Raw genomic sequence first — 41,610 nt, 5'->3', positions numbered from 1 at the left:
TGACATTGATAAACTAAAGTTGTATAATCCGCTTAGCAATTAAAAAGAAAGAGTGCTAAAAGTGAGTAAAACAAATAAACGCGATTTGATACTAAATTCTATCATTGAAGCCTATTTGCAGGACAATGCGCCTATTGGCTCAAACGAGCTTGGCTCTCGCATGAGCGTGGCGATACCGGCATCTACGATACGTGTTTATTTTAAAAAGCTTTCAGATGAGGGCGAGATCACAAAGCTTCACATCAGTGGCGGCAGGATCCCAACTATCGCTGCGATGAGAAGATATTGGAGTGAAATTTTTACTGAGAGCGACATAAATTTAGAGATAAATGACCCAAGAAGCTTAAAGATGCTCTGTGATGAGTTTGAGCTTTATTGTATGATTTTTGGCACGATCGATAAGGAGTTGCTAGAAATTTTAAATTTAAATGATAGATATCTGGTTTTAAATTTTAGTGGCGATGAGATCGTCGTCAAATTTGACGCTAGGATGTATAAATTTTTAAACAACCTTATCGGAGTTAGTTTAGACAAGCTTGAGCTTATCTGTTCTCAAGTTGGCTTAAGCGAACTAAAAAACAAGATAAGAGAGCTTAAAAGGACTAAAATTTACTTCCAAGAAAACGAAATTTTAGCCTTTGATATGTTTAAGGATAGACGCTTTAAGATGGTTTTTGACCCAAGTTTTAGCTTGCAGATGGACGAAAAGCTTACATTTTCTCCTATGTTTGACGAAAATTACATGGGGCTTAAATTTAAAGCAAACTACCTTGGTAGCGAGGCGCAGATGATCTGTGCTGGCAGTGTTTATACTGATTATGTGAAATTTATAAATCTAATAAAGGAGGCCGCGTGAGCGAAGAGGTAAAAGAGCAAAATCTACCTGAGGTCGAGCCTGTGCAAGAGGCAGCTAGCGATAGCGTAAATTTAGATGCACTTGGCGATATCTCAAAAGTGGAGAAGCTCGAAAAAGAGCTTGGCGAGATCACTGATAAATATTACAGAGCAAATGCTGAGTTTGAAAATATCAAAAAGCGTTATGAAAAAGAGAAAGTAGACGTTGCAAGCTATGCAAATGAGAAATTTGCAAGGGACTTACTACCAGTCATCGATGCGCTCGAGATCGCTGCAAATTTTGACCCAGAGGATGATGAATTTGCTAAAAAGATCAAAGAGGGCATTTTGATAACGATAAATCAGTTCAAGAAATGTTTTGAAAAGCATGGCGTGAGCGAGATCGCAACTGATGCCGAGTTTGATCCAAATGTGCATAATGCTGTTTTAAGGGTCGATAGCGAGGAGAAGCAAAGCGGTCAGATCGTGCAAGCTTTACAAAAAGGCTATATGATAAATGGCAGGGTTTTGCGCCCAGCTATGGTCAGTGTGGCAAACTAAATTTAAAAAATAAATCTAATAAAGGAAAAATATGTCAAAAGTTATAGGTATAGACTTAGGTACAACAAACTCTTGTGTGAGCGTTTTTGAGCGTGGCGAGAGCAAGGTTATCCCAAACAAAGAGGGCAAAAACACAACTCCATCTGTTGTTGCTTTTACAGACAAGGGTGAAATTCTAGTAGGTGACGTTGCAAAACGTCAAGCAGTTACAAACCCTGAAAAAACGATATATTCTATCAAACGTATCATGGGTTTGATGAGCAATGAAAAAAATGCTGAAGAGGCAAAAAGCCGCTTGCCATATCACGTTGTAGACAGAAATGGTGCTTGCGCGGTTGAGATCGCTGGCAAGGTCTATACTCCGCAAGAAATTTCAGCAAAAATTCTTATCAAACTAAAAGAAGACGCTGAAGCATATCTTGGCGAGAGCGTGACAGACGCGGTTATCACTGTGCCTGCGTACTTTAATGACAGCCAAAGAAAGGCTACAAAAGAAGCCGGAACAATCGCTGGTTTAAACGTACTTCGTATCATCAACGAGCCAACAGCTGCGGCACTTGCTTATGGTCTTGATAAAAAAGAGGCTGAGAAAATTTTAGTTTATGACCTAGGTGGTGGTACATTTGACGTTACAGTGCTAGAAACTGGCGATAACATCGTTGAAGTTTTGGCAACTGGCGGTAACGCATTCTTAGGTGGTGATGACTTTGATAACAAGATCATCGACTGGCTAGTAAGTGAGTTTAAAAACGAAACTGGTATCGATCTAAAAGGCGATATCATGGCGCTTCAACGCTTAAAAGAAGCAGCTGAAAATGCTAAAAAAGAGCTAAGCTCAGCTCAAGAGACTGAGATAAATTTACCATTTATCACAGCTGACGCGACTGGTCCAAAACACCTTGTCAAAAAGCTAACTCGCGCTAAATTTGAAGGCATGATCGACTCACTTGTGGGCGAGACTATCACTAAGATAAATGAAGTCATCAAAGATGCAGGTCTAAGCAAGAGTGACATCAAAGAGGTCGTAATGGTCGGTGGTTCAACTCGTGTGCCACTTGTTCAAGAAGAGGTTAAAAAGGCATTTGGCAAAGAGCTAAATAAGAGCGTGAACCCAGATGAAGTCGTGGCTATCGGTGCTGCGATCCAAGGTGCGGTTATAAAAGGCGATGTTAAAGATGTGCTACTTCTTGACGTTACTCCACTTAGCCTTGGTATCGAGACACTTGGCGGCGTGATGACTAAGATCATTGAAAAAGGCACAACCATACCAACTAAGAAAAGCCAAGTCTTCTCAACTGCTGAAGATAACCAAAGTGCCGTTACTATCATGGTTTTACAAGGTGAGCGTGAGTTTGCAAGGGATAATAAATCACTTGGTAACTTCAACTTAGAGGGCATCCCAGCAGCTCCAAGAGGTGTGCCTCAAATCGAAGTTGAATTTGACATCGACGCAAACGGAATTTTAACCGTTTCAGCGAAAGATAAAGCTACTGGCAAAGCCCAAAACATCACTATCTCAGGATCAAGCGGTCTTAGCGAAGATGAGATAAATAGCATGGTAAAAGATGCAGAGCTTCACAAAGAAGAGGATAAAAAACGCAAAGACGCAGTAGAAGCTAGAAACCAAGCAGACGCGCTTGTTCATCAAACTGAAAAGAGCATGAGCGAGCTTGGTGAGAAAGTCCCAGCTGAAGATAGAAACAACATCGAAGCTGCGCTAAATGATCTAAAAGAGGTTCTAAAAGATGAAAACTCTTCAAAAGAGCAGATCGATGCAAAAGTAGAAGCTCTAAGCAAAGCTAGCCACAAACTAGCAGAAGCTATGTATAAAAAAGATGAAAATGCTGGCGCAAACGGCGGCAACAAAAAAGACGACGACGTTATAGACGCTGAAGTCGAGTAAAACTCCTAGAGCAGGGCACTTGCCTTGCTCTTTTAAATTTAACCTATAAATTTAAACTTCTAAATACTTATAAATATACACTCATTTTGCAAAATCATTTAAAAGTATAAATTTCTAAAATGCAAATAAATTTATCCGTATCTTAAATTTAAGACCTTTTAACGATCTCCACCCATCTATCAAGCTCTTGTTGCTCGGATTTTAGCGTGCTGCTTTCGCCGTGCCCTGGGTAAAGTGCGAAGTCGCCCTTTAGATTTTTGCATTTTTCTAGGCTTTTTAGCATCTCATTTTTATCCGAATATGGAAAGTCCCAGCGTCCGATGCTACCTTTAAATAAAAAATCTCCACTAAATATCGCGTCATCTATCTCTATCATCGAGCAACCTGGTGTGTGCCCTGGGAAGTGATGAAATTTAAAAGAAAAGTCATCCACTACAAAGCTCTCATCGCCTTTAACCAAAACATCTGGCACAAAGGTATTTTTCATATAGCCAAAAATGTCACTCTCACACATAAAAGCGTCAAATTTATTGATATAAACTGGGATTTTTAGCTCATTTTTTAGCTCGCTCACGTCGTAAATATGGTCAAAATGCCCATGAGTGCAAAGTATTGCCTTTAAATTTTGTGCATTTTGCAAAACCCACTCTTTTGCCCCATCGCCTGAATCTATCACTAAACTTGAGCCATTTTTGGTAACGATGTAGCAATTTGTCCCAAAATCGCCAAAACTTTTATGCATTACTCTCATTTTCTACCTTAAATTTATCATTTCTTAAATATTTGCATCTTTTTACTTAAACTTAAAGAAAAATTTTAAATTTAATTAGTATAATTTTTGCAAAAGGAAGCAAATTTAGGCAAAGGGACAATGAAGGGGTATCAAAAAATAGAAGAAACCTTAGTTTTTAGCTTAAAAGATAAAACTAAAGGTAAAAAACTACTATTAGGTGTAAGTGGCGGTATTGATTCTGCTGTGGTTGCGACGCTTTGTGCGAGAGCAAAGCCAGATGAAACTCATGCACTCATCATGCCAACAGCATCATCAAATAGACAAAATATGGACGACGCCTTAAATTTATGCGAAAAACTAAACATAAAATATAAGGTTTTGTCCATAGAGGGCATTCTAAATGCCTTTTACAAAACGATAGATGTAAATTTAAGCAATTTAAGAAAAGGGAATTTAGCAGCTAGAGTTAGAATGAGCTTGCTTTATGATTATTCATCTAGTATAAACGCTCTAGTCATCGGCACAAGCAACAAAAGTGAGCTTATGCTTGGTTATGGCACGATATTTGGGGATTTGGCATGCGCGATAAATCCTATCGGAGAGCTTTATAAGAGTGAAATTTTTGAATTTGCAAAACATCTTGGTGTTGATGAAAATTTTATCAAAAAAGCACCTTCAGCCGATCTTTGGGATGGACAAAGTGACGAGGGCGACATAGGTTACAGCTATGCTGTTATCGACGAGATTTTACAAAATTTAGAAAATAACAAGGAGCAAGCCATCAAAAAGTTTGGATTAAAAGCGGTCTTGGATATAGAAAATAGAGTTGTGTCAAACAGGTTTAAACGACAAATGCCGTTGATAGTGAAAATTTAAAGGATTAAAGATGAGAGAAATTCCGTTTTACAAACCAACTATCACTGAGCGTGAGAGTGAGCTTATCGAAGAGGCTTTGCATTCTGAAAATGCTACTGATACGGTTGCTAAATTTGAAGAAAAGCTAAAAGAGTACTTTGGTGCTAAATTTGTTGTCACTACAAATAACATCGCAGCAGCGCATCATCTGGCTCTAAGTGCGATGGATACAAAGCGCGGTGACAAGGTCATCTGCTCAGTAAATGCCTTCCCTAGCGTGGCTCAGGCTGTTAGGCATTTTGATGCTGAGCCTATCTTTGTCGATATCGATGAAGAGGACTTTAACATCAGCCCAGAAGCCCTTGAAAAGGTGCTAAAAGAGCAAAATCACAAGAAATTAAAATGTGCTTTTATCTCACACATCGCTGGACAAAGCGCTAGACTTGATGAGATAAAGGCTATCTGCGAAAAATATGGCATCGTCGTTTTAGATGATGCAAACCGAGGCATAGGACTAACATATAACGGCAAAAAGGTTGGTTCGGACTCGTTTTTGTCATGCTTTCAGACAAACTCACGCGTGCAAAATCCTATCTCAACAGTTGGATTTTTCACGACAAATGACGAAGAGGTCTATAAAAAAGCAAAACTACTTCGTAACTATGCCCTTGTAAATGGTATAGATAAATTTGGTAGTTTAAGCTACATCTATGACGTCGTTGATATAGGTTTAAAATACGACATAAACTCGATAAATGCGGCATTTTCTATCGCCCAGCTTGAAAAGACAGACGAGCTCATAAAACGTAGAAAAAAGATCGCTGAAATTTACGATAAAGAGCTTAAAGAGTGTCACAACATCACAACTCCAGTCAAAAAACGCGAGCACATCTACACTCAGTACATCATCAAGATAAATAAAAACCGCGACAGCTTTGCTAGAGAGCTTTTGGAGCGTGGAATTCACACTTCGTTGCACTACATACCGATACATTTGCTAAGCTATTATAAAAATAAATATTCGCTTAAAGTAAATGACTTCCCAAATGCTCTAAAGACATATCAACAAGTCTTGTCGCTACCTATATATCATAGTTTGAGCGACGAAGAGGTGCAATATATCTGCAACACTGTAAAAGAAATTTCTAAATCTCGTGTTTAAGAAATTTAACATCCTTTTACACTCTTGGGCGAATAACTACTTCTTTCGCCCAAATTTCTTTCAAATTTTACTAGCATTTTTACTTTTGCCACTAAGTTTTATCTACGCTTTAGTCGTTATTTGCAAGAATTTTAGCGCGCAAAAAAAAGAGTTTGGTATAAAGATAATAAGCGTTGGAAATTTGACCCTTGGAGGAAGCGGCAAGACCCCACTTTGCATCGCTATCGCTAAGAATTTCGAAGGCGCTTTTATCATCCTTAGAGGCTATAAAAGAAAGAGCAAAGGCATGCAAGTTGTCGCTCGTAACGGCAAAATTTTACTTGACGTAGCGGCAAGTGGCGATGAGGCGATGATATATGCCACAAGCCTTAAAAACGCAAATGTGATCGTTAGTGAAGATAGAAAAATAGCCATAAACTACGCCAAAGAGCATGGCGCAAAGTATATCTTACTGGATGATGGATTTTCTAAATTTGACATAGCTAAATTTGACATATTAGTGCGTCCAAACCCAGAGCCAAAGCTAAAGCTTTGCCTGCCAAGCGGGGCTTATAGATATCCATTTAGCTTTTACAAATTTGGTGATTTCATCGCACGTGAGGGGCAAACTCACTTTAGAAAGAGCGAAATTTTAAATAAAAGCGAAAAAATGGTGCTAGTTACCGCTATAGCAAACCCGGCTCGTCTTGAGGCATTTTTTGGCGAGTGCGTGGGACAGGTCTTTTTCCCTGATCACTACGACTTTTCAAAAGAAGAGCTAAGCGAAATTTTACAAACCTACGGCGCGACCTCGCTTTTGATGACGCAAAAGGACTATGTAAAAGTAAAGGATTTTGGGCTGAGAGTTTCGCTTATCACGCTTGAAGTTACGCTAAGCGAGGAGTTTAAAAAGGTTTTAGCGCAGCAAATTTAAGCCCATTTTGTTATAATGAGCCACTTTTTAAAAGGAAAATTTAGATCAAAATGAGAATTTTAATCACCTCAGTTGCAAAGAAAAAAGAGGCAAAAAAAATAAGCAAAAAGCTCGTGAAAAAGGGACTTGCAGCTTGCGTGAGTAGCTTTAGCGCAAAGAGCATTTATCTTTGGCAAGAGAAGCTTTGTGATGAAAAAGAGAAAATTTTACTCATAAAAACGGACGCGAAATTTAAAAAAGTAGCTAAATTTATAAGAAAGTACCACAGCTACGAAACCCCAGAAATTTTGGCGCTTAAGCCAAAAGAGGTTTTTAAAAAATATGAAAATTGGATAAAAAAATCAACTAAAAAAGGCAAAAAATGAGACTAACACCAACTAGAAGCGTAAAAGATGAAAAGGTAAAAAATGTAAATTTAAGCACAGCCATGCTTAGCCCAAGCTCCGCTCACGGCGGACTTTACGCGCCAAAGAAGCTACCAAAGATCACAAAGGCAAAGTGGCAAGAGCTCTCAAGCCTAAGCTACGAAAAGCTCGCACTTCACATCATCTCGCTGTTTAAATTTGACGTGCCAGAGGCGTTTTTCAAAAAAGCGCTCAAGAGATATGCAAGCTTTGATGACCCAAAGCACCCAGTCATTTTTAAAAAAATAGATAAAAATTTATACGTAAATGAGCTCTATCACGGCCCAACAAGGGCGTTTAAGGATATGGCGCTTCAGCCTTTTGGCTCGCTGCTTAGCCAGCTAGCAAAAGAGAGAAGCGAAAGATACCTTATCATGTGCGCAACTAGCGGTGACACTGGCCCTGCGACACTTCAGACTTTTGCAAATGATGAAAATATAAAGGTCGTCTGCCTCTATCCAGATGGCGGCACGAGCGAGGTTCAAAAGCTTCAAATGCAGACCATGCAGGGTGAAAATTTAAAGGTTTTTGGCATAAAAGGCGACTTTGACGACGCCCAAAGAGCGCTAAAAACGCTGCTTGCAAATGATAAATTTAAGGCCGAGCTTAAAAAAAAGCGCCTTAAGCTAAGCGCGGCAAACTCGGTAAATTTTGGCAGAATTCTCTTTCAGATCATCTACCACGCCTATGCCTACGCAAATTTGCTAAAACAAAAGGCGCTTAAGGCAAACGAGAGCTTTGACATCATCGTGCCAAGTGGAAATTTCGGCAACGCTCTTGGGGCGTATTACGCTAAAAAAATGGGCGCAAAGATCGGCAAGATCAAGATCGCCTCAAACGCAAACAACATTTTGACGCAGTTTTTTACCACCGGCGTTTACGACCTAAGAGATAAAAAGCTGGTTAAGACGATAAGCCCAGCCATGGACATTTTAATAAGCTCAAACGTCGAGCGCTTGCTGTTTGATAAATTTGGCAGCGAGCGAACTAATGAACTCATGCAAAGCCTAGCTAAAAATAAATTTTATAAGCTTAGCAAGCAAGAGCTTGAAGCGCTAAAAGAGGACTTTGAGGCTAGCTGGTGCGATGATAAAGAGTGCGAGGCATATATCGCAAAGCTCGCAAAGGACGGTTACGCGATCGATCCGCATACGGCTACTTGCTTTAAAATGGTGGATGCTAGCCGCATAAACGTCATCACATCGACCGCGCACTGGGTGAAATTTACGCCAAGCATGATCAAGGCGTGCCAGATCAAAGATACAAAAGATGAAAAAGATGCGCTCGCAAAGACCGCTAAAATTTTAAATGACATCGTGCCAAGCTCGATAAACTCGCTATTTAGCGCGAAAATTTTGCATAAAAATATCATAAAAGAGGACGAGATAGAGAAGTGCGTCCTAGAATGGATCGAGCGATGATAATCATCCCAGCTCGCCTTGCCTCAACAAGGTTTAGTAATAAAATTTTAAAAGAGATAAACGGCGTGCCGATGTTTGTGGCGACTGCTCTTAGAGTAAGCGGCGTGGACGATGTGGCGGTTGCGGTGGACGAGCCAAGCGTGCTTGATATCGCCAAGGCTCACGGCATAAAAGCTGTGCTAACTAGCAAAGATCATCAAAGTGGCACTGATAGGATAAACGAAGCGGCGCAAATTTTGGGGCTAAGCGAGAGCGAGATCATCATAAATGTTCAGGCTGATGAGCCATTTATCGAGCCTGAAAATATCGCTAAATTTAGGGCTTTTTGCGAGCAAAATAGGCAAAATGCCTTTATGTTTTCTTGCTACAAAAAAATGGACGATGAGTTTGCGGATGATAAAAATTTAGTCAAAGTGGTGACTGATTTTGAGGGCTATGCGCTTTACTTTTCAAGGTCAAGGATACCATTTAACAGAAGCGAGTGCAAAAGCTACAAGGCGCATCTTGGCATCTACGGATACAGCGTAAAAAGCCTAAAAGAGTTTTGTGACCTCTTGCCTTCAAGCCTTGAAAACACCGAGAAACTCGAGCAGCTGCGCGCCCTAGAAAATGGCAAAAAGATAGCGATGCTAGAGGTTGAAAGTCAAAGTATCGGCATAGATAGCGAAGAGGATTATCAAAGAGCGCTTGCTAAATTTGGCAAATGAGCCTAAATTTGCTCTGCTTTGGCGTCTTTGCTACGGCAGAGCAAGTTCTAAATTTTTATAAATTTGAGTAATGGTTTAGCTGATTTTTTTTGTCTTTGATTTTGCGGTCTTGCTCAATTTTGCCCTGTTATTGGTTAAATTTATTGCAAACTTCATATTTTAAATTTACTTGAATAATTTTATCTATTTGCTGAGATGTTCTAAATTGCAAACTTGACTGAAGTTTTTTGATTCGCGGTCTTGTTTGTGCGTGAGATGAGTGAAATTTGATTGCATTTTGGTTGAATCCTAAGGCTAGGTTAAATTTATTGTAAGCTTTGCGGCTTGGGTCGTTTTAGCAAATTTTATATTTGCTGAGATGTTTTAAAATTTCATAAATTTAAGATAATCGTATGCTTTACTTAGTTTTGTTTTTGCATTACGGTCTTGTAGCACGCGATTTGGTGCAAAATTTGATTAAATTTTGGTTGTTTTACTATCCTAGAACCAAACCAAATTCGCTGATATTTTTTAAAATTTGATAAATTTAAGATGATTGCAAGTTTTGCTTTTACGATTTTACTCACGTCACTGCATGATATAAATTTGATAGTCTAAATTTACTTCTTTGCTACTTTTCTAGTTAGTTACAAGGCCTGAAAAGCCTAGAAAAATTTGGCTGATAAATTTAAAATTCCAGCCAAATTTGCTATTAATATCTAAATTTTCTCAAGCTTTGCTAGGAAATTTTTAGCATTTATAAAGCCGATCGTTCTAAGTGCTTTTTGCTCCTCGCCGTCTTTAAAAAGCAGGAGTGCAGGCGGATCGATGAGCCCAAAATTTCTTAGCATCTCATCATTTTGCACCCCACCACTTGTCACGTCAATGCGAATAAGCGTAAAATTTGCCAAAGCATTTTTCACGCCAGCGTCCTTAAAAGTGATGTGCTCTATCTCTTTGCAGCTCGCGCACCAGTCGGCATAAAAATCCACAAGTACTGGCTTGCTTGAGCTTTTTATCATCTCGTTTAGCTCGCTTAAATTTCTAGCCTGTTTGAAATTTAGCTCGCTCTCGTTTTTGGCTAAATTTAGTCCAGAAAGCGGCGAAAAGGCATCTTTTGAGCCCAAAAATGCGCCGATTATCAGCATGAGCGAGTAGATAAAAGCTAGCACGCAAAGCGCTTTTTTAAATTTAGCCCAGCCGCTATTTGCTGCCTCAAACGCCCCAAGATAAATGGCTGCAAAGACGCCTATGATGCCGTAACCTAGTAGCTCAAAAAACGCTCCAAGCACGCGCGCGAGGATCCAAACAGCCATGATGAGCATCAAAAAGCCAAATAGTTTTTTAACCTCGTCCATCCAGCCGCCAGGTCTTGGCAGGAGCTTGCCTGAGCTTAGCCCTATCACAAGAAGCGGCGCGCCCATGCCTAGCCCCATGACAAAGAGCATGATGCCCCCGTAAATGGCATCTCCGCTTTGCGCGATGTAAAGAAGTGCGCCTGCTAGCGGTGCTGCCACGCATGGTGAGACGATGAGCGCTGAGGCAAAGCCCATTATGAAAACGCCGATGAGGCCCGAGCTGTTTTGTGACTTTTTGTTGATCATATTTTCAAATTTAGAGGGCAGTTTGATGTCGTAAAAGCCAAACATACTAAAGCTTAAGATGACAAAAATGGCCGCAAATGCACCAAGCACGTAGATGTTTTGCAGAGCCCCTGCGATGCCAAAGCCAAGTAGGCTTGCTCCAACGCCAGCAAGCGCGTAGGCAAGGCTCATCGCGACGACATAGACTAGCGAGAGCAAGAAGCCTTTTTTGGCATTTAGGCTGCCGCCCTTTGAGACGATGATGCTTGATAAGATCGGTATCATCGGAAAGACGCAAGGTGTGAGCGAGAGCAAGAGTCCGTAGCCAAAAAATGTCGCAAGCGAGATGAAAAAGTTTTTGCTGCTTAGTTCATTTGCGATGCTTTGATCTTCTGAAAGCTCGGTAAATTCAGGATTGGTTTCATCTTTTTGCTCTTTTTCAAAGGCTATGATGCTAAATTTGCCAAATTTCTCAAATATGTCATAAATTTTAGTTTGCGGGCGGTAACAGATGCCATTTTTAGCACAACCCTGATAGCTTAAATTTAGCCTAGCACTGCCATTTTTAAGATGCTCTTTTACTAAATTTAGCGGGATAAACAGCGAAAAATCTTTTGGGTAAATTTCATATTCGCCTGTATTTTCGCTCTTTGGCATATTTAAGAGGCTGTTTATCTTCTCTTCGCCAAGTGTAACCTCAAAGCTATCTTTGTAAAGATAGATATTTTTGCCAAATTTAAACTTGATCTCCGCGCCATGTTCATCGATGCTGGAGCTTAAAACAAATGCCTTACTAACGTCTAAAACCTCGGCAAAAAGCGAGCCTGCAAACAGAATGAGAGAGAAAATAAATTTAAAAAACATGCTAATCCTTGCTAAATTAAAAGAGATGATTTTAGTCTAAATTCTTAAATTTATTCTATTTTATAGTAAAATCGTGAAAAAGCGTGAAATTTTTAAAAGGAGCGATGATGTCAAAAGATAAAAAGCACCAAAAGAGCGATAAACTTGGCTACGAAGATGAGCTTAGGTTGCTTCAAATAGAACTTTTAAAATTCCAAAATCATGTCAAAGACAAGGGGCTTAGGGTGCTAATGCTAATGGAGGGGCGAGATGCGGCTGGCAAGGGCGGCACGATAAAGCGCCTAACTGAGCATCTAAATCCGCGCGGTTGCCGTATCGTAGCGCTTACAAAGCCAAGTGACGTCGAGAAGACGCAGTGGTACTTTCAAAGATATGTGACGCATCTGCCAAGCGCTGGCGAGATAGTGATCTTTGATAGGAGCTGGTACAACAGGGCTGGGGTTGAGCCAGTTATGGGCTTTTGCACTCAGGCTGAGCATAAAGAGTTCTTGCGCGAGGTGCCAAAATTTGAAGAGATGATCATAAACTCAGGCATCATTTTCTTTAAAATTTACCTCTCGATCACAAAAGAGGAGCAAAAAAAGCGCTTCAAAGAGCGTCTAAATGACCCACTAAAGCAGTTTAAGATCTCTCCAGTAGATCAAAAAGCGCAAGAGCTTTGGGATCAGTACTCCATCGCCAAATACTCTATGCTACTTGCCTCTCACAACAGCATCTCGCCGTGGGTGATCGTCTCAAGCGACAATAAAAAAGAGGCGAGGCTAAATGTCTTTAAATTTATCCTAACTCATGTCGAGTATCCAAAAAAGATAGATGAGTATCTAAAATACGACAAAAGCGTCGTGAGAGATGGAAGCGAGGAGATCAAGCGCATAGAAGAGGGGCTAAATAAGGATAAGCTAAAGAGCATAGACTAAATTTGTTTGGGCTTGGCTGTAAATTTTGTGCTTTAAATTTACGGCCAAGTTTTGTTAAAGCCACCACATAAGTTTTGCCAGAATGACCATTATTAGACAAAGCACAAGAGCTATGAGATGTGAAAATTTACCAAATGGATCTGGCTTTTTTAAGATAGTGACATTAAAAACAGAGATGAAAGTGATAAGACACATTAGAAGCAAAACCGCGATCTTTGCTAGTAAGAGCTTTTGAAAGTTGCTCTGCCACCAACCATGATCGCTTCCAAGATAGTCCTTTGCCATATATGCCCCACTTATCAAAAGTAGTAAAAATGCCGTGCCAAAAACCTTTGCACTGCCTTTTGTGTAGGCTTTTTTGACAGCTTCAAGAGTTTGAGGACTTATCGTTTTTTTGGCAAATGGATATATACAAACATCAAAAAACACATATCCTATAAAGATAATGGCGCAAACTAAATGCGTAATGAGAGAAAAAAGATACATTTTTTGCCTTTTTTGTTTGGCATTATATTGGGTTTATTTGAAAGGATTGCTGATTTGGATTAAGTATTGAGAAGTCTAGAAGATCCGAGCGAAAGCTCGCTCGGATAAATGTTTTTAGAAGCTATATTTTGCTTCAAATCTGATACGATCTTGTTTAAAGCTTGCACCGTCTTTTTTGTCTTTAGCAGCTGCATACCAAGAAAGGAATGTAAGTTTTTTGCTGTATTTGTAGCTAGCACCTGTATACCATTCGCTTCTTTTTGCTCTCTCTTTGCTAAGTCCCCAGCTATAACCTTTACCTTGAGTATATCCAGCGTCAAAGCCAAATTTATCTATATCATATCCAGCGTTAACAAACCAGTAGTCGTTGTTTCCTTTGATGTTGTTATAATATTGTTTGCCACCATTCATTACACCATTTAGTAGCTTAGTTGGATTGATTAGCTGACCATTTGATTCAATTGAAACAAATGAATATTTATTGTTGTCTTTATTTTTAGCATCAAAGTCTAAATAACCAGCGTTAAGTTTGGCACCAAATAGTTTTGTGCCAGCTTGAACTGCCCAGAAATTTGCATCAGCTACTTTTTTATGGTCTGAGTCGTTATGAACAAATTGACCTTTTAAGTTTAGATTCACATCATCAGTTACATTAAAACTTACGCCAGCCTCAGCGCCATAAAGTGTTGCTATCTCTTGAAGGTTAGCAATAGCTACTTTAAATGATACTGGATTATAGCTGCCAGCCGCACCTAAATAGTAAAGGTTTCCTGGAGCATCTCCGAAGTTATTTGTTGACACATCAGTGCCATTTATTTTTTCTTTTCCATCTACTATATTTTTAACCAAAGGACCATCATTGTCTTGATCACTTGCTAGAGCATCATAAGCAGCAGCTGTTAAAGTAAGACCAGGTACATCAGTACTTACTACTTTTAGACCAGTGCCAGCTAGCTCACCATCATCATAGAAAGTTTTTATAAGTTGCTTACCAGCTGTAATAGTAGTATTAGCTACCTTGTAGCCTAGATACATCTCATATACAGAGAATGAACTAGTTGTATCTGTTTTATCTGTGCCATCTGTATTCTTATTGGCGTCAAATGCATTATCTCCAGAGCCATCAGCTGTTGTTGGAGCATATCTTAGTGTTAAAACTCCAAAGAAATTATCATCGATAGCAGCTTTGAATGAAGTAATCATTCTAAAAGCATGAGATGCTGTGTCATTTGTTTTTGCTTTTGTATCAGGGTTTGATTTGTAATGATCATTTGTATAACGATATCTTGCAAATCCTGAAAGATCTACATTTTTTATAGCTTCTTCAAGTGGAGTTGCACTTGCAACGCTTGAAAATGCACCTAAAGCAACCAAAGCAGCTAAGCTAACTTTTGTAAGTTTCATCTAAATCTCCTTTTGATAAAAATGTTTTGAAAGGATATTATCATAGAAAATTAATTTTATAGCTTAAATTTTGTTAAAAAAATCAAAAATTATTACCGATCGTTTACCAAAATAAGATAATGAGATAAGATTTGTCTTTAAAAATTTGAGTTTATTTGAAGTTAAAAGATGAGAATTTATATCTCATCAGTTAAATTTAGCCGTTGTTTTTAGCCTGCGCCTCTTCGCGCTCTTTCTTTTGTCTTATAGCGGCTTCTTTTTGGATATTTTTTTGCTGAGTGACAAAGATATGCTCTTCAAGTGTGACTAACTGAAAGATGCCCTCAAATATCTTGATCTCTTTTACGTAGCCTATCACTTTTACCTCTCTTTTCCTACTCTCTTCAAACCTTGCTTGTGCGTCAAATTCGACCACATCGCCAAGCTTGAGCGGTCCAAAGAAATTTATCCTAGCACCGATGCTAACGCAAAATTCTTCATTTATAGCTAAAAGCGCTGCGTAGTTTGCCCCCATAAAGACAAAGCCGCTATGTATGAGCCCTTCTGCGTCGCTTACCATATCAGCCGTGGTAAAAAATCTAGTTTTTGCGTGATTTTTCTCAAGTAAAAATGCCGTTCCACTAAAATTTAGCTTTGTTAAAGGTGCTGTTTTTATCTCGTTTCTTAGCGGGTTTTCGTCCTCTGGGAGGATTATTTGTGATTCGTCTTTTGCTTCAAAAATATTTTCATCTGCCATATTTATCCTTAAATTTTAACTCTCACGTAAGCTCTTTTTGGAGCTGGATAGCCCTCGATGGTCTTTGTTTTATCGTCTGGGTCTAAGAAATTTCCAAGACTTTCTCCATCTATCCACTGCGTTTTTCGCTGTTCGTTTAGATCAGTTGCCTTTGTATCAAGCAGGACAAAGTCCTTAAATTTAGCCCTCTCGCACCAGTTTTCAAGTGCGCTAAGCGTTGGCACAAAGTAGATATTTGGAATTTTTGAGTATCTATCCTTTGGGCTTAGCACAAAGTCGCCATCCATATCTATATACATCGTATCTAAAAATAGCTCGCCGCCGGGATTTAGTGCCGTTTTTAGCTCTTTTAGCATCTTTATAGGATCACTTCTATGATAGATGACACCAAGGCAAAAAATGGTGTCAAATTTCGCTGCGTATTCAGGCAAGCTCTCTACTCCAAGAAGCTCGTAAGCGATATTTGAGCGGATAAATTTATTTAAAAACTTAAACTGTAAAAATGTATGCACGCTAGGATCAAAGCCAGTTATGCTTTTTGGACCGTACTCAAGCATCTTAAACATATAATATCCATTATTACACCCCACGTCAGCCACGCTTTTGCCAGCTAAGTTTAGGTGCGGAACAAGGATATTAAATTTAATAAAACTTTGCCATTCGCTATCTATATATATATCATCAAGTAAAAATGGCCCTTTTCGCCAAGGCTTTAGGCTAAGGGCGAGGTTGTAAATTTCATCTTTATCGGCTTTATCTAAATTTTTAAATTTGACATTTACGCTATCAGAGAGGCTAAATTCACAATCAAAATTTGCTAAATTTTCTATCCTATTTAAAATTTGCTTTTGCTGCTCGTTAAATTTGCTAAGATCCACGCTATTTCCAGTCGACGATGTTGTGCGGACACTCTTTTTGGTAGGTGCCAGTCGCGTCATAATACTCTTTACAATCATTATAATACTGAGTCGAAACTCCACGCTCATTCATATAAAGACAACCATTGCAAAATAGCGCTATAAAGCCTAAAAATATAATCTTTTTCATGTGGCGGATTTTATCATAAATAAAAATTTTATGCTAGAATAGCAGGCAGTTTTAGAGCCAAGTTTGGCTAAGATTAAGCAAAAAGGCATTTTATGCAAAGAAGAGATTTTTTTAAATTCAGTAGTTTTTTAGGTGCAGCAAGTCTGCTTCCAAGTGTCACTCTAGCTAGCGACGAGCCAGCAAACCCAGTGGTTAGAAATTTCGATGTAAATTTCAAACACCAGCTGCTTGAAAAGGGCAAAAGCTCAAGAATTTGGTTGCCCCTTCCACTAAGCACCACTTATCAGCAACTAACCCAAGACTACGTTATAAACACAACGGCTAAAAACGTCTATATCTCAGACACGCTAATACCAACAATGTATGGCGAATTTGAAGAAAATGAGCAAAGACCTATTTTAAATATCCAGTTTAAAATTCAAACAACAGAGCGCAATACCGACTTTAGCAAGGTAAATTTCGATCCAAATGAGAAGGTCGATCCTGCGATTTTGGAGTTTTTAAAACCAACTTCACACATCCCAACTGACGGCGTCGTAAGAGCAAAAGCGCTAGAGATTATCGGCAATACTAAAGGCGACTTGGAGCGTGCAAAAGCGATCTATACGTGGGTTGCAAACACTATGCAGCGCGATAACAGCATCCTTGGATGTGGCACAGGCGACGTTAAAGCGATACTTGAAAGTGGCAAACTTGTTGGCAAATGCACCGACATAAACTCAGTTTTTGTGGGACTTTGCAGATCAGTTGGCATCCCTGCAAGAGAAATTTTTGGTATCAGGGTTGGTCAGTCTAGATTTTCAGATCAGATGGGTAGCGCAAAAGACGGCGTGGCTAAAATTTCAGGCGGACAGCACTGCAGGGCTGAGTTTTACTTAAAAGGCTATGGTTGGATACCGGTTGATCCAGCTGACGTTACAAAGGTAAGACTGGGCGAGAAATTAACAAACGACGACGCTAAGATCGTAGCTGTTAGAGAGTATTGCTTTGGCAACTGGGAGATGTGCTGGATAGGCTTTAACTACGGACGTGACTTTATCTTAAAGCCAACCCCAGAGCAAACTCCGCTAAACAACTTTGGCTATCCATACGCTGAAGTTGATGGCAACACACAAAACTACTATTCGCCAAAAGAATTTAGCTACGACTACGTCTCAACAGAGCTAAAATGAGAGCCTTTTGGCTGATACTAACATCCATAGGTAGTGCTATCGGCGCTACCTTGTGCTGCTTGCCGGCACTTCTTTTCTTGCTTTTTGGCACATCTTTTTCATTTCTATCTTGGACACAAAATTTATACGAGTACCGCGTCCCTTTAAGCGTCGTGGCCGTCATTTGCTTTGTGATCTCAGGAGTGGCTTTATTTTACAAGCCAAAAAGCTGCAACCTAAGCTACAAAAAGAAAAAATGGATACTTATATATATACTTTTTGGAGTGATACTACTTTTACTCCTTACATATCCGGAGCTTTTAGGAGAAATTTATGCGTAAAATTTTAGTTTTAGCCCTTCTTGCACTTAGCTGCTACGCTGAGAAAACTATAGAAATTTCAGTGCCTAGCATGCACTGTCCGCTTTGCACAGCTATAGTGCGAAAGGCTGCTCTTAGCGTTGAGGGCGTAAAAAAGGCAGATGTATCGCTAAAAGAGCGAAAAGCTGTCGTTTTAGCAGATGACAAGGTCGATGAAAAAGAGCTTTTAAAGGCGGTCGATGCGACTGGCTATAAAGGCGAGATAAAATAAATTTATGGAGGCAAATATGTCAAAGAGCGAAGTTTTAGCGAAATTTGAGACACTTGCGGCGATACCACACTGCAGTTACGAGACTGATAAGATGCGTGATTTTTTAGCTGATTTTGCAAGAGATAAGGGCTGTGAAGTCGTGGTCGATAGCTTTGGCAACGTTCATGCGTTTAAAGGCAAGCCAAAAATTTGCTTGCAAAGCCACTACGATATGGTCTGCATGGGCGACGCTCCAAAGATCGAGATAGTTTATGGCGATGATGGCTACATGAGGGCTAAAAACTCATCTTTAGGTGCCGATAACGGCATAGGCGTGGCTATCATGATGCAGATGATAAGCGAATTTGACGACATAGAGTGCCTTTTTACAAACAACGAAGAGGTCGGCATGGTCGGAGCTGCTGGCTTTAGCGGCGATCTAAAAGCCGATAAGCTTTTAAATTTAGACAGCGAAGAGGACGATAGAGTCACTATCGGCTGCGCTGGCGGTGTAAATTTATTTGCTACTATTGCGCTTAATAGCCAAAAAACAAAAGAGAGCACGCTTTATGAAGTAAAAGTGAGCGGCCTACCTGGCGGACACTCTGGCAACGAGATACATAAAAATATCCCAAATGCGATCAAGGTTTTGGCGGCATTTGTTACTAAAAATGGCTGCAAGCTTGTCAAATTTGAAGGTGGGGAGCGAAGCAACTCTATCCCAAGTGGTGCAACTGCACTAGTTTTAAGCGATAAGGAGCTAAAGAGCGAGTGTGAAAATTTAAGCGTGAAAAAGCTTGGCACTGGATATGAAATTTTAGAAAATGGCGAGAAAATTTTAGCACTTATCAACTCATTTTCACAAGGCGTAAGAGCCTATAACTGCGAGCTAGGCATACCACAAGATAGTGTCAATCTCTCACTTGCAAAGATCAAAGATGATGGCACGCTTGAAGTGGAGTTTTTTGCAAGGTCAATGAGTAAAGACGGCCTAAATAGAATGGAATTTGAAATTTCAGAGCTTGCAAAAGCAGTTGGCTTTAGTGTTATCAGCAAGGATAGAAACCCAGCTTGGAAGCCTGTAAATGATAAATTTGCAAACGACATCTTAGAAGAGCTTAAAATTTATAAGCCAAATGCAAGAATAACAGCCGTGCATGCTGGACTTGAATGTGGAGTGCTTTTGGAGAAAAAAGCAGGTCTTAGTGCATGTTCAATAGGACCAAACATCTACTCACCTCACTCTACTAGAGAGCACTGCGAAGTAGCTTCTGCGCTTTTTATCGAAAAAGTCGTTCGCGGTATCGTTAAAAAGTATAACTCATAAAAAACTAAAATTTGCTAGAAATTTCTAGCAAATTTTATATCTCAAAGCATCTAAAGCAAATTTGCCCGCAAGCACGAGCAAATTTATTATTTCCCAAACTCATAAACGATCTTGCCACTTTTTATCGTGGTAGTCGCTGCGCCTTTTAGTTTTTTGCCAAAGAGTGGAGAATTTACCGATTTTGAGCGGTTTATCTTTTCATCATAAACATACTCGATCTCAGGGTCTATCACCGCGATGTCAGCTAGCATGCCCTCTGCAAGTCTGCCTTTATCTTTTAAATTTAGCATCTTAGCTGCATTTGTAGAAGTTAGCTCCACCATGCGCTCTAAGCTTATAACGCCTTCATTTACGAGCTTAAGAGTGAGCGGCACAAGGGTTTGAAGTCCGATGATACCAAATGGCGCCTTGTCAAATTCCACTATCTTTTCGTCTGTATGGTGTGGGGCATGATCGGTGGCGATAACGTCTATAAGACCGCTTTTTAGTGCCTCTCTTACTGCTTTTACGTCGCTTATCTCACGAAGTGGCGGTGACATTTTGAAATTTGTATCGTAGGCATTTTTCAAAATTTCATCGTCGCTAAAGCTAAAGTGGTGAGGTGTGGCTTCGCAAGTGATGTTTATGCCCTCTTTTTTACCCATTTCGATGATCTTTAGCGAGTACTCCGAGCTTACGTGAGCGATGTGGATGTGCGCTTTAGTGAGTTTTGCAAGCAACATATCACGGCTCACTGCGATCTCCTCTTTCTCTCTCGCCATGCCGCGAAGTCCAAGTATGGCTGAGACCTTGCCCTCGTGCATGACGCCCTGTCTGCAAAGCGAGCAGTCCTCTGAGTGGCTTATACAAAAGCTACCAAACATGCTTGAGTACTCAAGCGCCGCTCTCATCACGCTTGAGCTAGTCACTGGTAGGCCGTCGTCGCTAAATGCAACTGCGCCAGCCTCTATAAGATCGCCCATTTCAACGATCTCATTGCCGCCAAGTCCTTTGCTAATGGCTGCGATTGGTAAAAGATCGATCAGTCCGCAGTTTTTAGCCTTTTCTATCATCGCCCTTGTGATTGAAGCGTTGTCATTTACTGGGTTTGTGTTAGCCATGCAAAGGCAGGTGGTCACTCCGCCAGCCACAGCCGCTTCGGAGCCTGAGATGATGTCGTCTTTGTACTCTTGACCAGGATCGCGAAAATGCACGTGCATGTCGATAAGTCCTGGCATGACTAGCTTATTTGTAGCGTCTATGACCTTATCAGCCTCAAATTTCTCACTTCCGATTTTGGCTATTTTGCCGTTTTCTATTAGGATATTTGCCTTAAATTTCTCGTCGCTATTTACGATAGTGCCGTTAATTATTGCTATTTTCATCGTTAGCCCCTATTTTTTGCAAGCGTATTTAGTATCGCCATTCTTATAGCAACGCCATTTTCAACTTGATTTAGTATGACTGAGTGCGTGCCGTCAGCCACGTCTGAGTTTAGCTCCACACCCCTATTTATCGGCCCTGGATGCAGCACGATAGCATCAGGTTTGGCTAGCTTTATCCTATTTTTATTTAGTCCAAAGAATTTCGAGTACTCTCTCGAGCTTGGAAACGCCACGTCCGCACCGCCACGCTCTAGCTGGATGCGAAGCATGATGATGACGTCGCTGCCCTCGCAAGCCTCCTCCATATTTTTGCAAATTTGAGACTCAAAAACCTCAGCATCTTTTGGCATCATCATCCTTGGCGCAAATAGCTTTAAATTTATGCCAAATTTCTTCATCGCCCAGATGTCAGACCTTGCCACGCGGCTTCTAGCGATGTCGCCGATGATAGCCACGTTTAAATTTTTATCCAAAATTTTGCCATGCTCTCTTAGCGTAAAAAGATCAAGCAGAGCTTGACTTGGGTGCTCATTTGTGCCATCCCCTGCATTTACGACGCTAGCCTCTGTCCTATCAGCTGCAAATTTCGCCGCTCCAGAGCTTGGGTGACGAAGCACGATGATGTCGGTTCTCATAGCAGCCATGTTATTCATCGTGTCATTTAGGCTCTCGCCCTTTGTCACACTAGAGCTTGACGAGCTAAAATTTATCGTATCAGTCCCAAGCCTCTTTGCTGCGATCTCAAAGGATGTTCTAGTTCTTGTCGAGTTTTCATAAAATGCGTTGATCGTGGTCTTTCCACGAAGGTAGTCATTTTTTTTCACTTGGCTTAAATTTAGCTCCTTAAACTCTTTCGCCGCCTCTAGAAAATATAAAATTTCTTCCTTGCTAAGCTCTCTAGTTCCTATCAAATCTTTATGTTTGTAGCCCATTTTAAGCCCTTTTTGATCTATTTTGTTACAAAGTCGCAAGCTGGTTTGTAGCCGTTATCACAAGCTTTTTTAAACAAAGCCTTTGCTTTTTCTTCGTTCTTTGCTTCGTTTGCGTCTTTATCTTTTACAAGGCCATAAGCGATCATTTCGCCTAGCTTTTCGCACGCCATGCCCTCATTTTCGTCGCACATTTTTGTAAAAATTTTCTCAGCCTGAGCTCTATCTTTTGCCACGCCATCGCCGTTAAATAGCATGATCGCATTCATCGTGCAAGCCTTTTTCTCGCCCTCGCCGCAAGCTTTATTAAAAGCAAGATAGGCCTCGTTAAAATTTTTCTTTGCATAAAGCTCATTTGCCTTGTCTAAATTTTCATTTGCCATAGCATTTAACGCAAAAAGTGCCGCCGCTAAAACTAAAATTTTCTTCATATTTTCTCCTTATTTAAATAACTTTGGATGGTGTTTTTTCATATATTCAACTATCTCTATGACCTCGTCGCTACCGCTAGCGTCAGAGTTTTCTAGCGCATCGTCGATGCACTCGACATAAAGATTTGCCGCCTCTTCAAGCTTATCTTTTTTCACGCCAGCATAGTAAAACATCGCTTCAAGCACCATGCTAAGCTCATAGCTAAGCTCCTCTACGCTTACCTCTTCTTCTTTCATATCTCCTCCTGTGTTTTTTTAGTTATTAGATCAACTATCTGCGCCTTGATCGGCTCATAGCTAAAGCCATCTTTGAAATTTGCAAACAAGCCACCGCTTGCATTGACGTGTCCGCCACCACCAACTAGGTGCTTAGCCATGGCGCTAACGTCTAGCTTGCCATTTGCACGAAAGCTTAGCGTTTTTTTATTTGTCACGTCGATAAAGAAGTCAAATTCAGGATTTGCCACCAAAAAGTCGTTGCCGATAACAGAAACGTTGCCGATATTGTAAGTTAAAATTCCTTTATGATCTTTATAGGTGATGCTAAATTTCTCTTTGTTTTCACTAAGTTTTTTTACGACGTAGTTTGAGATTAGATTGCTTAGCGTATCGTCTTTATCCTCTTTGAAAAATGACTTTTTAATAGCATGCACCTGCATATCAAGGCCGATATAGTCGTTTTTATCGTTAAAAAATTTGCTCGCTTCTTTTAAGATGTGATCCATATAGAGGTTGTTTTCAGCTTCAAACATCACTTTATTTATCTCTTTGGCGTTTGCCACAAGCCCCAAGCAGACCTTGCCCATCTCGAAATTTTTATCATCTTTTAGCCAGATATCCACGGCATTTACGACGTCACTAAAAATTTCAAGCTCTTTGTTTTGACCAAAAATGCCCGCAAAAAAATCGTAAGTGATCTTTGTAGCGCACCTTGAGCTATCTAAAAAATACCATGAGTAAGTGCTCGCGCACTCGGCACCACTTTGGTGATGATCTAGCAAAAATAGCTTTATATTTTTACCATCTATCATCTCCTCAAAGCTCTCACACTGAGCTAGGCTTAAATTTAGATCAGTGATCAAAATGACGTTTTTATCATCATTTGAGGCGTCTATCTCAGATAGAATTTGAGCAAATTTATCATCTATCTCTCTGCCGTAGTTTGAGTTTAGAAATTTCACATCTTTGAAGTAAAAATTTGTTATGTATTGCGCGCCGTATCCGTCAAGATCGGTGTGTGAGAGGTGATAAATTTTCATCGTTTTCCTTTATAAATTTTCTATTTCTATGACGCCAACCGTTTCAAATGGCGTATTTGCCGAGATCTCAGCAAAGCTTAGCACTACTATGTCAATGGCGAAATTTGCGCAGATATTTGCTATAAATTTGCGCAAGCTTGGCTCCACGCAAAGCACCATCTCTCCGTGCTGGCTCATCGGTCGCTTCTCTTTTTCACGCCTAAGTGCTTGCACGATAGATGAAGTCTGCGCCACGTTTATCATCAGGTGATAGGCGCCGTCTTTATACTGCACCGCGTCCATGAGCTTTTGCTGTGCGGCGGTGTCTAGGATATAGAAATTTAGCTGTCCCTTTTCATCTACATAAAGCGAAGTGATGACACGTGAAAGTGCTGCACGCACGTGCTCAATGATCATGTCTAAATTTTTACTAACCTCGGCGATGTCGCTGATGGCTTCAAGTATGCTAAGCAGGTCTTTGATCGGGATATTGTCTTTAAGCAGCGTTTTTAAGACCTTTTGGATCAAATTTATAGGTGCGATCCTTAGCGTATCCTCGACCACGACTGGGTAGTCGATCTTTAGTTTGTCTAGTAAATTTTGCGTCTCTTGACGAGTTAGAAGCTCGGCTGCGTTTTGCTTGATAAGCTCGCTCATGTGCGTAGAGATGACACTTGCAGGATCAACTATCGTATATCCGCTAAGTATGGCGTCCTCTTTGACGCTAGCATCGATCCAAAGAGCGTCTAGCCCAAAAGCTGGCTCTTTTGTCGGAATACCCTCGATATCCTCGCTCACTAGTCCGCTATCCATCGCTAGAAATTTATCCGCATAAATTTCACCCTGACCGATGATGATACCTTTTAGCTTGAAGCGGTACTCGTTTGGTGGTAGCTGGAGGTTGTCACGGATCCTTATCTTTGGCATCAAAAAGCCAAGACTTGAAGCGATATTTCGCCTCATAGCGCGAATTCTCTCGATTAGATCAACATCAGCTAGCTTTAGCAGGCCATATCCTAGGTCAAGCTCTAAAATTTCAAGCTTTAAGATGTCATTTATCTTAGTCTCTTCTTCTCTTGCTATCTCTTCGTCGCTCTTCTTTGGAGTTTTAGCAGCTCCACCACTTGCAGCTGCTGCCCCTGCCCCACTTGGCGCAGCGCCGCCAGCTTTTTTGCCAGCTGCTTTTTCTTTTGGCGCAAGGTTTAAATTTAGCCCACCATCTTTGGTCTGCTTGATGATGTAGCCAAGCCCCAAAAATAGCAGCGCTATAAAGCCAAGCGAGAGCGTCGGAAGTCCTGGAACAAGGGCAAACATAAATAGTATAAAACCCACTATTAGCAAGGTTTTATAGTCTCCTAATAGCTGATTTAGCGTGCCTTCTGCAAAGTCCTCGTCGTCCTTGCTAGCCCTTGTGATGATGATGGCGGTCGCTGTTGAAGTGATAAGTCCAGGTATCTGGCTAACTAGGCCATCACCGATAGTTAGGATCGTATAGTACTGAGCCGATGTCGCCATATCAAGGCCGTGCTGAAACGAACCGATAGCAAAGCCGCCGATGATGTTGATGATAGTGATGATGATGCCAGCGACGGCGTCACCTTTTATAAATTTAGACGAACCATCCATCGCGCCGTAGAAATTTGCCTCGCCGATGATGGCTTGACGTCTTTCGCGCGCCGTTTTTTCGTCTATTAAACCTGCGTTTAGATCCGCATCTATCGCCATTTGCTTACCAGGCATTGCATCAAGTGTAAAACGAGCTTGCACCTCACTCACGCGGGTTGAACCCTTTGTTACGACCATGAAATTTATGAGCACCAAGATACAAAATACGATAGTGCCGATGACGAAGTTGCCACCAACGACGAAATTTCCAAAGCTTGAGATGATCTCACTGACCGCTTCTGGGCCGTTGTGACCCTCGCTTAAGATCATACGCGTGGTTGCGATGTTTAGCGAGAGGCGAAAAAGCGTGATGATGAGAATGAGCGTTGGAAACGTGCTAAGGTCAGTCGGCTTTGGCACGTAAATAGATATCAAAATAATAAGCACTGAAATCGAGATCGAAAGTGCCAAGAAAAAGTCAAGCACCGCACTTGGAAGCGGCACGATGATGATAGCAAGGATGGCAACGATGATGCCAACGATGCTAAGACTTTTAAATTTGACAATTGGCGCAAGAAACGGTGCGACAAGAGTCAAGATATTATTTTTTTGCTTTGCCAACTTTACTTCTTAACAATGTCACTTAGTTTTATCGCGTCAAGCATCTCGTCGATCTTGCCTTGAAGGCCGCTAAACATCGACCAAATTTGACAGCTTGAGGCTTTGTTTGACGGGCAACCAAGAGCTGAAGATGAGCACTCAAAGACGCTTAGTTCGCGCTTTTCGGCGCATTCGATTATCTTTTTTATACTTAAATTTTCAGGTTCGCCGTTTAGTGCAAAACCGCCATTTGCTCCTTTAAATGACTTTAAAACTCAATCTTTTGCTAAATTTTGTAAAATTTTTGCCAGAAAACTTTTTGAAATTTTAAGCTCATTTGAGATCGTATCAACATCAACTGGCGATGATTTTTGAGATATTAAAATAAGCGAAAGTAGAGCGTATTCGCTTGCCTTTGTAAAAAGCATTTATCTTCCTTAACTCTTTAAATAGCCCTAATTTTATTAAATTTTTACTGCATTTTTCATTAATTTTTAAAAAGCGTAATTTTATCTAACTTTATGTTTTAAATGCTATAATCGCTCTTCCAAAATTCACCAATCAGGAGGTCATCATGGCTTTGGATTCGGCTAAAAAAGCTCAAATAGTTGCGAAATTCGCTAGAAAAGAGGGAGATACAGGCTCTCCAGAAGTTCAAATAGCTCTTTTAACAGCTAGAATAACTGAACTTACAGAACACCTTAAAATTTTCAAAAAAGACTTCTCATCACGTTTAGGTCTTTTGAAACTAGTTGGTCAAAGAAAAAGACTTTTAAAGTATCTTAAAAACAAAGACTACACTACATATTCAAAACTAATCTCTGAGCTTGGCTTAAGAGATAAATAATTCCACGGAGAGCGGCCTGCTCTCCTTTTAAATTTCACTTTTATTTTCAAAATTTCTCTTTATTTTTATAGTTGAAACAGCTTGCCACAAACTAAATTTAAATTTAATTTTTCATCTTTCAGCTTTTGTGTCAAATTTACACAATTTATTTCTTATTTGATAAATTTTAGAAATTCATGCAAAATTAGCATATTTTTTAAATTCCTATATATTCGGCTTTTTAAATTTTATATAAAATATAACTTAAAATTAAAATTTATTTTTTAAATAAAGAATTTTTCATAAAAGATTAAGTTTTACGCTAGTAATATTACTCAAAATAAATATGCAGAAAATGCATAATTAGAAGGAGAAAGTGATGAAAGAAGGCAAAGTCATCTGTCCTTATTGCGGGACAGGCTGTCAAGTAACCTTGCACGTGGAAAACAACGTCGTTCGTGCCGCTACTGGCGTCGAAGACAATCCAGTCAATCAAGGAAATTTATGTTTAAAGGGCTTTTATGGCTGGGACTACGTTGCAAGTCCGGACAGACTTACAAAGCCGCTTATTAGAAAGAAAAATGGGGTCTTTTCAAAGGATGGTGAATTTGAAGAGGCCAGCTGGGACGAGGCGCTTGATCTTGTCGTAGAAAAGATGAAAGAGGCAAAAGAGAAATACGGCCCTGACTCACTAGCAGGAAACTTCTCAGCACGCTGTACACTTGAAGACAACTACGTCGCTCAAAAGCTAATGCGTGCAGTCATAGGCACAAATAACGTCGATCACTGCGCTAGAATTTGACACGCTCCGACAGTAGCAGGACTTGCTAAAACAATCGGAAACGGAGCTGCCACAAATAGCTTTACAGAGATTGGCACTTATAGTAACTGTATATTAATGATAGGCTCAAACCCAGAAAATGGTCACCCAATCGCAGCTATGCACATCCAAAGAGCGCTAAACCGCGGTGCAAAACTGATCGTTATCGACCCTATCAAGACTGAGTTTGCAAGTAGAGCCGACATACACTTGCAGCTAGAGCCTGAGCACAACATCCCTGTTATCAACGCACTTCTTTACACTATCATCGAAGAAGGCCTTGTAAATGAGGAATTTGTAAGAGATCACACAATAGGCATCGAGTACGTTAAAGAAGCTGTAAAAGACTATGCTCCAGAGGTTGTAGCTAAATACACAAGGCTAAATCCAGAGGATATCAGAGCAGCTGCTAGAATGTATGCCACCACAAAACCAGCCGTCATCACTCACGGCATGGGCGTAACTCACTTCAACCACGGCGTTGGCGGAGTTTGCGACGTATCAAATTTATTCTTGATAACTGGCAATATCTGCGAGCTTGGCACAGGCGACTTGCCGCTTAGAGGTCAAGAGAACGTTCAAGGCTGCTGCGACATGGGCGTTTTACCAAACATCTTCCCAAATCTTGGCTCAGTAACTGACCCAGAGCAAAGAGCTTGGTTTGAGAAAATGTGGCACTTAGAGCCTGGATTTTTAAACTCAAAGATAGGCATCCACAAGACTGAAGTGCCTGATGCGATCCTTGATGGCAGAGTGCATTTCTTCTGGACCATCGGCGAAAACCCAGTCATCTCTGAGCCAAATACAAACCACTTCTTAAAAGGCATCGCAAATGTCGATTTCTACGTGGTTCAAGATCTATTTTTAACTGAGACTTCGCTAAAAGCTGACGTCGTTCTCCCTGGCGTTGCAAGTAGTGAAAAAGAGGGTCTTTACACAAACGCAGAGCGCCGTGTCCAGCACAACGAAGCAGTCATCACACCTCCAGGTGATGCTAGACAAGACTGGTGGATCGTTTGTGAGATCGCACGTCGTTTGGGTGCGACTGAGGGCTTTAACTTTAACTCACCAGAAGAGATTTGGGAAGAAGTTAGAAAATGCGACCCTAGACGCTACGGCGGTATGAGCTACTATAGGCTTAAAAAATATCACGGACTTCACTGGCCATGCCCAACTGAAGATGATATGGGCGGTCAAAGCCTCTATCTTGATAAGAAATTCTTTACCCCTGATGGCAAAGGTCGCTTTGTACCATGCCTATTTGTGGATAAAGCTGATGAGATCGAGAGCGCAAAACTTGAGTTTGCTAAGAAGATGAATATGTCACCTGAGTATCCTATCATGGCTGGTTCAGTCGATGAGAAGACTGACGCTGAGTATCCGATACAGCTTTTAACTACAAGAAAAGTTTATCAATACACAGTTGGCACCATGACAAGACGCTCACGTGCTATTGAAGAAGGTGGCGACAGCATCGGACCTATCGCTGAGATGAGTCCAGCGCTTGCAGAAAGATACGGCATAAAACAAGGCGACTTTATCAAAGCTTGGAGTAGATACGGCTACATCGTCGTAAAAGCTGAAGTAACAGACATCGTGCCTGATGGCATCATCCAGATGACTTTCCACTACTGGGAGAGCTCTTGCAACGAGCTAACAAGCAGCGGTTGGGACTACATCAGTAAGACTCCGACATTTAAAGCAGCTATCCAGATCAAAAAGATCGATGAAGAGGAATTTTTACGAGTTCGCGAGCTAAAACGCGAGAAATTCCAAACTTCAAAGATCATCTACGATGACTTCCACCACCACGGAAACGCAGCGATAAATGAGTAAATTTAGCGGGTAACTCCCGCTAAATTTATTTACTATTAAATTTCATTATCCAAAAATGCTGACATTGCAAAGCAAAATCTAAATTTTAAATTCACTGTTTGTGATTAAATTTTATATTTAAATACAAAAGCAGATATTTTTAATTTTACTTAAACGCCAAAAAGCTCATGAAATTCCCCCATTTAAATGTGCTCTCGACACGCTTAAAGCCAGCATTTAGGGCTAAACTTCTATTTTCTTCTTCAGTGTATGGCACCAGCACATTTTCAAGTGCCTCTCTTTTTTGAGCGATCTCGTAGCGTGAGTAGCCTTGCGCCTGCTTGTAGTCCTCGTAAATTTCTATGATGCTTTTAGTAAGCTTTTTATCTTCAAAGATGATCTTTTCACTAAACAAAAAGATGCCATTTTCATTTAGTCCGTTATAAATTTTTTTCACCAGATCAGCCCTTTTTGGCGGTCTGATAAACTGCAAAGTATAGTTTGCCAAAACAGCGTCAAAGCCCTCTAGCTCGCACTCTAAGATATCATCTAAAATAAATTCAATATCAGCTCCATAAGCTTTTGCCTTATTTTTAGCATTTGCAAGCATCGCCTCAGAGTTATCCACGCCGCTTAGCACGAGGTCGTTTCTAAGGTTATTTAGCAAAAGCAGGCTATTTGCCGTAGAGCAGCCAAGGTCGCACACTTTTGCTGATTTTGGCAAAATTTTAGCAAGCAGCTTTGCATTTAAATTTGAGCTCACGTCGTAAAATGGCACCGAGCGCGAGATCATATCATCAAAAACGCTCGCCACGAAGTCATCAAATTCAAACTGCTTGCTTATAGGCTCTTTAAAAATTTCATCTCTCATATACCAGCTCCATATCCGTCAAAGTATCTCATCGTCTCTCCAAAAAAGAGATCGCACACGCCCACGCACTGCCTAGCCTCGTTTATATCGCGCTTTATCTGCTCTTTTAGCTCGCTAAGAGAGTTAAATTTCTTATTATCGCGCAAACGTTTTATGAAGCAAACAGCAACGTGCGTCGTCACCTTTGGCGCGACCTCGTCCAAGATGTGCGTCTCGACGCTAAAATTTCCATCCGTGCTAAGTCTGTTGCCTATAAAAGTGACCGAGCCATAGGTGTATGAGCCCATCCTCGTTCTTGTCGCATAGACGCCCTCGCGCGGCAAAAGATAGCTTTTTATATCTAAATTTAGCGTAGCAACCAGCTCTTTTGCGCCGATGCCCTGCCCTTTTATCACGTTGCCCTCGATCGAGTACTCCCTGCCTATTAGCCTGTTTGCCTCATCGATGTTGCCTTGGCGTATCAGCTCTCTGATTGATGAGCTATGCACACCCATGCCGTCATAACAAACCTCATCAACGACGACCACCTCGCCATCAAAAATCCTTTTCAGATCGTGCTTGTCCCACGCTCTGTTTCTGCCAAATCTAAAATCAAATCCAACAACGATCTTTTTTAAATTTTTAAAATCACGCTTTAAAAGTGCGATAAATTCCTCGCCGCTAAGCCCTTTTATACTCTCAAAATCATACAAGAAGCAAGGATAGTTTGAGTACTCGGCTCGCTTTAGCTTTGGCGTGATGTTGGCTTTGTTTTTATCAATGACGACAAGTCCGCCAAACTCGCCAAGCTGTTTTAAAAGCTGCTTGTGCCCCCTGTGCACGCCGTCAAAGTGCCCGATCGCAACGGCAGTGATGTTATCTTTTGTTAAAAGCGTAGAAAAATTCGGCATTTCCTTCCTTTCCCTTGACCTCGCACTCTTTGCAAGCTATCAGTTCAAATTTCAAGCTGCTTGCTAGCACTTCAAAGCGCTTCATCGCTAAATTTACAGCCTTAACGTCGGTGACAACGCCTTTTTTGTTACGTTTTACGCCAACGCCCACTTCAAACTGCGGCTTAAAAAGCGTGATGATGAGCGAATTTTCGCTTGCTAGCTCACAAATGGCTGGCAAAATTTCAGCCAAAGAGATAAAGCTCACGTCGCAGGTTATTAGATCAAATTTATTTAAATTCTCTTTTGCAAACTCCCTGACGTCAGTTTTCTCATAAATTTTCACTCGCTCATCGCTCCTTAGGCTGGCGTCCAGCTGGTCAGTGCCCACATCGACGCCAGTCACGCTCTTTACGCCACACTCAAGCAAAATTTGCATAAAGCCACCAGTTGAGCTGCCGATATCAAGTGCGTTTTTGCCAGCTAGGTCAAATTTCATCGCTTCCAAAAAGCTCTTTAGCTTAAGCGCCCCTCGCCCAACATAAATTTCATCAAGCAGCGAAATTTTAGCCTCGCTAACTTCACTTGAAACCTTAGTGCAAATTTCGCCATCTGCAAGCACCTTGCCAGATTTTATAAGCTCGCTCGCCTTGTTTCTACTTATGTTTAAAACGCTTGCGACGTAGTTATCAAACCTCAAGTTTTAGCCTCTCATATTCGCTCTCATCGATCACTTGCACGCCTAGCTCATTTGCCTTATCTAGTTTGCTACCAGCCTCTTCACCGGCTAGCACGAAGTCCGTTTTTTTAGAAACTGAGCCAGAAACCTTTGCACCAAAACTCTCAAGCTCGGCTTTTATCTCGTCCCTTGGGCGACTTAGTGTGCCGGTTATCACCACCGTTTTGCCACTTAGCGCATTTGAGATGCTTTGCACCTGCGTCACGCTTGGCTGCACGATCTGGCTTATGGCTAAAATTTCATCTCTATTTACCTCGACAAAGTCGATTAAACTATTTGCCATCTCCACGCCAAAGCCCTCAAGTGCGGTTAGTTCTTCAAAGCTAGCATCAAGCCAGCCTAGTCCAAAACTGCTTGCTAGCTTTTTAGCCGCCACTTCGCCGATGTGCTCGCAGCCAAGACCGGTGATAAAGCGCGATAGCTCCGCACCTTTGCTAGCCTCTATCGCATTTAAAAGGTTATTTACCTTTTTCTCTTTAAAGCCCTCAAGCGCCATGAGATCATCAAATTTAAGGCCGTAGATGTCTTTTATGCAAGCGATCAGCCCCTTGTCAAATAGCAAATTTACGATCGCATCGCCAAGGCCGTCGATATTTAGGCATTTTTTCGATGCGTAGTGAATTATTGAGCCCACCACTCTTGCCCTGCAGCTTAAATTTTGGCACTTTACAAAGACCCCTTCGTCAAGCAGGTGCGAGCCACAAACTGGGCAAAATTTAGGCCTATCAATCGCTTGCTCGCTGCCATCTCGCCTATCTTTAAAAACCTTTGTGATCTTTGGTATCACATCTCCTGAGCGGATGATGCCGATGTAGTCGTTTTTCATGACGCCAAGGCGCTCTATCTCGTCAAAGTTATGAAGGGTGGCGGATTTTACATTGGCTCCGTCTATATTTACCTCATCAAGCACGCCAACAGGCGTTACTACGCCGCTTCTGCCAACTTGAAGTGCGACGTCTCTTAGTCTAGTCACCTTTTCAATGGCTGGAAATTTAAACGCCACCATAAATTTTGGAAATTTGACCGTGTAGCCTAACTGCTCACAGCGCGCAAGGTCATTTACACGTATCACCATGCCATCCATCATCACGCTCTTTGCCTCGCGGCTGGCTAGTAGCTCGTTATACGCAGCCTCAAGCTCATCTTTTTTTAAAATTTTGAAAAAATCATCCCTCTCAAAGCCAAGATCTCGCACAAATTCCATCACCTCGCTGTGATCTTTTAGCCCAAGGCTCTGCTCGCCCACGCCCCAAGGTATGAAAAGTAGCTTTCTTTTTGCAGTGACTGAGCTATCAAGCTGTCTAAGGCTTCCAGCGGCTGCATTTCTAGGGTTTGAAAGTGGCGCTTCGCCCTCTTTTGCACGCTCTGTATTTAGTAGCTCAAAGTCATCTTTTCTTATGACGACTTCGCCCCTGATTTCAATGAGCCCTTTGTAGCTAATGCTCTTTGGCACCGAGCTAATGGTCCTTGCATTTTGCGTCACATCCTCGCCTGTAACGCCGTCGCCTCTGGTTATCGCCCTAACTAAAACGCCATTTTCATATAGTAAATTTAGGCTCGCTCCGTCAAATTTTGGCTCAGCAACAAAAGTCAAATTCTCCTTCTCGCCGCGCTTTAACCACGCATCAAGCTCGCCAAGACTAAAGATATCCTCCATGCTCCACATGCGCTTTATGTGGCTTGCCTTGCTAAAGCCCTCTTTTATGCCTCCGCCCACTCGCTTAGTCGGCGAAAATAGCGAAATTTCACTGGGATTTGCCTGCTCGAAGGCTAAAACCGCATGATATAGCGCATCATACTCCTCGTCGCTTGCAAGTGGCTCGTCCTCGTCGTAGTAGGCCTTTGCCCACGCATTTAGCGTATCTACCGCTTTTTCATACTCTTGTTTTGTCATTTTTGCTCCAAATTTACACCACATTTTATCTTAAACATACTTTATAAATGATCCAAATTTAACTCTCTCGCGTCACATAAATGGACATTTTTATAGACCTTTGCTATCTCGTCTCTAGCCCTCATCAGCGCAAAACCAAGCAAATTTTGCCCTCGCCACTTCATAGGATTTTGCGCATTTTCATCGCTTGCGCCCAAGCCTATACCCCAAATTTTATCAACCGGGCTTGCCTCGACTAAAATTTTGCTCCCAGTTTGTAGTAAAAAATCTCGCAAAGGGGCATTTTGGCTAAATTTTAGATAGCTCGCATTTAGCACGACGCCAAATTTGACCTCGTCCCATACCTTAGCATCAAAGCCACGCACCTGCCTGCCAAGCGCCTTCATCTGCGCTGGATCTTTGGCGGATAAAATTTGCTCCATAGCCTCGTCATCGCCAAAACACTGAGCCTTTTTAGCCATCATATATTGCTCAGCGCAAATGTATTTAGTATCATCTTCACAAAAGCTAGAGCTATACCACTGACTAAGACAGCTGGCGCTTAAATTTGCACTCTTTTGATGACCCCAAAATAGTAAAAATTTATCCGACTTGCCAGCGTTATAGCGCTTTTTAAGCCACGCTAGATCATATCTTGGCTCTCGCTCCCAAAGGTCTATGACAAAGCCACCATTTATAAAAAGCGTGCTTTCGTCGCCTCCAAGCCTCTCATCCCAGTATCCACGCCACGTCGCAGGCTCAGCAAAGAGCTGCTGATACCAGCTACGTTCATCTTGGCTTAGCGATTTTAGCCAGTCGTTAAATTTAAACTTATAACCCTCGCCAGCGCCCATTCTCCAGCCGATGGAAAATGGATCTATACTTGGAAATTTGATCCAAGGTGGCGGCAATAAATTTCTCATCTAGCCTCTTTTTAGCCAAGCGTCCTACCAAAGCGTGGCTTGGCTCATCGCCTCGTGCATATCAAAAAGTTGCTTGTGTTCAGCCACATCGTGCGTTCTTATGATCTGCGCGCCGTTTTCGAAGGCTTTTAGATGTAGATAAAGCGAGCCTGGCAAGCGGTCCTTGACCTCGCTTTTATAGTAGTGATTTATGACTGATTTGCGGCTAGCACCAACTAGCAGCGGGCATTCAAATTTCAAAAAATGCTCCAAATGTTTAATAAGCAGCAAATTTTGCTCAGCCGTCTTACCAAAGCCAATGCCTACATCAAGCACTATCTTTTTAGCGCCAAGCTCCCTTGCAAGGGCTATCTTTTGCTCGAAAAAATCCGAAATTTCGCCAATTAGATCGTTATACTTTGGCGCGATCTGCATGGTGGCAGGATCGCCTTGCATGTGCATCATGCAAAACTGCGCGTCATATCTTGCAGCAAGCGTGGCTAAATTTGCGTTTGCCGTGATGTCATTTATCATCTTAAAGCCGTGGTTTAGCGCAAATTCTAAGCAATAAGGATCAAAGCTATCAAGGCTAAATTTTGCCTTTTCGTGTAAATTTAGCTTGTAAATTTCCTCCACGATATCTTTTATGCGCCTAAACTCTTCCTCACGTCCGCAATACTCGCTCCCTGGCCTTGAGCTAACGCCGCCAAGGTCGATATAGTCTGCACCTGCTTCGATCATGGCTTCGATTTTTGCTATGCCATTTTGTGTATTTATGCGGCTTTGCTCGTTAAAACTATCCGAATTTATATTTGCAACGCCCATTATAAGAGGCTTAGCGGGCTTTGTAAATTTAGTCTCTAAAAAACCTGCAAGCTTTTTAAGTCCAAAGTCTTGTAGCTTCTCTTTTTTGGCTAACTGCCTAAGCTGCGCATTTGTCGCCATTAGCAAGGCTTTGTTTAGGCTCTCGCGACCCAAGATCGTATCATTATGCGTCACAAGCTCAGCGCCGACACTTAGGGCGTCTTGCTTTAGGATATTTGCCGCTGGGGTTTTTATCTCGTCAATGAAGATAAAATTTATCTCGCTCTTTTCATACATGAGCTTCGCACCAGCCGGACTTGGCGAGATGGCCTTGCAAATTTGATCAAAGTCGCTTTTGTTATTTATCTTATAAAATTTCAACGTCGTCCTTTCTCAAAGATAGTAAGCAAGAGTGGCGTCAAAATGGCGTGAGACTTCGCGTTTAGATCAGCAAGCTTGATGAGTGAGAAAAAATACTCCATCTCATCGCCGCTAAATTTATACCCACTATCAACCGCCTTTGTCACGATGGCTCCGACAAGCTCTTTTAGCTCGTTTTTGCCAAATTTTTGCGCCTGCTCCTCTGCTATCTTTTGATCGATAAAGCTTGTTAGCTCTTTTAGGCCAAGCGATTTTAAATTTAGCTCCACACTCATTTTTGGCTTTTTGGTGAGCTTGTTTTCTATGAGCATCCTCGATCTTATCGTTGGTAGAAGTAAATTTTTACTCTGCGTTACTATTATAAATTTGATGTTTCTTGGGGGCTCTTCGATGATCTTTAAAAGTGCGTTTTGAGCCTCGGTGCGAAAAGACTTTGCCTCTATGACTAAAATTTTTTCATCTTTTTCGGCGATGTAGGCTTCTGCGATGACCTCTTTTGCATTTTCTAGTAAAAAATCATCGCTTATAAAAAATCTTAGATTATTTACGCCAAACTCGGCTTCAAGCTTGGCTTTTAAATTTTCAAAATCGCTTGTTATGACGATTTTATTAAGCATTTAGAGCATCACCTTTGCAAAGAGCACGGCGTCTATGCTCTTGTCAAAAAGTTTATATAAATTTAGAAGTTTGATGTCTAAGTTTTCATCGCTAGAGCTTAGCGTGAAGCTGTTTTGCGCCTGCTCGTCAAAGAGCCACATATAGCTGTTTTCATCAGTTTTGGCTAAATTTGCACGCTTATCTATGCTCTTGCCGATGTAAAAAAAGATGTAGCCATTTGGAAAGGCAAGGCTTAGCATATCTTTTAAAAGCTGCTTTTGCTCGTTTGTCTCGATGCTGTCAAAGGCTGGATAGAGCGATCTTAGGCTAAAAAATGGCAAAAACGGACGCTCGCTTTTTGTGCGGTTGATATTTCTTAAAAGATAGTTTTCAAACCACTCTCGCTCATCGTCGCAGATGACTATAAAAGCCTTGCTATCAAGCAAAAATTTAAGCCTAGATGCGAGCAGAGGCGTCCACTCGACGCGCTTCTCCTCCATCCAGCTCATATATCTATCGCTTCTTATAGTCTCAAGCGTCCATTGGATAAAATCTTGCATTATTTATCTAACTTATACGCATCGTGAAGTACGCGAACCGCGAGCTCGCCATATTTTTGATCGACGATCATTGAAATTTTTATCTCACTTGTTGAGATCATCTGGATATTTATCCCCTCTTTTGCAAGCGTCTCAAATGCTAGACATGCTACGCCGCTGTGGCTCTTCATGCCTACGCCGATGACTGAGACTTTCACGATCGCATCGTCATACTCGACATGTTTTGCGGCTGAGAGCTTTTGCATAGTCTCTTTTGCTAGGTCAAGCTCGTTTTGTGGCACCGTAAAGCCTAAATTTGTCGTGCCGTCGTGTCCTACGTTTTGGATGATCATATCTACGTTTATATTTTGATGAGCTAGAGCTGTGAAAATTTCAGCTGCAATGCCAGGCTTATCGACTACGCCTCTTAAAGTTACTCTTGCTTGATTTTTATCTAGTGCTATACCGCTTACTAAAACCGCTTCCATATTATCTTCCTTTGCTATTAATGTACCTTCGTTGTGGTTAAAACTGCTTCTTGTGATTAGTTTGACATTTAGTTTTTTTGCTAGCTCGACTGAGCGATTTTGAAGCACTTTTGCCCCAGCAGAGGCAAGCTCAAGCATCTCGTCATAGCTTATCTTTTCTAGTTTTTTTGCCTTTTTTTCTATCCTTGGATCAGTCGTATAAACGCCATCAACGTCGGTAAAAATTTCACACAGATCAGCTTCAAGAGCACCTGCTAATGCAACCGCACTAAGGTCACTTCCGCCCCTACCAAGCGTCGTGATATCGCCTTTATCGTCTATGCCTTGAAAGCCTGCAACGACTACGATCCTGCCAGCTTTTAGCTCAGCTTTTAGCCTAGTGGTGTCTATCTTTTCTATCCTAGCTTTTGTATGCACATCATCAGTCATTATCCCAGCCATTGCGCCAGTTAGTCCTACGCACGCATAGCCTTTTGCATTAAGCGCAATCGTCAAAAGTGCGGTGGTTACTTGCTCCCCAGAGCTTAAAAGCATATCAGTAGCAACGCCGTCTGGGTGCTTTGAGAAATACTCACTATATTCAACCAATTGATTTGTAACTCCACTCATCGCAGAAACTACCACAACCACGTCAGCGCCGCTGTTTTTAGTCTCTATGACTCTATTTGCCACAGCTTCGATGCGCTCAAGCGTGCCTACGCTAGTTCCGCCAAATTTTTGAACGATTAACATCAAAAATATCCTTTCTCTTTAAAATAACTCAAAACTTTGTCATAAATAGGCTTTTTGAAGTGATTTATCCCCTCTAAAGCCTTGTTGATATCTACAAATTTATACTCGCTAAACTCTGGATGCTCGGTCTTTAAATTTATGCTCGCACCATTTTTAAGCCTAACTAAAAAGTACTTTTGCGTCTGCCCATCATATGGGTAAAATCTCTTTGACGCATTTGCTGGAAAGTCGTAGCTAAGCCAATCAGGATACTCTTCTAAGAAGTCAAATTTATCAGTTCCGATCTCCTCTTTGAGCTCTCTTTTTAGCGCTTGTTTTGGACTTTCGCCTTCGTCTATGCCACCTTGAGGAAACTGCCAGATATCGTCCATATCAACCCTTTTTGCGACTAGAATTTCGCATTTAAAAGGGTAAGAGCTAGACAAAATGACAGCTGCTACATTTGGTCTATATTTTTTTTGCATGTTTTTTCCAAAAAAATTTTATTTGAGATGATAACGAAAAAGAGTTAAGAGATAGATAAATGAAGTTAGTTTTTGCGCCGTTTGTAATAAATCGCACCTCCACTAAAAAGTAGTAAAACCACACCGCATGATGCTAGACAAAATACAAATTTACCAAGCTCACCAAAGATATATCCAGCGTGCAAATCAAGCATAAATTTATAAATTTCAAATGACTTTGGCATGGCATTTTTTGAAATTTGCTCGCTTTTTGTATCGACTAAAAGCCTAACGCCTTCTCTCTCACTAGCACCTTTTGGCAGGTAAAAGAGCATAAATTTGACGCCGCCGCTATTTGCTATAAAATTTAAAGCCTCAAACTCGCCTCCAAATTTAGAGATGAAAATTTCATAAGCTTTTTTAAGGTTTGCCACCTTTTGCTCGTCGCTTAAGCTAAAGCCATTTTTGTTTGTAAAATTTGGCTTTTTAAAGACCTTTTCTTCGCCACAAATTTGATTTATAACCTTAGCAAAGCTCTCATAAGAAAAGTAAAGCCCACTAATGCAAATCACGCTTAAAACGGCGCCAAGATAGATACCTAAAAAGCCGTGTAGCGAATACAAAAACGCAAATTTCTTTGCCTTTAAATTTAGCTTAAATGCCTCCCCCGCCCTGCTTCTAAATCTCCAAAAATATATCGCCGCACCGCTTATCAAGATAAAAAGCAACGCAAGCGTAGAAAGTGCTACTAGCTCGCTTGCAAATTTGGTCAAATTTTCATTTTTAAAAAGCGAAAGGGCTAAGTTTTTATGCAAATTTAAAACCAGCCCTATAAATTTCTCTGCCTTGTTAATGCCAGAAATTTCTCCAGTGTAAGGATCTACAAAAAACGACTCAAACTCGCCATTTTCACTAGTTCCGCTTATGACGTAAGCCTTGTTTGCCTCTGATTTTATCTTTAGGTAGCTAAGATTAAAATTTGGCTCGCTCTTGCTAAAAATTTTTAAAATTTCATCTATCTCTAAAGGCTTTTTGCCAGCCACAACCTCATCTTTACTAAAGATATCGATTATCTCATCGTGATACGAGATGATCGCCCCGCTAATGCTAAGCACAAGAAGCGGCAAGGCAAAGATAAAAGCCAAAATAAGATGAAATTTTTTCAAAATTTTTATCATTTTAAAACTTTAGATTAAAACCAAGTTCGATCTTTTGTCCGTCAGCTATCAAGATGTCGTATCTGCCAGATCTTGTCGTAAAGTACTCATTAAAGAGGTTATAAACGCTCAAATTTAGACTGAAATTCTTTGTTACGTTGTAGTTTATGCCAAGATCAGCGATCACATAAGGTCTCATATCATCAGCATAGCTAAATGAGTTTTTAGTCCTACCATAATAATTTATCTGAGACCAGAAATTTAGCCATCTGTTTAGCTCGTAGTTCGCTCCAAATTTAAATGTATGAAGCGGATAGTTGTTTAAACTTTTGCCTATCTCCGCTCCATCTTTTTGCTTTGATCTTGTATAGACGTAGCTTTGATTTAGCCTAAGAGCGTTTGTGACTTGCCACTCATTTGTTAGCTCGACTCCGTAAATTTCAGCTTTGCCGATATTTACACTCTCCCAAATACCATTTGGATAAATTTTGCCTTTATGTCTGCAAACACTGCCTCTTGAGCAGATAGGGCTATAGCTTAACATATCTTTAAAACTTGTGTAAAAGCCAGTTAGCGATGCTTCAAAGCCTTCATTGTCATTATAAACGCCGCCAAATTCATAGCTCACGCTTGTCTCTGGCTTAAGGCTACTTCTGCCAAGCTGTGCCCCACGTCCTCCAGCAAATGGCAATGCAAGATCTTGCGTGCGTTGTTTGATGTCAGGCGTCGCGTATCCTGTGCTAACTCCGCCTTTTAGGGCAAAAAAGTCATTTAAGTTATAGATACCATAAATTCTTGGTGAAACGTGCGAACCGTAGTTCTCGTCGTAGTTGTAACGAACTCCAGTGCTTAAGATAAAGTCTTTCGTAAGGTGATAATCATCCTCGCCGTAAAGCGAAATGTCATATCTTTTTACATTTGCCGCATCTGCCGTGGTTGCCTTTTCGTCAAGCTTTTCTTTTTTGGCGTTTAGTCCTAAAGTAAAGGCATTATTATCAGTAAAATATGAGCCTTTTGTATCAAAATTTAGTGTTTTTAGCGTCAAATTTTGTTGTGCTATCTCTTTTATCTTGCCGTAAGACAGGTAGCTTTGAAGCAAGATATTATCAAGCCTTGCTTCGTGGCTTAAATTTATCACATCGCCCTTTATTCTCTCGCTAGCAACCGAGTTAGTACCAGTTGATAGTGTTTTGCCTTTGCTTCTTTTATATTTCACATCACTTCTTGCAAGCTCAAGCGTGATGTCGTTATTTTCATTTGGTCTAAAAAAGAGCTTCGTGCCAAAAATTCTATCTTTTTGCTCTCTGTTTGCGTATGAGATTTTATCCTCTGACTTGTTTAAATTTTTGCCATAAACAGAAACACTTAAAACATCGTCTATTAACCCAGAGTGTAGATAGAGGCTGTTGTAAAACTCGCCGCTTATATTTTTATTTCTAGCAAATTTATAGCTTGAGCCAAGATTTGCACTAAATTCATTACTAAACTCATCTGTTATGATGTTTATCACACCGCCCAGTGCGTCACTGCCATAAAGCGAACTCATAGGGCCACGTATCACTTCGATACGGCTTATCGCACTTGCTGGCGGGATGAAACTATACGAGCCTCCAACACTTCTTAGCCCCTTATAGGCGTTATCTCCTGGCACTGGCATGCCATTTACTAAAATTTTAGTAAATCTTGGAGAGAATCCGCGTATAGAAATTCCTCGTCTATTTGCCGCTTCGGGAGTCGTTCCAAAAAGGCTTGGCACGTCTTTTACCATGCTCTCAACGTCCTTGTGATTTCTCTTTTCTAGCGCATCTTGAGTGATGACGCTAAGCGTTGCAGGGGCATCTTTTATATTTTGCTCAAAGCCAGTTGCGCTCACTACTTTAACCTCTGGCAGAACTTTATCTTCATTTGCAAAGAGCGGTAAATTTATAAAAACTGCCGCACAAATAGAAATTTTTAATAGACTTCTCACAAAAAAACTCCTTATTAAAATTTAAATCACATTTTACTAAAATAAAATAATAGTTATCAAT

General features: G+C 40.9%; 41 protein-coding genes and 1 pseudogene. 16 read left to right on the top strand and 26 right to left on the bottom strand.

Annotation, left to right across the window (positions count from 1 at the left end; genetic code table 11):
• The first annotated feature begins 61 nt into the window (after positions 1-61).
• From F3G86_RS08605 to dnaK, 3 genes are read left to right on the top strand one after another with little or no spacing between them, the layout of a single operon-like run.
• Positions 62-856, top strand: a complete 795-nt coding sequence (locus tag F3G86_RS08605; RefSeq protein WP_103601873.1) for an HrcA family transcriptional regulator — start codon at positions 62-64, stop codon at positions 854-856.
• Positions 853-1,395, top strand: coding sequence for a nucleotide exchange factor GrpE (gene grpE, locus F3G86_RS08600; RefSeq protein ID WP_149723612.1), 543 nt, complete (start codon positions 853-855; stop codon positions 1,393-1,395). The genes F3G86_RS08605 and grpE overlap by 4 nt, the downstream gene beginning before the upstream one ends.
• Positions 1,396-1,426: 31 nt before the next feature.
• Complete coding sequence (dnaK, locus tag F3G86_RS08595; RefSeq protein WP_103615481.1) at positions 1,427-3,298, top strand: molecular chaperone DnaK; 1,872 nt, start codon at positions 1,427-1,429, stop codon at positions 3,296-3,298.
• Between the two features lie 148 nt (positions 3,299-3,446).
• Here dnaK and F3G86_RS08590 read toward each other — a convergent pair whose 3' ends face one another.
• Positions 3,447-4,049, bottom strand: a complete 603-nt coding sequence (locus tag F3G86_RS08590; RefSeq protein WP_103615483.1) for an MBL fold metallo-hydrolase — start codon at positions 4,047-4,049, stop codon at positions 3,447-3,449.
• Between the two features lie 120 nt (positions 4,050-4,169).
• Between F3G86_RS08590 and F3G86_RS08585 the strand changes: the two genes are divergently transcribed.
• Genes F3G86_RS08585 through kdsB form a run of 6 tightly spaced genes read left to right on the top strand, consistent with a single transcriptional unit; the run spans position 4,170 to position 9,493 of the window.
• Positions 4,170-4,907, top strand: coding sequence for an NAD+ synthase (locus F3G86_RS08585; RefSeq protein WP_107914914.1), 738 nt, complete (start codon positions 4,170-4,172; stop codon positions 4,905-4,907).
• Between the two features lie 10 nt (positions 4,908-4,917).
• On the top strand, positions 4,918-6,048 hold the full coding sequence (locus F3G86_RS08580) for a DegT/DnrJ/EryC1/StrS family aminotransferase (protein ID WP_103606940.1): 1,131 nt from the start codon (positions 4,918-4,920) through the stop codon (positions 6,046-6,048).
• Positions 6,041-6,961, top strand: coding sequence for a tetraacyldisaccharide 4'-kinase (locus F3G86_RS08575; RefSeq protein ID WP_149723611.1), 921 nt, complete (start codon positions 6,041-6,043; stop codon positions 6,959-6,961). Before F3G86_RS08580 ends, F3G86_RS08575 begins: the two co-directional genes overlap by 8 nt.
• Positions 6,962-7,011: 50 nt before the next feature.
• The gene (gene cutA, locus F3G86_RS11235; protein WP_188116449.1) at positions 7,012-7,326 is read left to right on the top strand and encodes a divalent-cation tolerance protein CutA; all 315 of its coding nucleotides are present in this window, start codon (positions 7,012-7,014) and stop codon (positions 7,324-7,326) included.
• Positions 7,323-8,786 (top strand): threonine synthase, encoded by a 1,464-nt coding sequence (gene thrC / locus F3G86_RS08565; RefSeq protein ID WP_149723610.1) that lies wholly within the window; start codon positions 7,323-7,325, stop codon positions 8,784-8,786. The genes cutA and thrC overlap by 4 nt, the downstream gene beginning before the upstream one ends.
• The gene (gene kdsB / locus F3G86_RS08560) at positions 8,783-9,493 is read left to right on the top strand and encodes a 3-deoxy-manno-octulosonate cytidylyltransferase (protein WP_103615496.1); all 711 of its coding nucleotides are present in this window, start codon (positions 8,783-8,785) and stop codon (positions 9,491-9,493) included. The genes thrC and kdsB overlap by 4 nt, the downstream gene beginning before the upstream one ends.
• Positions 9,494-10,191: 698 nt before the next feature.
• On the opposite strand, the gene dsbD is transcribed toward kdsB, so the two are convergent.
• Positions 10,192-11,919, bottom strand: a complete 1,728-nt coding sequence (gene dsbD, locus F3G86_RS08555; RefSeq protein ID WP_149723609.1) for a protein-disulfide reductase DsbD — start codon at positions 11,917-11,919, stop codon at positions 10,192-10,194.
• Positions 11,920-12,026: 107 nt separating this feature from the next.
• On the opposite strand from dsbD, the gene ppk2 reads away from it, so the two are divergent.
• Positions 12,027-12,836: a polyphosphate kinase 2 gene (gene ppk2 / locus F3G86_RS08550; protein WP_103557913.1), complete on the top strand. Its 810-nt coding sequence runs from the start codon at positions 12,027-12,029 to the stop codon at positions 12,834-12,836.
• A 54-nt stretch (positions 12,837-12,890) separates the two neighbouring features.
• Here the strand turns inward: ppk2 and F3G86_RS08545 are convergent, their stop codons facing one another.
• From F3G86_RS08545 to F3G86_RS10515, 5 genes are all read right to left on the bottom strand, one after another.
• A complete protein-coding gene (locus F3G86_RS08545) occupies positions 12,891-13,322 on the bottom strand; it encodes a trehalose-6-phosphate synthase (protein ID WP_149723608.1) in 432 nt (143 codons plus the stop codon).
• A gap of 114 nt (positions 13,323-13,436) precedes the next feature.
• A complete protein-coding gene (locus F3G86_RS08540) occupies positions 13,437-14,726 on the bottom strand; it encodes a major outer membrane protein (RefSeq protein ID WP_149723607.1) in 1,290 nt (429 codons plus the stop codon).
• A gap of 196 nt (positions 14,727-14,922) precedes the next feature.
• Complete coding sequence (locus tag F3G86_RS08535; protein ID WP_012140023.1) at positions 14,923-15,462, bottom strand: thioesterase; 540 nt, start codon at positions 15,460-15,462, stop codon at positions 14,923-14,925.
• A gap of 8 nt (positions 15,463-15,470) precedes the next feature.
• Positions 15,471-16,340: a tRNA 5-methoxyuridine(34)/uridine 5-oxyacetic acid(34) synthase CmoB gene (gene cmoB / locus F3G86_RS08530; protein WP_262974881.1), complete on the bottom strand. Its 870-nt coding sequence runs from the start codon at positions 16,338-16,340 to the stop codon at positions 15,471-15,473.
• 1 nt (position 16,341) lies between these two features.
• On the bottom strand, positions 16,342-16,509 hold the full coding sequence (locus tag F3G86_RS10515) for a hypothetical protein (protein ID WP_002942642.1): 168 nt from the start codon (positions 16,507-16,509) through the stop codon (positions 16,342-16,344).
• Positions 16,510-16,601: 92 nt separating this feature from the next.
• Between F3G86_RS10515 and F3G86_RS08525 the strand changes: the two genes are divergently transcribed.
• Genes F3G86_RS08525 through F3G86_RS08510 form a run of 4 tightly spaced genes read left to right on the top strand, consistent with a single transcriptional unit; the run spans position 16,602 to position 19,557 of the window.
• The gene (locus F3G86_RS08525; RefSeq protein WP_148819522.1) at positions 16,602-17,681 is read left to right on the top strand and encodes a transglutaminase-like domain-containing protein; all 1,080 of its coding nucleotides are present in this window, start codon (positions 16,602-16,604) and stop codon (positions 17,679-17,681) included.
• A complete protein-coding gene (locus F3G86_RS08520; protein WP_009294140.1) occupies positions 17,678-18,001 on the top strand; it encodes a hypothetical protein in 324 nt (107 codons plus the stop codon). The genes F3G86_RS08525 and F3G86_RS08520 overlap by 4 nt, the downstream gene beginning before the upstream one ends.
• Positions 17,994-18,251 (top strand): heavy-metal-associated domain-containing protein, encoded by a 258-nt coding sequence (locus F3G86_RS08515; RefSeq protein ID WP_148819520.1) that lies wholly within the window; start codon positions 17,994-17,996, stop codon positions 18,249-18,251. The genes F3G86_RS08520 and F3G86_RS08515 overlap by 8 nt, the downstream gene beginning before the upstream one ends.
• Before the next feature lie 16 nt (positions 18,252-18,267).
• On the top strand, positions 18,268-19,557 hold the full coding sequence (locus F3G86_RS08510; RefSeq protein WP_149723605.1) for a M28 family peptidase: 1,290 nt from the start codon (positions 18,268-18,270) through the stop codon (positions 19,555-19,557).
• 86 nt (positions 19,558-19,643) lie between these two features.
• Here the strand turns inward: F3G86_RS08510 and F3G86_RS08505 are convergent, their stop codons facing one another.
• The 7 genes and pseudogenes from F3G86_RS08505 to F3G86_RS08475 all read right to left on the bottom strand — a co-directional run bounded on the left by F3G86_RS08505 (position 19,644) and on the right by F3G86_RS08475 (position 26,152).
• A complete protein-coding gene (locus F3G86_RS08505; protein WP_103603330.1) occupies positions 19,644-20,921 on the bottom strand; it encodes a dihydroorotase in 1,278 nt (425 codons plus the stop codon).
• A gap of 2 nt (positions 20,922-20,923) precedes the next feature.
• Positions 20,924-21,853, bottom strand: a complete 930-nt coding sequence (locus F3G86_RS08500; RefSeq protein ID WP_149723604.1) for an aspartate carbamoyltransferase catalytic subunit — start codon at positions 21,851-21,853, stop codon at positions 20,924-20,926.
• A 17-nt stretch (positions 21,854-21,870) separates the two neighbouring features.
• Complete coding sequence (locus F3G86_RS08495) at positions 21,871-22,281, bottom strand: tetratricopeptide repeat protein (RefSeq protein WP_103569328.1); 411 nt, start codon at positions 22,279-22,281, stop codon at positions 21,871-21,873.
• Between the two features lie 9 nt (positions 22,282-22,290).
• On the bottom strand, positions 22,291-22,518 hold the full coding sequence (locus tag F3G86_RS08490) for a hypothetical protein (RefSeq protein ID WP_002942640.1): 228 nt from the start codon (positions 22,516-22,518) through the stop codon (positions 22,291-22,293).
• A complete protein-coding gene (locus F3G86_RS08485) occupies positions 22,515-23,540 on the bottom strand; it encodes a DHH family phosphoesterase (RefSeq protein WP_149723603.1) in 1,026 nt (341 codons plus the stop codon). Before F3G86_RS08485 ends, F3G86_RS08490 begins: the two co-directional genes overlap by 4 nt.
• A 9-nt stretch (positions 23,541-23,549) precedes the next feature.
• Positions 23,550-25,745, bottom strand: coding sequence for a flagellar biosynthesis protein FlhA (flhA, locus tag F3G86_RS08480; protein ID WP_149723602.1), 2,196 nt, complete (start codon positions 25,743-25,745; stop codon positions 23,550-23,552).
• Positions 25,746-25,747: 2 nt separating this feature from the next.
• Positions 25,748-26,152: pseudogene (locus F3G86_RS08475) on the bottom strand (Rrf2 family transcriptional regulator).
• A gap of 146 nt (positions 26,153-26,298) precedes the next feature.
• Here F3G86_RS08475 and rpsO point away from each other — a divergent pair.
• Together rpsO and fdhF are read left to right on the top strand one after the other, a co-directional pair.
• Entirely contained in the window at positions 26,299-26,571 is a 273-nt protein-coding gene (gene rpsO / locus F3G86_RS08470) for a 30S ribosomal protein S15 (protein WP_004317763.1), read from the top strand.
• Positions 26,572-26,929: 358 nt separating this feature from the next.
• Positions 26,930-29,206 (top strand): formate dehydrogenase subunit alpha, encoded by a 2,277-nt coding sequence (fdhF, locus tag F3G86_RS08465; protein ID WP_107944129.1) that lies wholly within the window; start codon positions 26,930-26,932, stop codon positions 29,204-29,206.
• A 145-nt stretch (positions 29,207-29,351) separates the two neighbouring features.
• Here the strand turns inward: fdhF and cmoA are convergent, their stop codons facing one another.
• The 12 genes from cmoA to F3G86_RS08405 all read right to left on the bottom strand — a co-directional run bounded on the left by cmoA (position 29,352) and on the right by F3G86_RS08405 (position 41,549).
• Positions 29,352-30,056 carry a carboxy-S-adenosyl-L-methionine synthase CmoA gene (gene cmoA / locus F3G86_RS08460; protein WP_107804780.1) on the bottom strand — a complete coding sequence of 235 codons (705 nt, stop codon included), beginning with the start codon at positions 30,054-30,056 and terminating at the stop codon, positions 29,352-29,354.
• Complete coding sequence (locus tag F3G86_RS08455; protein ID WP_107804781.1) at positions 30,053-30,946, bottom strand: bifunctional riboflavin kinase/FAD synthetase; 894 nt, start codon at positions 30,944-30,946, stop codon at positions 30,053-30,055. Before F3G86_RS08455 ends, cmoA begins: the two co-directional genes overlap by 4 nt.
• Positions 30,912-31,625, bottom strand: coding sequence for a 23S rRNA (cytidine-2'-O)-methyltransferase TlyA (tlyA, locus tag F3G86_RS08450; RefSeq protein WP_107804782.1), 714 nt, complete (start codon positions 31,623-31,625; stop codon positions 30,912-30,914). Before tlyA ends, F3G86_RS08455 begins: the two co-directional genes overlap by 35 nt.
• Positions 31,615-33,558, bottom strand: a complete 1,944-nt coding sequence (gene ligA, locus F3G86_RS08445) for an NAD-dependent DNA ligase LigA (protein WP_149723601.1) — start codon at positions 33,556-33,558, stop codon at positions 31,615-31,617. Before ligA ends, tlyA begins: the two co-directional genes overlap by 11 nt.
• Before the next feature lie 41 nt (positions 33,559-33,599).
• Positions 33,600-34,460: a riboflavin biosynthesis intermediates N-glycosidase gene (ybiA, locus tag F3G86_RS08440; RefSeq protein ID WP_149723600.1), complete on the bottom strand. Its 861-nt coding sequence runs from the start codon at positions 34,458-34,460 to the stop codon at positions 33,600-33,602.
• A 24-nt stretch (positions 34,461-34,484) separates the two neighbouring features.
• Positions 34,485-35,624, bottom strand: a complete 1,140-nt coding sequence (gene folP / locus F3G86_RS08435) for a dihydropteroate synthase (RefSeq protein ID WP_149723599.1) — start codon at positions 35,622-35,624, stop codon at positions 34,485-34,487.
• Positions 35,621-36,241, bottom strand: coding sequence for a DNA polymerase III subunit delta' (locus F3G86_RS08430; RefSeq protein ID WP_149723598.1), 621 nt, complete (start codon positions 36,239-36,241; stop codon positions 35,621-35,623). The genes folP and F3G86_RS08430 overlap by 4 nt, the downstream gene beginning before the upstream one ends.
• A complete protein-coding gene (locus tag F3G86_RS08425; protein WP_149723597.1) occupies positions 36,242-36,781 on the bottom strand; it encodes a HobA family DNA replication regulator in 540 nt (179 codons plus the stop codon).
• A complete protein-coding gene (locus F3G86_RS08420; protein WP_021087776.1) occupies positions 36,781-37,980 on the bottom strand; it encodes an aspartate kinase in 1,200 nt (399 codons plus the stop codon). Before F3G86_RS08420 ends, F3G86_RS08425 begins: the two co-directional genes overlap by 1 nt.
• Positions 37,980-38,444: an RNA pyrophosphohydrolase gene (locus tag F3G86_RS08415; protein ID WP_012140061.1), complete on the bottom strand. Its 465-nt coding sequence runs from the start codon at positions 38,442-38,444 to the stop codon at positions 37,980-37,982. The genes F3G86_RS08420 and F3G86_RS08415 overlap by 1 nt, the downstream gene beginning before the upstream one ends.
• Before the next feature lie 65 nt (positions 38,445-38,509).
• Positions 38,510-39,601 (bottom strand): PepSY-associated TM helix domain-containing protein, encoded by a 1,092-nt coding sequence (locus F3G86_RS08410; RefSeq protein WP_149723596.1) that lies wholly within the window; start codon positions 39,599-39,601, stop codon positions 38,510-38,512.
• Between the two features lies 1 nt (position 39,602).
• On the bottom strand, positions 39,603-41,549 hold the full coding sequence (locus F3G86_RS08405) for a TonB-dependent receptor domain-containing protein (protein ID WP_149723595.1): 1,947 nt from the start codon (positions 41,547-41,549) through the stop codon (positions 39,603-39,605).
• Positions 41,550-41,610: the final 61 nt, after the last annotated feature.

Origin of the sequence: Campylobacter concisus (assembly GCF_902460595.1) — a bacterium.
Lineage (GTDB): Bacteria > Campylobacterota > Campylobacteria > Campylobacterales > Campylobacteraceae > Campylobacter_A > Campylobacter_A concisus_BL.
The sequence above is the reverse complement of the archived record's forward strand: the minus strand, read 5'-3'. Positions and strand labels throughout refer to the sequence as shown.

Coding starts and splice junctions, on each gene's coding strand:
- F3G86_RS08495 (WP_103569328.1), bottom strand. CDS start 22,281: ATGAAGAAAATTTTAGTTTTAGCGGCGGCACTTTTTGCGTTAAATGCT.
- F3G86_RS08545 (WP_149723608.1), bottom strand. CDS start 13,322: ATGTATCTTTTTTCTCTCATTACGCATTTAGTTTGCGCCATTATCTTT.
- F3G86_RS08585 (WP_107914914.1), top strand. CDS start 4,170: ATGAAGGGGTATCAAAAAATAGAAGAAACCTTAGTTTTTAGCTTAAAA.
- F3G86_RS08515 (WP_148819520.1), top strand. CDS start 17,994: ATGCGTAAAATTTTAGTTTTAGCCCTTCTTGCACTTAGCTGCTACGCT.
- F3G86_RS08485 (WP_149723603.1), bottom strand. CDS start 23,540: ATGAAAATTTATCACCTCTCACACACCGATCTTGACGGATACGGCGCG.
- kdsB (WP_103615496.1), top strand. CDS start 8,783: ATGATAATCATCCCAGCTCGCCTTGCCTCAACAAGGTTTAGTAATAAA.
- F3G86_RS08420 (WP_021087776.1), bottom strand. CDS start 37,980: ATGTTAATCGTTCAAAAATTTGGCGGAACTAGCGTAGGCACGCTTGAG.
- F3G86_RS08525 (WP_148819522.1), top strand. CDS start 16,602: ATGCAAAGAAGAGATTTTTTTAAATTCAGTAGTTTTTTAGGTGCAGCA.
- cmoA (WP_107804780.1), bottom strand. CDS start 30,056: ATGAGAGATGAAATTTTTAAAGAGCCTATAAGCAAGCAGTTTGAATTT.
- rpsO (WP_004317763.1), top strand. CDS start 26,299: ATGGCTTTGGATTCGGCTAAAAAAGCTCAAATAGTTGCGAAATTCGCT.
- cutA (WP_188116449.1), top strand. CDS start 7,012: ATGAGAATTTTAATCACCTCAGTTGCAAAGAAAAAAGAGGCAAAAAAA.
- F3G86_RS08490 (WP_002942640.1), bottom strand. CDS start 22,518: ATGAAAGAAGAAGAGGTAAGCGTAGAGGAGCTTAGCTATGAGCTTAGC.
- F3G86_RS08540 (WP_149723607.1), bottom strand. CDS start 14,726: ATGAAACTTACAAAAGTTAGCTTAGCTGCTTTGGTTGCTTTAGGTGCA.
- F3G86_RS08535 (WP_012140023.1), bottom strand. CDS start 15,462: ATGGCAGATGAAAATATTTTTGAAGCAAAAGACGAATCACAAATAATC.
- F3G86_RS08455 (WP_107804781.1), bottom strand. CDS start 30,946: ATGCCGAATTTTTCTACGCTTTTAACAAAAGATAACATCACTGCCGTT.
- F3G86_RS08430 (WP_149723598.1), bottom strand. CDS start 36,241: ATGCTTAATAAAATCGTCATAACAAGCGATTTTGAAAATTTAAAAGCC.
- F3G86_RS08520 (WP_009294140.1), top strand. CDS start 17,678: ATGAGAGCCTTTTGGCTGATACTAACATCCATAGGTAGTGCTATCGGC.
- F3G86_RS08580 (WP_103606940.1), top strand. CDS start 4,918: ATGAGAGAAATTCCGTTTTACAAACCAACTATCACTGAGCGTGAGAGT.
- F3G86_RS08410 (WP_149723596.1), bottom strand. CDS start 39,601: ATGATAAAAATTTTGAAAAAATTTCATCTTATTTTGGCTTTTATCTTT.
- F3G86_RS08510 (WP_149723605.1), top strand. CDS start 18,268: ATGTCAAAGAGCGAAGTTTTAGCGAAATTTGAGACACTTGCGGCGATA.
- F3G86_RS08415 (WP_012140061.1), bottom strand. CDS start 38,444: ATGCAAAAAAAATATAGACCAAATGTAGCAGCTGTCATTTTGTCTAGC.
- F3G86_RS08505 (WP_103603330.1), bottom strand. CDS start 20,921: ATGAAAATAGCAATAATTAACGGCACTATCGTAAATAGCGACGAGAAA.
- ybiA (WP_149723600.1), bottom strand. CDS start 34,460: ATGAGAAATTTATTGCCGCCACCTTGGATCAAATTTCCAAGTATAGAT.
- ligA (WP_149723601.1), bottom strand. CDS start 33,558: ATGACAAAACAAGAGTATGAAAAAGCGGTAGATACGCTAAATGCGTGG.
- F3G86_RS10515 (WP_002942642.1), bottom strand. CDS start 16,509: ATGAAAAAGATTATATTTTTAGGCTTTATAGCGCTATTTTGCAATGGT.
- F3G86_RS08590 (WP_103615483.1), bottom strand. CDS start 4,049: ATGAGAGTAATGCATAAAAGTTTTGGCGATTTTGGGACAAATTGCTAC.
- dnaK (WP_103615481.1), top strand. CDS start 1,427: ATGTCAAAAGTTATAGGTATAGACTTAGGTACAACAAACTCTTGTGTG.
- dsbD (WP_149723609.1), bottom strand. CDS start 11,919: ATGTTTTTTAAATTTATTTTCTCTCTCATTCTGTTTGCAGGCTCGCTT.
- F3G86_RS08425 (WP_149723597.1), bottom strand. CDS start 36,781: ATGCAAGATTTTATCCAATGGACGCTTGAGACTATAAGAAGCGATAGA.
- F3G86_RS08500 (WP_149723604.1), bottom strand. CDS start 21,853: ATGGGCTACAAACATAAAGATTTGATAGGAACTAGAGAGCTTAGCAAG.
- thrC (WP_149723610.1), top strand. CDS start 7,323: ATGAGACTAACACCAACTAGAAGCGTAAAAGATGAAAAGGTAAAAAAT.
- ppk2 (WP_103557913.1), top strand. CDS start 12,027: ATGTCAAAAGATAAAAAGCACCAAAAGAGCGATAAACTTGGCTACGAA.